This is a genomic window from Streptomyces sp. NPDC087787 (assembly GCF_044743035.1).
GTDB lineage: Bacteria > Actinomycetota > Actinomycetes > Streptomycetales > Streptomycetaceae > Streptomyces.
This window is the reverse complement of the sequence record NZ_JBIUVQ010000011.1, coordinates 170108-225612: the sequence shown is the minus strand read 5'-3', so window position 1 is coordinate 225612 and position 55505 is coordinate 170108. Positions and strand designations below refer to the sequence as shown.

The following is a 55505-nucleotide window of genomic DNA, read 5'->3' as shown; positions in this document are numbered from 1 at the left end:
CGATGGAGGCGACATGGGTGCCGTGGCCGACCCGGTCGGCCGTGCTGTTGCTGGTGGTGAAGTTCTTGGCCGCCACCACCTGGGACTTCAGATCCGCGTGGGTGGCGTCGACACCGGTGTCCAGGACGGCGATCTTCACGCCCTTGCCGGTGTAGCCGGACTGCCACGCCGTCGGCGCGCCGATCTGCGGCACGGACTTGTCGAGGGTGACCTTGCGGACGCCGTCGAGCCAGACGTGCGCGATGCCGGCGCTGGTCCGGTCGCCGTCGGTGAGCGCCTCCCACAGCTCGGGCGTGTCCTTGACGGGGGTCTGCACCGCGTCGGCGTTCAGCGCCTTCAGGGCCCGGCGCAGGGTGCCGGCCTCGCGGACGTCGGCCCGGGCGGCGGTGGCCGCGCCCTGGTACCCGACGATGACCTTCAGTCCGTCCTTGAACGACTTGCGGGTGGCGGACTTGTTCAACTCGGTGATGTCGAAGAGGCGTTGGTCCAGCTTGCCGGAGGCGATCAGGCGGGACGCGTCGGCCGGCACGACGAGGGTGCGTCCGCCCATACGGCGGACCTGCACGGGTATCTGCTCGCGGCCCTCGGCCCGGTGCAGGCCGATCACGCGGCCCTTGGCGTCCACGGTGACCCGGTCGCCGGTGATGAGAGTGATGGTGCGGTGGGCCGCGGGCCCGGCAGCGTTGGCGGCGCGGTGCTCGGGCCGCGCCGACGCGGGGCTGGTCATACCCGCGGCGAGGGCGACGGCTGCCGCCGCGGCGACCGCGGCCACGCCCGCTCTTTTCACTTGTCTGCGCAAAACTCCCCCTGGAAACGGAGTGTCGAGCGGATTCCCTGTCCACTCGACCGGGGGAAGGCTCGCACAAGTGCGCTACACCCCCACCCCCCGGAAGAGGAAGTATGCCGGGGGGTGATCACGCGCTCAATGGCGGGGTGCGGTCGGTTCTCTCGTTTCCCTCCCGTTCAGGCCCCCGCGTTCTCCTTGACGGTGATGCGCCCCTTGCGGATGGTCGCCACGCGGGGCGCCTTCCTCGCGATGGCGGAGTCGTGGGTGACCATGACGAACGTCAACCCGTGCTCCTTCCACATGCGTTCGAGTACGTCCATGATCTCGTCGCGCATGGACTCGTCGAGGTTTCCGGTGGGCTCGTCGGCGAGCAGCACCTTCGGCTGCTTGACCAGGGCGCGGGCGATGGCGACGCGCTGCTGCTGGCCGCCGGACATCTCGGACGGCAGGTGGCCGAGCCGCTCGCCGAGCCCGACCGACTCCAGTGCCCCGGCGGCCCGTTGGCGTCGTTCGGCGGCCTTGATGCCGAGCGGGACGAGGGCGGTCTCGACGTTCTCCTGCGCGGTCAGCGTCGGGATCAGGTTGAAGGACTGGAAGACGAAGCCGATGCTCTCGCTGCGCACCCGGGTCAGCCGGGCCTCGGGCAGCTTCGCCAGGTCGGTGCCGTCGAGGACGACCTGGCCGGAGGTGGGCCGGTCCAGGCCGCCCAGCATCTGCAGCAGCGTCGACTTGCCGCCGCCGGTGGGGCCCTGGATGACCAGCCGGTCGCCGTCGCCGATGGTCAGGTCGACCTCGTCGAGGGCTCGGACGACCTCCTTGCCCCGGGTGTAGTGCTTGGTGACGCCGGTGAGTTCGTACATGGGGGAAGCAGCTCCTGGGATGCGGGGAGAAGGGGGCCGGTGGCCCGGCGGTTCGCGGAGGGCGGCGCGCTACTCGACGCGCCGCAGGGCGTCCGCCGGGCGCAGCCGGGAGGCCCGCCAGCCGCCGAACGCGCCGGCGATCAGGCCGCCGGCCACGGCGAGGCCGACCGCGAGGACGATGGTGGTGAGGCTGACCGGCGCGGTGAGCGCGACCTCAAGGGACTTGGCGGCCTGCCGGCCGGGGCCGCCGAGGCCGCCGGCGCGGAAGACGCCCTCGCCGCCCGGACCGCCGGCCACGCCACCCGAGCCGCCGAGCTGCGCCTGGAGCGTCGGGCTGATCGCGGTCACCGCGTAGGCGCCCGCCAGGCCGAGTGCGATGCCGAGGACACCGCCGACCAGTCCGTTGACGACGGCCTCGCCGACCACCTGCCGGGTCACCCGGCCCGACTTCCAGCCCAGCGCCTTGAGCGTGCCGAACTCGCGCACCCGCCGGGAGACCGCCGAGGAGGTCAGCAGCCCGGCGACCAGGAAGGCGGCCACGAGCACCGCGATGGACAGCCACTTGCCGACGCTGGTGGCCAGGTCGGAGGCGGTGGACAGGGAACCGGAGACGGTCTTTGCCAGGTCGGCGGAGGTGGTGACCGTGGTGTCCGGGACGTTCTTCTGAATGGCGCTCTTGACGGCGTCTATCCGCTGGGAGTCGGTCGCCTTGACGTAGATCGTGGTGACCTTGTCCTTGTCGCCGCTGAGGGTCTGCGCCTGCTTCAGCGGGATGTACAGGTTGGCCGCCGCGTCCCCGCTGCTCGCGGTGGCGATGCCGATCACCTCGTACTTGACCTTCTTGATGGTGACGCTGCCGCCGACCTTGAGCTTCTTCTCCTTGGCGTAAGCCGAGTCGGCGACGACGACCGCGGCGTCGGTCTCACCGGTCCTGAAGGTGCGGCCGTCGGTGATCTCCGAGGAGGTCAGCGGGCCGAGCTCCGGGTGGGTGACGTCGGTTCCGTAGACCGTGTACTGGTTGACGTCGAAGTCGGCGCCGCCGCCCATGACCCGGCCCTGCGGCCCGGAGCCGGGCGCGCCGCGTGTCTGCCCGCCCTCGCCGTCCTGCTTGAACTGGCCGCGGGTGAACTGGCCGTTGATCCTTACCACGTTGAGGCTGAGCCCGCCGACCGCGGAGGAGACGCCCTTCTGGTCCGCCACCTTGCCGACCGTGGAGGCGGGCAGGGTGGTGAAGCCCTGCGCCATGACCCGGTCGCTGCTCTGGTCGTTCTTGTCGCCGCTCTCCTGGGCGTCGAACTTGAAGCGCGGGCGCGAGTCGCCGGACGCCGGCGAGGCGGCCTTGCTGACGGTCATGTCCGTGCCCAGCCCGTACAGCGACTGCAGGACCTTGTCCTGCGCCCTGCTCATGCCGCTGGACACGGAGTTGACCACGATGACCAGCGCGATGCCCAGCGCGAGGCCGGAGGCGACGACGAGAGCCGCCTTTCGACGGCGGCGCAGCTCGCGCCTCAGGTAGGTGAAGAACATGCGGCCGACAGTAGGGGCGCACCTTGATGAGGACTTGAGGCCGCGCTGAGAGAAGTATGAGAAGACCGGTGCAACCCCGAGGGGCGGCACCGGTCTTGGGCAGGCCGAGCGGTCGTCAGGCGGGCGAACCGGCCTTCCACTGGGCCCAGCTCATGTTCCAGCCGTTGAGGCCGTTTTCCGGGGCGACGGTCTTGTCGCCGGTGTTCTGGACGACGACGACGTCACCGACGATCGAGTTGTTGAAGAACCACGCGCCCGGGGTGTTCGGGTCGTTGGCGCCCTTCTTGTCCTGCAGGCCCACACAGCCGTGGCTGGTGTTGACGTTGCCGAAGACGCCAGGTCCGCCCCAGTAGTTGCCGTGGATGAAGGTGCCGGAGTTGGTCAGACGCATGGCGTGCGGCACGTCCTTGATGTCGTACTCGCCCTTGCCGTCGTCGTCGGTGAAGCCGACCGTGGCGCCGTTCATCCGGGTCTGCTGGAACTTCTCGGAGATCACCATCGCGCCCTCGTAGGTGGTGTTCTCGGGGGAGCCGGCGGAGATCGGGATTGTCTTGACGGTCTTGCCGTTCCGCGTGACCCTCATCTGCTTGGTCTTGGCGTCGACGTAGGAGACCTGGTTGCGGCCGATGTGGAAGGTGACCGTCTTCTGCTGGACGCCGAAGACACCCTGGGCGCCCTCGACGCCGTCGAGATCGAGCTTCAGCGTGACGGTGGAGTTCTCCTGCCAGTACTGCTCGGGACGGCAGTCCATCCGCTGGACGCCGAACCAGTGGCAGGCGACCTCCTGACCGCTGGAGGACGTGACGGTGATGCCCTTCTCGACGTCCGCCTTGTTGGTGATCGCCTTGTCGAAGTTGATCGACACGGGCATGCCGACACCCACGGTGGTGCCGTTGTCCGGCGTGAACGAGCCGATGAAGCTGTGCGCGGGGGCGACCGTGGTGAAGGAGCCGTTCTCGTGGGCGTCGCGGCCCTTGGCGTCCGTGGCGGTCGCGGCCACCTTGTAGGTGGTGGCCCGCTCGAGCTGGGCGCTGGGCTTCCAGCTCGTCTTGTCGGCCGATATCTGCCCCTCGACGGCCTTGCCGTCGACGGTCGTCATCGTCACCTTCGTCAGCGTGCCCTTGGCCACGGTGACGGCAGCCGAGTTGTTGATCGAGGCGTTGTCGGAGCCGTCCGCTGGTGTGATCTTGATCTGGGCCTCCGACGACTCCTCGGCCGCGGCCTTGTCGGCCTTGGCCCGCGAGGAGTCCCCACCGCCGTCGGCCGCGTCGCTGCCGCCGGAACAGGCCGTGAGCACCAGTACACCGCCGAGCAGTGCGGACGCGGCCGTCAGGCGCCTGCGCCGCTTACTGTTCGTCATCACACGCTTCTCCATCGTTGGCGAGTCCCAAAACCCCTCGAGTCCCCCGTCGCGAGCACTCAACGCTAAGACCGTTTCGACCCATTTCCCACGTCGTGAGGTGTGGAACTCGCCACGTCCGCCGCAGCGGACGGTGCGCGGCCCGGCCTGCGCGTTGCGTGAGACGACGAAACCCCGGGCGTCGGTTGCGCCCGGGGCCGCCGATGTGACCCGGGCGACGTCAGCCGGAGTGACCCGCGGCATCCACTTCCTCGTCGTCCCCGTCGCCATCATCCTCGTCGAACTCCCAGTCCGGCGAATCGGGGTCGTAGTCGATGCGTTCGCTCGACCAGGAGGCCTGCTGGAGTTCGACCCCCGGTACCTCGCCCACCAGGTCGAACGGATCGACCAGGTACGCCAGGGCCTCGGCGGTGTCCTCCGTCACAGCTCCCTCGGCGTGCGCCCGCTCCGCGGGGTCCAGCTCGCCGTCCTCGGCGTGTTCGGCGATCCGGCCGCGGGCCGCGGCGATGACGGCTTCCGCGTCCTCGATCTCGACGACGAGCTCGACGCTGACGCGGACAAAACGTGAAGTCTCTGAAGTGCTCATGGACGGAGCGTACGGCTCAAACGTCCCGTGACTTTCCTGTGACCCGCGACGTTCACTAACATCGCCCCACACGGCCAATTCACCAGCGCCACAAGGGGATCGATATTCCGTGTCATCCGCTCGCCGTACGTTGCTGACAGCCACCGCCGCGGGCACCCTGCTGGGCGCCCTGTGGTTCGTCCCCTCCGCGGACGCCTCGGTGGGCACTCCGGCGAGAGGGGCGGACCCGGCGGTGCCGACGGCCCAGGTCACGGAGCAGGGGCGACCCGCCGCGGCGGCGCAGGTGTCCGGCGTCCAGGAGGACGCGCCCACCGGCGGCGGAACCGAACTCGCCGACACCGGAAGCATCGACACGACCCCCTACGTCGTCGGCGGCACCTCGCTCCTCATACTGGGCGCCGGTTTCGTGGTCTACTCCGTGCGCCGGGAGCGCCTGGGCTTCTGAACGAGTGCCGCGACAGGCGACGTTCGCCGCGTCGCAACGCCCGGCGCTCCCCCGCGACTTGGGCTCCGGCCCGCCGTCCCTTGGCAGCGGACCGGTGGACTTCGGCCCAAGCCCTCCGTCCTACAGCAGCGGACCGGTGACGGTCTCGGCCGCCGCGAGGAGGCCGCCGTCCCGCACGAAGGCGTCCGCGGCGGCGAGGTCGGGCGCGAGGAAGCGGTCCGGACCCGGTCCGCCGACTCCCGCCTCGCGAGCGGCGTCGATGACCGCCCGGCTCGCCGGAGCCGGGGTCAGGCCCTCGCGCAGTTCCACGGCGCGCGCGGCGGCGTAGAGCTCGATCGCGATGATCCGGTTCAGGTTGCCGACGGCCGTCCGCAGCTTGCGCGCCGCCGACCAGCCCATGGAGACGTGGTCCTCCTGCATGGCGGAGGACGGGATGGAGTCGGCGGAGGCCGGCACGGCGAGCCGCTTCATCTCGCTGACCAGCGCGGCCTGCGTGTACTGAGCGATCATCAGGCCCGAGTCGACACCGGCGTCGTCGGCGAGGAACGGCGGCAGTCCGTGGCTGCGGTTCTTGTCGAGCAGCCGGTCGGTACGGCGCTCGGCGATGGAGCCGAGGTCGGCGGCGGCGATGGCGAGGAAGTCCAGCACGTAGGCGACCGGGGCGCCGTGGAAGTTGCCGTTGGACTCCACCCTGCCGTCGGGCAGCACTACGGGATTGTCGACGGCGGAGGCCAGTTCGCGCTCGGCGACCAGGCGGGCGTGCGCGAGGGTGTCGCGGCCGGCGCCGGCGACCTGCGGGGCGCAGCGCACGGAGTAGGCGTCCTGCACGCGGGGCGCGTCGCCCTGGTGGTGCCCGGTGAGGCCGGAGCCCTTGAGCACGGCCAGCATGTTGGCGGCGGAGGCGCCCTGTCCCGGGTGCGGACGGATGGCGTGCAGCTCGGGGGCGAGGACCTTGTCCGTGCCGAGCAGTGCCTCCAGGCTGAGGGCGGCGGTGATGTCGGCGGACTTGTACAGGGTGTCGAGGTCGGCGAGGGCCATGATCAGCATGCCGAGCATGCCGTCGGTGCCGTTGAGGAGGGCCAGGCCCTCCTTCTCGCGCAGTTCGACGGGCTGGATGCCGTGCTCGGCGAGCAGCTCGCCGGCCGGGCGTACGACGCCGTCGGGGCCCTCCGCGTCACCTTCGCCCATGAGGGCGAGGGCGCAGTGGGACAGCGGGGCGAGGTCGCCGGAGCAGCCGAGGGAGCCGTACTCGTGCACGACCGGGGTGATGCCGGCGTTGAGCACGTCGGCCATGGTCTGCGCGACCGCGGGGCGCACGCCGGTGTACCCGGAGCACACGGTCTTCAGCCGCAGGAACATCAGCGCCCGTACGACCTCGCGCTCGACCCTCGGGCCCAGCCCGGCGGCGTGCGAGCGGACGATGTTGCGCTGGAGCTGGGTGCGCAGCTCCTGGCTGATGTGCCGGGTCGCCAGGGCCCCGAAGCCGGTGCTGACGCCGTAGACGGGTTCGGGCTTGGCCGCCAGCGCGTCCACGATCTCCCGCGCTGCCGCCAGGGCCGCCACCGTCTCGTCGGAGAGCTCGACACGGGCGCCGCCGCGTGCCACCGCGAGAACGTCGGACGCGGTGACCCCCGACGTCCCCACCACCACAGTATGCATATCCATATTCAGGAGCGTACGCAGTGAATGCGAAGATGTCACTAGTGGGTGCCGGGAGTGACTCTTACAACGCGCGGCCGGGATGCCCGGCGCCGGTCAGGGCCTGCGACCCCGGAAGCGGCGCCGCTCCGCCGGGGCCTCCGGTACGGGCGGGGGCGCGTCGGCGAGGCGGACGACCGGGTCCTGCGGGCCCTCACGACCCGCGACCACGGGCCGGTCGGCGCGCAGCGCCTTCGCCCGGTACTGGGCGGCGTCGGCGAGCCGGAACAGCCGCCGGGCCGACGGTACCGGCCCGATCGCGTGCTCGGTCGAGGCGACCCCGCAGGCGACGCCCTCGCCCAGCTCCAGCTCGGCCGCGCGCCGGCACAGCTCGTCGGCCGCCTTGATCACCTCGTCGGCCGGCGGCCCGACCGCGACCAGGCAGAACTCGTCGCCGCCGAGCCGTGCCACGAGCGCGCCCGGCACCATCGCGCCGCACAGCGACAGTACGGAGCCGAACCGTTCGAGGAGCCGGTCGCCGACGGCGTGGCCGAGGGTGTCGTTGACCTGCTTGAGCCCGTTGAGGTCGCAGACGACGAGGCTGACGGCGACCCCGTCCAGCCGGTGCCGCTCGATCGCCTCCTCGAGCATCACGTCGACGGCGCGGCGGTTGGCGAGCCCGGTCAGCGCGTCCGTGAACGCCAGCCTGCGGGCCTCCTCCAGCCGCTCGCTCTGGGCGAGCCCGGCGGCGACCACGGCGGCCAGCACGGTGGCGAAGTCGGCGTCGGAGCGCCCGAAGAGGGGGAGGCCGACCGGGCGGGCGACGTAGAGCTCGCCCCAGGCGCGTCCGTGCTGCACGATCGGCGCGACCACGCAGCAGCCGCGCCCGCGCCGGCGCAGCGCGGCCACGCGCTGGTGGCTGTAGCCGGGGTGGCCCGCGGCCGCGCCGTCGGCGGTCTCCACCCAGGCGTCGGGTTCACCGCCCGACGCCCACCGTTCGTGCAGGAACTCGGTGATCTCAGGGAACTGGTGCACCGGATAGGTCTCGTCCTCCGGGAACTCCCGCTCCTCCGGCGCCCGGTCCCCCACGTTCACCAGGACCCGCAGCCGGCCGCGCTCGCGCTCCCACACCGAGAGCGCGGCGAAACTCCCCTCCAGCGCCCGGCAGGCGCCGAGCGCGGCCGCCCGCCACGACTCACGCGAGGTCTGCGCCGCGGCCATCCCCTGCGCCAACGCCACCACGGCCGCCAGCCGCCTGTTCTCGCCCATCACCCCAGGCTAGGGATGTTTCGCCCGAATCGAGACATTGGCCCACGTGCAGACACACCGGGACCGGCGACTCCCGGGTACGGACCTGACGGCACCCCCGCCGCCGCCCGGCAACCGGCGGCGCCGCTGTGCCCCACGGGCGCGGGACTGACGGCTTCCGGCCCGGGGCCGGGCGGTCGCCGCCCACCCGCCGGCCGCGACGGTCGGGCGGTCCGGCAGGCGCGGCGAGCGGAGGGAGCGGAGGGAGCGGGGGGCGCATGCCGGCCGGGGTTCGCGGCCACAGCCGCCTCTTCCGGGACCGGCGGCGCCCCGGGCCGGCCGCTCTCGTCAGGGGGTGGTCACTCCCCCGGCCACTGGGGGCGGCGCTTCTCGTTGAAAGCGGCCACTCCCTCCGCGCGGTCCGCCGAGAAGGCGACCGAGCGCCAGGCCGCGTCCTCGACCTCGAGGCCGGCCCGGAGGTCGAGGCCGTGGCCGAGTCGCAGCGCGCGCTTGGCGGCGCGCAGCCCGATCGGAGAGTTCGCCGCCATCCGGGAGGCCAGTTCCAGGGCCTCCTCGCGGTCGCGGCCCTCGTCCACCAGCCGGTCCACGAGGCCCAGCCCGGCCGCCTCCGGCGCCTCCAGCCGACGCGCCGTGAAGATCAGCTCGGCGGCCCGGGCGGCACCCACCCGCCGGGGCAGCAGCTGCGTACCGCCGCCGCCGGGGATGACGCCCACCGAGACCTCCGGCAGCCCCACCACGGCCGTACGGTCGGCCACGATCATGTCGCAGGACAGGGCCAGCTCGAAGCCGCCGCCGAGCGCGAACCCGTGCACCGCCGCGATCGTCGGCATGGGCAGCTCCAGCACGCCGGTGTACGCACCGCGTGCGACCGGGCGCTGGCGCACCAGGTCGGCGTCGCTGAAGGAGTTGCGCTCCTTGAGGTCGGCCCCGACGCAGAACGCCCGCTCGTGCGAGGACGTCAGGACGACCACGCGCGCGTCCCGGTCGGCGGCGAGCGCCGCACAGGCCGCGGCGATCGACCGCGCCATGTCCGTGGACACGGCGTTCATCGCCTTGGGCCGGTCCAGGACGAGCTCCGCGACGTACTCGTGCCGCCGCACCAGCACGAACTCGCCGAACCGCTCCTCGGTCATGACACCCTCCTGGTTAACGTGGGTTAACAAGAAACCAGGCCCGATCATCGCAGCAGGGCCCGCGCCGGGGGAAGGGCGGACGGGTTGCAGGCGCGGCCCCGTTGTCGAGACCCGGCACCCCGTTCGAGTGACATCCCCGCCCAACTGCCGCCGAACCCCCGGGAGAGCGCATAACGTGCGTCCGCCATGGCGCATCAGGGGGCGCGAGCGCATCGGGGAGGACGGCGATGACGACGCACACGGCCACAGTCCGGCAATCCGCCGACAACGACGACAAGACAGGCATAGACGGGACGGGCGGGGGCGGCGGCGACGCCGCGGAGGAGACCGCCCGCACGCAGTGGGGCCCCGGCGCCCGCGGACGGCACCGCAGGCGCCGGCCCCGCAAGGCGCTGCTGGCCGCCGGAGGACTCGCGGTGGCCGCCGGTGTGCTGAGCCTCGTACGGCTGGCGCCCGAGTCCGGGCTCGGCGGTCCGGGCACCGCCGAGGCCGAGCCCCACGCGGCCCAGGGCAACGGCTCCGGCCGCTCCGCCGGCACCCCCACCGGCGCCTCCACCGCGCCCCGTACGTCCGCCGCGCCCTCGGCGGACGTCGCCCTGGGCGGGGTGAGCGCCGCACCGGTCGCGGAGTCGGGCGCCGTGCCGACGGCGTCCCCGTCCCCGGCGGCCGCAGCGCGGCCCCCGGCGCTCCCGGAGACCACGGCCGTTCCCACGGCGCCTCCCGAGGATCCCGAGGGCCTCAAGGACACGGACCCGCCGGAGCACCCGGATTCCACCGCGGACGCGCCAGGGCCGTCCGCCACCACGGCCCCGGCTCCGCACCCCGCACCGACCCCGAGCACGCAGCCCCCGGCCCCGCCCTCCGGCGGAAGCGGCGGCCTGTGTCTGCCGATCATCGGGCTGTGCGTCGGCGTCGGGGCCGGACCGGCCCGCTGAACCGGGAGGCGACCGCCGGTTACGCGGGCCCGCCGTTGCGCCGGGTGAGCAGCCAGGGCTCGACCACGCCCAGACCGCGCACCGGGCGCTGCCACATCGGCTGAAGGGCGAACCGGTACACCGGCGGCTCCTCGCCCTCCTTCTCGGCCGTCGCCGCGGCCTCGGCCGCCTCCGCCTCGGACGCCGGGGCGTCCCCGGTGCGGATCAGCTCCTCGGCGAAGGCGCTGTCGACCAGGACGGCGTCGCGCGGAGCTATCGAGGTGAGCCGGGAGGCGAGATTGACGGTGGTGCCGAACACATCGCCCATACGGGTGGTGACCGTGCCGAACGCCATGCCCACGCGCAGCTCCGGCATCGTCTCGTCGTGGGCCATCGTCTCGACCAGCCGCAGCGCGATGTCCGCCGCCGTGCCGGCGTCGTCGGCGGCGTACAGCACCTCGTCGCCGAGCGTCTTGATGAGCCGTCCGCCGCGCGCGGCCACAAGGTCGGCCGAGGTCGTCTCGAACGCCTCGACGAGTTCGCCGAGCTCCTCCTCCTCCATGCGGCGGGTCAGCCGGGTGAAGCCGACGAGGTCCGCGAAGCCCACGGCCAGCCGCCGGTCGACCATCTCCTCGTCGTCGGCTGCCTGCACGACCCGGCCGGCCGAGGCGGCGAGCTGGCGGCGCCAGACGTAGACCAGGAACTCCTCCAGCTCGGGCAGCAGCAGCTCGACGATCGGGTACGTCACCTCGGTGCGGGTCATACCGGGCTCGGGCGGCTCGGTCAGGCCCTCCAGGAAGGAGTCCATCTGCCATTCGGCCAGACGGGCGGTGGTCTGCCCGGTGGACCGGGCCACCTGCACCGCCATGGCCTCGCTGAGCAGCCCCGCCTCGACCAGACCCGCGAGCCGCCGCAGGGCCAGCACGTCGGCCTCCGTGAGCGCCCTGGCCTGGCCTATGTCGGCGAAGCCCATGGCCCGCCAGAAGCGTGAGGCCAGCTCCATGGAAACGCCGGCGCTGCGGGCCGCCTGGAACGGGGTGTAGCGCCGCTCCGCGCCCAGGATGAGCTGTTCGAGGCGCAGCGCGAGAGGGTGTGCGCCGGAGTCGGCGGCGTCCGGGTCCTCCTGCTCGTGCGAGGACGAGAATGGCGGAGGCTCCTCCGGGCCGTCCGCGTCCGCGCCGGAGCCCGTGTCGTCGACGGTCACGCCTGCTGCCCTTCCGATCTGCCACGGTCAGGTATCGACCGGCCTCAACTCTACGGCAGGTGTGCGCCAGCTCACTCCGTCAGGTTCCGCCGAGAGCGGAGCCGCGCGTGCGGGCCGGGGTGGAGCTGACCGGCGCTGTTCCGGCACCCGCACCGGCGTCACCGGGTGCGGGGCCGCCGGAACGGCGCCCGCGCCCACCGTGACCGCGCACGGCCGCGGCGGGCATCCCGGACGCCCCCGCCGGGCGGTTCACGCGGGGCGCAGATGCACGATGTCGCCCGCGCCGACCGGCTCCTGCACACCCTCCTCGGTGGCGATGACCAGACGGCCGTCCCCGTCCACCGCGACGGCTTCCCCGACCACCGCCCGGTCGCCCGGCAGTTCCGCCCGGACCACCCGGCCGAGCGTCGCACAGCCGGCCGCGTACGCCTCCTGGAGACCGCTCGCGGCCGCGTCGCCTTCCACCGCCCGCCACCGGCCGTACCAGTCCTCCAGGGAGCGAAGGACCGACCGCAGCAGCGGATCGCGGTCGGTGCTCACGGCTCCGGCGAGCGCGAGGGAGCCCGCCTGCGGGACCGGGAGTTCGTCCCGCCGCAGCGAGACGTTGATGCCGATGCCGATGACCACCGCGTCCGCGCCGGCCCGCTCGGCCAGGATGCCGCCGGCCTTGCGTTCCTCGCCTCCGACGGTCACCAGCAGGTCGTTCGGCCACTTCAGCGCCGTGTCGACCCCGGCGGCCCGGGACAGGCCCGTGGCCACCGCGACGCCGGTGAGCAGCGGCAGCCAGCCCCAGCGGGCCACGTCCACCTCGCCGGGCCGCAGCAGCACCGAGAAGAACAGGCCGGAGCGGGGCGGGGCCGTCCACCGGCGGTCCAGGCGGCCCCGGGCGGAGGTCTGCTCCTCGGCGACCAGGACGGCTCCCTCGGCCGCCTTCCCCACGGCGGCCCGGGCCACCAGGTCCGTGTTGGTGGAACCGGTCCTCCCCACCACGTCCACCTCGGACCACAGCCCACCCGCCCGCACCAGGCCGCGCCGCAGCGAACCGGCGTTCAGGGGCGGGCGGTCCAGGTCGGACCAGCGGCTGTCGTGCGGCTCGTTGCCGGGGTTGTCGTCTGCTGCATCTCGCGGCGTCATGCAAGCCACCCTAGGTGTGGGAAACGCCGCACTGCCGATCGGCGGACCCCCTACTACGCTACGGATGAGTAACCGTCCCCCCTTGTGAGCAGGCAGGGAGCCGCGATCCCGATGTCCGAGCCGGAAGAGCGCCAAGAGATCGACATTCACACGACCGCGGGCAAGATCGCGGATCTTCAGCGCCGCGTCCTGGCGGCGACGCACGCCGGCTCCGAGCGCGCCGTGGAGAAGCAGCACGCCAAGGGGAAGCTGACGGCCCGCGAGCGGATCGAACTGCTGCTCGACGAGGGGTCGTTCGTGGAGCTGGACGAGTTCGCCCGGCACCGTTCCACCAACTTCGGCCTGGAGCAGAACCGGCCGTACGGGGACGGCGTGGTCACCGGCTACGGCATGGTCGACGGCCGCCCGGTGGCGGTGTTCTCGCAGGACTTCACGGTCTTCGGCGGAGCGCTCGGCGAGGTCTACGGGCAGAAGATCGTCAAGGTGATGGACTTCGCCCTGAAGACCGGCTGCCCGGTCATCGGGATCAACGACTCGGGCGGCGCCCGGATCCAGGAGGGGGTCGCCTCCCTCGGCGCGTACGGGGAGATCTTCCGCCGCAACACCCACGCCTCCGGGGTGATCCCGCAGATCAGCCTGGTCGTGGGCCCGTGCGCGGGCGGCGCGGTCTACTCGCCGGCGATCACCGACTTCACGATCATGGTCGACCAGACCTCGCACATGTTCATCACCGGCCCGGACGTCATCAAGACGGTCACCGGCGAGGACGTCGGCTTCGAGGAACTCGGCGGCGCCCGCACCCACAACACCGCCTCCGGCGTGGCCCACCACATGGCGGGCGACGAGAAGGACGCGATCGAGTACGTCAAGCAGCTGCTGTCGTACCTGCCGTCGAACAACCTCTCCGAGGCGCCGGTCTTCCCCGAGGAGGCCGACGTGGCCGTCTCGGCCGAGGACCTGGAGCTGGACACGGTCGTCCCGGACAGCGCGAACCAGCCGTACGACATGCACACGGTGATCGAGCACGTCCTGGACGACGCCGAGTTCCTCGAGACCCAGCCGCTGTTCGCGCCGAACATCCTCACCGGGTTCGGGCGGGTGGAGGGCCACCCGGTCGGCATCGTCGCCAACCAGCCGATGCAGTTCGCCGGCTGCCTGGACATCGACGCCTCCGAGAAGGCCGCCCGCTTCGTACGGACCTGCGACGCCTTCAACGTGCCCGTGCTCACCTTCGTCGACGTGCCCGGCTTCCTCCCGGGCGTCGACCAGGAGCACACCGGCATCATCCGCCGCGGCGCCAAGCTGATCTTCGCCTACGCCGAGGCCACGGTCCCGCTGATCACAGTGATCACCCGCAAGGCCTTCGGCGGCGCCTACGACGTCATGGGCTCCAAGCACCTGGGCGCCGACCTCAACCTGGCCTGGCCGACCGCCCAGATCGCCGTCATGGGCGCCCAGGGCGCGGTCAACATCCTGCACCGCCGCACCATCGCCGAGGCCGAGGCCGCCGGCGACGCCGAGGCCACCCGCGCCCGGCTGATCCAGGAGTACGAGGACGCGCTCCTCAACCCCTACGTGGCGGCCGAACGCGGCTACGTCGACGCGGTCATCAAGCCCTCGGACACCCGCTCCCACCTCGTGCGCGGACTGCGTCAACTGCGCACCAAGCGTGAATCCCTGCCTCCGAAGAAGCACGGCAACATCCCCCTGTAAGGAGCCGCTGTGATCAAGGTCGTACGAGGCAACCCCACCCCGGAGGAGCTTGCCGCCGCCCTGGCGGTGGTCCGGGCCCGCGCCGTGGCGGCCGCGGATGCGCCGTCCGGCGCGGCCCCCGGCCACCGGGACTCGTGGGCCGATCCGTCGCGGATCGCCGCGCGGCGGGTGCCGTCGCCGGGACCGGCGGCCTGGGCCCGGACCTACTGGCCGGGCTGAGCCCCGGCGGGGCGCCGGCCAGAAGTTGAGTACGCGTACTCAGGCGCGCGGCGCCACACCGGCCGCACGATCGGGGGATGCTGTGGTCCGACCCCGAGAACGAGCCGCCGAAGGAACTGCGTGACATGCAGGACATGTTGCGGCGGCTCGGCATTTTCATGGCGCTGGCCATGGTGCTGGCCATGTTCGTGATCGGTGTGAGGTGAGACGGAGCAGCCGCCGCCGATACGCTGACCGTATGACTGACCAGCCGCGCCGCCGACTCGTGCTCGCCTCCCAGTCCCCCGCCCGGCTCGGGCTGCTCCGGCAGGCCGGGCTCGACCCGGAGGTCGTCGTGAGCGGCGTCGACGAGGACGCGGTCACCGCGCCCACCCCCGCCGAACTCGCGCTCGCCCTCGCCGAGGCGAAGGCCTCCGTGGTGGCGGCCCGTCCGGAGGTCCGGGGCGCGCTCGTGATCGGCTGCGACTCCGTGCTCGACCTCGACGGCCACGCCCTCGGCAAGCCCGCCGACGCCGAGGAGGCCACCGCCCGCTGGAAGGCGATGCGCGGCCGGGTCGGCACCCTGCAGACCGGGCACTGCGTCTGGGACACGGAGAGCGGGCGGCACGCCGCTGCCACCGCCTCCACCGTCGTCCGCTTCGGTGAACCGACCGACGACGAGATCGCCGCGTACGTCGCCTCGGGCGAGCCCCTGTACGTGGCCGGCGCCTTCACCCTGGACGGCCGTTCGGCGCCCTTCATCGACGGCATCGACGGCGACCACGGCAACGTCATCGGCATCAGCCTGCCCCTGGTCCGCCGCCTGCTGGCCGAACTCGGCGTGGGCATCACCGAGTTGTGGGCGCCGACCGCGGACTGATCAGGGGGTACGGGGCTCGGCCGGAGGAGGGGTGAGGGGCGTGGGCGGCGCCTCATGGACATGATCCGTCGGCTTCGTGAGCACCGGCGGACCGGCGGCCCTCCCGGAGCCGGGGGTGACTTCGGAGCCGGGGGTGGCTTCCGCCTCGGGCCCGCCCGCGTCCGTGGAACCTCCGTCCCGCGCCTCGCCCGCCGGGCCCTCCTCGTGGTCGTGCGTCATCAGCAGCAGCACGATGAGGCCGAGCACGACCACCATGAACAGGAACGCCCGCCGGCCCACCAGCCCCCAGGCGACCGCGCCGAGGAGGCCGTGCACCACGGCCGCGCTGATCAGCAGGACGCGTCCGGCCCCGGCCGGGCGGTGCCCCCGTAGCGCCACGAGCAGGGCGACGAGGCCGCACAGGGCGAAGTAGAGACCGAGGACCAGACCGCCGGCCTTCGACGAGGTCGACATGACGTTCGGATCCAGGCCGGCCAGGGACATCCTCTGCCGGTGCACGACCATCCCGAGGAACCAGTTCAGCGCAGCCACGCCGAATGCCTCCGCGAAGAGCACGAGCGCCACCACCCACGCCACCGGTCTGCGCACCACCGGTCCCACCCACTTCCGCCTGCCGCTCCGCGCGGAGCCCTGTTACCGCGAGTACCACCGAGACATCCTGAACGCTACTAACGGGTAAACCCGGGGACAAGAGTCCTGCCACCGGCAAAGAATCATTGGGCCATTCGTAGGGACTCCACAAAGAAACGAAGTGCGTCGCAGCACGCCCTCACAGAGACCTTGGCCACATGGGAGGGCTAGGGTTTTCCGGAGGAGTCCTGCGTACAGCGATGCGACAAGGGATTTCGCGAGCCGAGCGCGCCTCGAATCACGCTCCGTGTGGGCAAGCTCACCACGGGGGACGGGTCGAAGTGCCGTGTCGGCAGTCCCTAAACTCGGCTTGTTTCAAGGAGGGAGCCTCAATCGTGCGCAAGGTGCTCATCGCCAACCGTGGCGAAATCGCTGTCCGCGTTGCCCGGGCCTGCCGGGACGCCGGTATCGCGAGCGTGGCCGTCTACGCCGACCCGGATCGGGACGCTCTGCATGTCCGCGCCGCGGATGAGGCGTTCGCCCTGGGCGGTGACACCCCGGCCACCAGCTACCTGGACATCGACAAGGTGCTGAAGGCCGCGAAGGAGTCCGGCGCGGACGCGGTCCACCCCGGATACGGCTTCCTCTCGGAGAACGCCGAATTCGCCCAGGCCGTGCTGGACGCCGACCTCGTCTGGATCGGCCCGCCGCCGCAGGCCATCCGCGACCTCGGCGACAAGGTCGCGGCCAGGCACATCGCCCAGCGCGCCGGCGCCCCCCTGGTGGCCGGCACCCCCGACCCGGTCTCCGGCGCCGAGGAGGTCGTGGCCTTCGCCGAGGAGCACGGCCTGCCGATCGCCATCAAGGCCGCCTTCGGCGGCGGCGGGCGCGGCCTGAAGGTCGCCCGCACCCTGGACGAGGTCCCCGAGCTCTACGAGTCCGCCGTGCGCGAGGCCGTGGCCGCCTTCGGCCGCGGCGAGTGCTTCGTCGAGCGCTACCTGGACCGGCCCCGCCACGTGGAGACCCAGTGCCTGGCCGACCGCCACGGCAACGTGGTCGTCGTCTCCACGCGTGACTGCTCCCTCCAGCGCCGCCACCAGAAGCTGGTCGAGGAGGCCCCGGCGCCGTTCCTGTCGAAGGAGCAGGTCGCCGAGCTGTACCGCGCCTCGAAGGCGATCCTGAAGGAGGCCGGCTACGTCGGCGCCGGCACCTGCGAGTTCCTGGTCGGCCAGGACGGCACGATCTCCTTCCTGGAGGTCAACACCCGCCTCCAGGTCGAGCACCCGGTCACCGAGGAGGTCGCCGGCATCGACCTGGTGCGCGAGATGTTCCGCATCGCCGACGGCGAGGAGCTCGGCTACGACGACCCGCCGCTGCGCGGCCACTCCTTCGAGTTCCGCATCAACGGCGAGGACCCGGGCCGGGGCTTCCTGCCCGCCCCCGGCACCGTGACGAACTTCGCCGCGCCCTCCGGCCCCGGCGTCCGCCTGGACGCGGGCGTGGAGTCCGGCAGCGTCATCGGCCCGGCCTGGGACTCCCTGCTGGCCAAGCTGATCGTGACCGGCCGCACCCGCAAGGAGGCCCTCCAGCGGGCCGCCCGGGCCCTGGAGGAGTTCCAGGTCGAGGGCATGGCCACCGCCATCCCCTTCCACCGCGCGGTGGTCACCGACCCGGCGTTCGCCCCGGAGCTGACGGGATCCGGCGACCCGTTCACGGTCCACACCCGCTGGATCGAGACCGAGTTCGTCAACGACATCAAGCCCTTCACCGCCGTCGCCGACACCGACGCCGACGAGGAGACGGGCCGCGAGACCGTCGTCGTGGAGGTCGGCGGCAAGCGCCTGGAGGTCTCCCTGCCCACCTCGCTGGGCATGTCCCTGGCCCGCACAGGCCTCGCTGCGGGCGCCAAGCCCAAGCGCCGCGCCGCGAAGAAGTCCGGCCCCGTCGCCTCCGGCGACACCCTCGCCTCCCCGATGCAGGGCACCATCGTCAAGGTCGCCGTCGAGGAGGGCCAGGAGGTGAAGGAGGGCGACCTGGTCGTCGTCCTTGAGGCCATGAAGATGGAGCAGCCGCTCAACGCCCACCGCAGCGGCACCATCAAGGGCCTGTCCGCCGACGTCGGCGCCTCCATCACCTCCGGCGCCGTCATCTGCGAGATCAAGGACTGATCTCCCGGAGCGCCCGCAGGAGCCCGGCGAGCCGCGCGAGCGGCCCGCCGGGCTCCATGCTTTTCCGGCGAGCCGGTCCGCTTTTCCGGGGCGAACCGGTCCGCGGTCCTTCCCGAGCACGGCCCGAAGACCTCCCCCGGCCTCCCCGGGGGCGGACAAGCCCTCAGCGCCTCCGGAGGTCCGCCACCCGTGCGGCCGGACGCTCCGTGCCGTTCGGCTGGTCCCCGCCCAGGGACGCCGGGCGGAGGTTCGCGCTCGGCGGCTGGGTGCGGCGGGGGCCCGGGAGGGGCACCTCACGGCGGCGGTCGCGGGGCGGGGGCTGATCCGCCGCCGGGTTTCCCGCCGCGCCGGCCACGGCGATCTGGACGCCCTGGTCGGCGAGGGCCTGGAGCTCGGTGGCCGCGCGGTCGTCGTGGGCCGGGGGGTCGTCCGTCACCAGGCGGGTGATGAGGTCGGTCGGGACCGTCTGGAACATCGTGTCCGTACCGAGCTTGGAGTGGTCGGCGAGCACCACCACCTCCGCGGCGGACTGCACCAGGGCCCGGTCGACGGACGCCGACAGCATGTTGGACGTGGACAGGCCGCGCTCGGCCGTCAGTCCGCTCCCTGACAGGAACGCCTTGGACACCCGCAGCCCGTGCAGCGACTGCTCGGCCCCGGACCCGACGAGCGCGTAGTTGGAGCCGCGCAGCGTGCCGCCGGTCATCACGACCTCCACGCGGTTGGCGTGGGCCAGCGCCTGGGCGACCAGCAGGGAGTTGGTGACGACGGTCAGGCCGGGCACACGGGCGAGCCGACGGGCCAGCTCCTGGGTGGTCGTACCCGCGCCCACGACGATCGCCTCGCCCTCTTCGACGAGGCCCGCGGCGAGGTCGGCGATGGCCGTCTTCTCCGCGGTCGCGAGATGCGACTTCTGCGGGAAGCCGGACTCACGGGTGAACCCACCCGGGAGTACCGCACCGCCGTGCCGGCGGTCGAGGAGTCCTTCGGCCTCCAGTGCCCGCACGTCCCGCCGTACGGTCACTTCGGAGGTCTGGACGACGCGGGCGAGTTCACGGAGCGACACGGCACCGTTCGCTCGCACCATTTCGAGGATCAATTGGCGACGTTCAGCAGCGAACACGAAACTGACAGTAACCCCAGCGACCGTCTGCTTTCAGCAGTTTGCGCCGATTAGCAGAAGTTGTTCGCAGGGCAGAGTGCCGGATGGTATAGAGCCTGTTCCGTTCGCTCCTGCCACCGGCATGGTCCGCGACTCCCCGTGACCGGCGGGGAGTCGCAACCGCGCCGAGTCCTACGCCTCGCCCGTCGCCTTGCGCGTGTGCAGCTGTCGTGCCACCTCGGCGATCGAGCCCGACAGCGAGGGGTACACGGTGAACGCGTTCGCGATCTGCTCGACCGTCAGGTTGTTGTCGACGGCGATCGAGATGGGGTGGATCAGTTCCGAGGCGCGCGGGGCCACGACCACGCCGCCGACCACGATCCCCGTGCCCGGACGGCAGAAGATCTTGACGAAGCCGTCCCGGATGCCCTGCATCTTGGCGCGCGGGTTGCGCAGCAGCGGCAGTTTCACACAGCGGGCGTCGATCTTGCCCGCGTCCACGTCGGCCTGGGAGTAGCCGACGGTGGCGATCTCGGGGTCGGTGAAGACGTTGGAGGAGACCGTCTTGAGGTTCAGCGGGGCCACCGCGTCGCCCAGGAAGTGGTACATCGCGATGCGTCCCTGCATCGCCGCCACCGAGGCCAGCGCGAAGACCCCGGTCACGTCGCCGGCCGCGTACACGCCCGGAGCCGTCGTCCGGGACACCTTGTCGGTCCAGATGTGACCGGAATCGCGCAGCCTGACGCCGGCCTCCTCCAGGCCGAGCCCGGCGCTGTTGGGGATGGCGCCGACGGCCATCAGGCAGTGGCTGCCCTCGATGACCCGGCCGTCCGCCAGCGTCACCTCCACGCGGTCCCCGACCCGCTTGGCCGCGGCGGCACGCGAGCGCGCCATGACGTTCATGCCACGGCGGCGGAAGACGTCCTCCAGGACGGCGGCCGCGTCCGGGTCCTCACCCGGCAGCACGCGGTCGCGGGAGGACACCAGGGTGACCTTCGAGCCGAGCGCCTGGTAGGCGCCGGCGAACTCGGCGCCGGTGACGCCCGAGCCGACCACGATGAGTTCCTCGGGCAGCTCGTCGAGGTCGTAGACCTGGGTCCAGTTGAGGATCCGCTCGCCGTCCGGCTGGGCGTCGGGCAGCTCGCGCGGGTGACCGCCGGTCGCGATCAGCACGGCGTCCGCGGTGAGCCTCTCCTCGCTCCCGTCGGCCGCCCGGACGACGACCGTGCGCGACCCGTCGAGCGCCTGCATGCCCTCCAGCCGGCCGCGCCCCCGCACGACCCGGGCGCCGGCCCGCGTCACGGACGCGGTGATGTCGTGGGACTGGGCGAGCGCCAGCCGCTTCACCCGTCGGTTGACCTTCCCCAGGTCGACGCCCACCACCCGGGCGGCCCGCTCCGCGGCCGAGGCCTCGGCGGGGCCGCCGTCGGAGAGGGTGTCGGCGACGGTGATCCCCAGTTCCTCGTACGACGAGTCGAAGGTGGTCATCACCTCGGCCGTAGCGATAAGGGTCTTCGACGGCACGCAGTCGGTCAGCACCGACGCTCCGCCCAGACCGTCGCAGTCGACGACGGTCACCTCCGCGCCGAGCTGCGCCGCCACCAGCGCCGCTTCGTAGCCGCCGGGTCCACCACCGATGATCACGATCCGAGTCACGTACTCCATTGTCCCGCACCGTTCAAGGTGCCACGGCCCCGGGGCGCGGCGCGGTGGTACCGCGTTGCCCGTGGGACCCGTGAGACGGGTGCGCGGCTGACGTACGCTCGACGCATGTCGCTCTATGCCGCATACGCCGGCCATCTCGACGCGCGGCTGATGTCCCGCCGCGCCCCGCACTCGCCGCTGCGTGCCACGGGCTGGCTGAACGGCTGGCGGCTGACCTTCGGCGGGGAGCAGATGGGCTGGGAGGGCGCGCTGGCGACCCTTGTGGAGGATCCGATCTCCCAGGTCTTCGTGGCCCTGTACGACATCGCCCCGATGGACGAGGACTCCCTCGACCGCTGGGTGGGCGTGGGTCTCGGCGTCTACCGGCGGGCACGCGTGCGCGTCCACACGCTGGACGGCGAGGAACGGGCCTGGGCCTACGTCCTCGACGGCTACGAGGGCGGTCTCCCCTCCGCCCGCTACCTCGGCGAGATCGCGGACGCGGCGGAGTCGGCGGGGGCACCCCACGACTATGTGATGGAGCTGCGGAAGCGGCCGTGCTGAGCCGCGCCGCGGACCTCCTGGAAGCCTGACCCGAGTCGCCTCGAGGGCCGTCGGGAGCCGTTCCTCGTCGGAAACGACAAGACAACGATCGCATTGCCGTGACCACGGGCATCTACGCGCGTAGGCGAATAGCGGCTACGCTCGTCGGCGTGAACGCATCTCTTCTTCCGGACGACATCCAGGGCGACCCGTACGCCGCCGCCGACGCCGCCGCCTCGCGCCTGCGCGAACTCACGGGTGCCGAGTCCCACGACGTCGCCCTCGTGATGGGGTCCGGCTGGGCACCGGCCGTCGACGCCCTGGGAACCCCCGACGCCGAGTTCCAGGTCACCGAGCTGCCCGGATTCCCGCCGCCGGCGGTCGAGGGCCACGGCGGCAAGATCCGCTCGTACACCATCGGGGACAGCCGCGCGCTGGTCTTCCTGGGCCGCACCCACTACTACGAGGGCCGGGGCGTGGCCGCCGTGGCCCACGGCGTGCGCACCGCCGTCGCGGCCGGCTGCAAGACGATCGTGCTCACCAACGGCTGCGGCGGCCTGCGCGAGGGCATGCGCCCCGGCCAGCCGGTGCTGATCAGCGACCACCTCAACCTGACGGCCACCTCGCCGATCGTCGGCGCCAACTTCGTCGACCTCACCGACCTGTACTCCCCGCGCCTGCGCGCCCTGTGCAAGGAGGTCGACCCCACCCTCGAGGAAGGCGTCTACGCGCAGTTCCCCGGCCCGCACTACGAGACGCCGGCGGAGATCCGCATGGCCCGCACCATCGGCGCGGACCTGGTCGGCATGTCCACCGTCCTGGAGGCCATCGCCGCCCGCGAGGCCGGCGCGGAGGTCCTCGGCATCTCCCTGGTGACCAACCTCGCCGCGGGCATGACCGGCGAGCCCCTCAACCACGAGGAGGTCCTCCAGGCGGGCCGCGACAGCGCCACCCGCATGGGCTCCCTGCTGACCCAGGTCCTGGGCCGCCTGTAGCACCACGAAGAAGGCGACGGGCCCCACGGCGACGGGGGGAAAGCCGCCGAACGGCGGAAGGGGCCGTGGGGGTGGGTCGACAGCCCGCCGCATACTTCGTCTCTGCCCAGTTCAACCCTGGAAACATTGGGCAGTACGCCCGTGCGTGGCGGGCCGGACCCACCCCCACGGCCCCGACCCACAACGCACCCCGGGCGCCCCGGCACACCGCCGAAGGCCCAAAGGCACCACCGCCGAAGGCACAGGCACCACCGCCGGAGGCCCCGGCAGACACACACGAGAGGCTGACCCCAACGTGCACGACGACCTCATCGCACGGGCCAAGGCGTGGCTGGCCGAGGACCCCGACCCCGAGACCCGTGACGAACTCGCCCGGCTCCTCGAAGCCGTGAACGCCGAGAACGCCGAGAACGCGGTGAACGCGGTGAACGCGGTGAACGCCGAAGAGCTGACCGCGCGCTTCGCCGGCACCCTCCAGTTCGGCACCGCGGGCCTGCGCGGCGAACTCGGCGCGGGCCCCATGCGCATGAACCGCTCCGTCGTCATCCGCGCCGCCGCCGGCCTCGCCGCGTACCTGAAGAAGAACGGGACCGCCCACGGGGACGGGAACGCGGGCCTCGTCGTCATCGGCTACGACGCCCGCCACAAGTCCGCCGACTTCGCCCGCGACACCGCCGCCGTCATGACCGGCGCCGGCCTGCGCGCCGCGGTGCTGCCGCGCCCCCTCCCCACCCCCGTCCTCGCCTTCGCCATCCGGCACCTCGGCGCGGTCGCGGGCGTGGAGGTCACCGCCAGCCACAACCCGCCCCGCGACAACGGCTACAAGGTCTACCTGGGCGACGGCTCCCAGATCGTGCCGCCCGCCGACGCCGGGATCGCCGCCGAGATCGACGCGATCAAGAGCCTCCACGACGTCCCCCGTCCGGACTCCGGCTGGGAGACGCTCGACGACTCCGTCCTCGAGGCCTACCTCGCCCGCACGGACGCCGTCCTCGCCCCCGGTTCGCCCCGTACGGCCCGCACCGTCTACACGGCGATGCACGGCGTCGGCAAGGACACCCTCGTCGCCGCGTTCGCCCGGGCCGGCTTCCCCGCCCCCGAGCTGGTCCTCCAGCAGGCGGAGCCGGACCCGGACTTCCCGACCGTCGCCTTCCCCAACCCGGAGGAGCCCGGCGCGATGGACCTGGCGTTCGCCAGGGCCCGCGCGACCGACCCCGACCTGGTCGTCGCCAACGACCCGGACGCCGACCGCTGCGCGGTGGCCGTCAAGGACGGCGCCGACTGGCGCATGCTGCGCGGCGACGAGGTGGGCGCCCTGCTCGCCGCCCACCTGGTCTCCCGCGGCGCGACCGGCACCTTCGCGGAGTCGATCGTCTCCTCCTCCCTCCTCGGCCGCATCGCCGAGAAGGCGGGCCTGCCCTACGAGGAGACCCTCACCGGCTTCAAGTGGATCGCCCGCGTGGAGGGCCTGCGCTACGGCTACGAGGAGGCCCTCGGCTACTGCGTCGACCCCGACGGCGTACGCGACAAGGACGGCATCACCGCCGCCCTGCTGATCACCGAGCTGGCCTCGCGGCTCAAGCAGGAGGGCCGCACCCTCCTGGACCTGCTCGACGACCTCGCCGTCGAGCACGGCCTGCACGCCACCGACCAGCTCTCGGTCCGCGTCCAGGACCTCTCGCTGATCGCCGACGCGATGCGCCGCCTGCGCGAGCAGCCCCCGTCGGCGCTCGCGGGCCTGCCCGTCACCCGCGCCGAGGACCTCACCCGGGGCACGGACCGGCTGCCGCCCACGGACGGTCTGCGCTACACCCTCGACGGCGCCCGCGTGATCGTCCGCCCCAGCGGCACGGAGCCCAAGCTGAAGTGCTACCTGGAGGTCGTGGTCCCGGTCGGCACCCACGCCGACCTCCCGGCGGCCCGCGCGGAGGCCACCGAGCTGCTCGCGTCGATCAAGCGCGACCTGTCGGCGGCTGCGGGCATCTGACCCGTACGGAAACGGGTGTCCCTCACCGAGAGGGACACCCGTTCCGGCCCGAAAGCAGCCGGGAGACACCCGCCGCACAGACGTCCGGGCGGACACCGGACGACACACGCGTCACGGACCCTCGCGCCACGGACACACAGGCGGTCGACGCGCGCGCCGCCGACGCCCGCGCGTCAGCCCACCGCGATCAGAATCGCCAGCACCACCGCACCGGCCACCGCCGGGCCCACGATCTCGTACGCCCAGCGGACCGTCACCTCGCCCTGCGCCGTCTCGGCGTGCTCACGGGCCTCGTGCAGCTCGCGCAGGTCGTCCATGAACTGGTCGCCCGCCGCGCGGACGGGACCGTCGTCGGCCGCGCTCCCGGACCCGAAGGCGCCGCCCGCGCGTCCGCCGGCCCTGCCCGCCCCCGCCGCGCGCTCGCCCGCCGCCTCGGCCCGCGCCTGCCGCCGGGCGGCCCGCTTGCGCCCCCGCAGCGAGACGGGCACCGCCCAGAGCTGGTACTTGGTGCCGGACTGGTCGAACACCTCGTTCGAGAAGCCGGAGCGCAGCCCGGAGACCTGGCCCCAGGGCAGCACGATCACGCGGAAGGGGTTGCGGATGCGCAGCCGGTCGGTGCTGGCGTACACGGCGGGCCGCAGGGTGAAGGCGACCACCAGCGGCACGACGAGGATCATCCCGGCGAGCGCCAGCCACGGGGTGCGGCCCTCGCCGACCACCAGCGCGTCGATGCCCAGCCATCCGACGACGGCGAGGAGCAGGGCACCGCTCGCGATGCCTGCGGACGACCGGTTGACCCGGTCCTTGAACTCGGGGGCGGCAGGTCGCGGCGCGGGGGGCTCGTGCTCGGGCGTCGTCATGGTCCCGATTCTGCCCGACGGCCGGACGGGCTCTCATCCGCGGTGCCCGCGGACGGGCGGGCGCCGTGCGAACGTCGGCCGGGTCACAAGACAGCCCGGGGGGTGTACAGCCGCTACGCGCGTAGATATGCTCGCCTGGTGACCATGCCCACCACTGCACCCCCTCTCGCTGACGTCACCGCGTCCGACAGCACGCTGCGCCGCTTCCTGCACGGGCTGCCCGGTGTCGACGCGGTCGGCCTGGAGGCGCGCGCCGCCTCGCTCGGCACCCGTTCCATCAAGACCACCGCGAAGGCGTACGCCATCGACCTCGCCATCTCGATGGTCGACCTGACGACGCTGGAAGGCGCGGACACCCCGGGCAAGGTCCGGGCGCTCGGCGCCAAGGCGGTCCACCCCGACCCGACGGACCGTACGGCCCCCGCCACGGCCGCGGTCTGCGTCTACCCCGACATGGTGGCCGCCGCGAAGGAGGCCGTGGCCGGCTCGACCGTGAAGGTCGCCTCGGTCGCCACCGCCTTCCCGGCCGGCCGGGCGTCACTGGACGTGAAGCTGGCGGACGTGCGCGAGGCGGTCGCCGCGGGCGCCGACGAGATCGACATGGTCATCGACCGCGGAGCGTTCCTCGCCGGCAAGTACCTGAAGGTGTACGACGAGATCGTCGCCGTGAAGGAGGCCTGCGGGAGCTCCGCGCGCCTGAAGGTCATCTTCGAGACCGGCGAGCTGTCGACGTACGACAACATCCGCCGCGCGAGCTGGCTCGGCATGCTGGCGGGCGCCGACTTCATCAAGACCTCCACCGGCAAGGTCGCCGTCAACGCCACCCCGGCCAACACTCTGCTGATGCTTGAGGCCGTGCGTGACTTCCGGGCGCAGACCGGCGTGCAGGTCGGTGTGAAGCCGGCCGGCGGCATCCGCACCTCCAAGGACGCGATCAAGTTCCTGGTCCTGGTCAACGAGACCGCAGGCGGGGACTGGCTGGACAACCACTGGTTCCGCTTCGGCGCCTCCTCGCTCCTGAACGACCTGCTGATGCAGCGTCAGAAGCTGGCCACCGGCCGCTACTCCGGTCCCGACTACGTGACGGTGGACTGAGACCTCATGAACATGGAAAACCAGATTTCCCCCTTCGAATACGCACCGGCGCCCGAGTCCCGCTCGATCGTCGACATCGCGCCGTCCTACGGCCTGTTCATCGACGGCGAGTTCGCCGAGGCGGCCGACGGCAAGGTCTTCAAGACGGTCTCCCCCAGCACCGAGGAGGTGCTGTCCGAGGTCGCCCAGGCCGGCGAGGCGGACGTGGACCGCGCGGTGAAGGCGGCCCGCACAGCCTTCGTGAAGTGGTCGGCGCTGCCCGGCTCCGAGCGCGCCAAGTACCTGTTCCGCATCGCCCGCATCATCCAGGAGCGCAGCCGTGAGCTGGCGGTCCTGGAGACGCTGGACAACGGCAAGCCGATCAGGGAGACGCGGGACGCGGACCTGCCCCTGGTGGCCGCGTACTTCTTCTACTACGCCGGCTGGGCCGACAAGCTCGGCCACGCGGGCTTCGGGCCGTCCCCGAAGCCGCTGGGCGTGGCCGGCCAGGTCATCCCGTGGAACTTCCCGCTGCTGATGCTGGCGTGGAAGATCGCCCCGGCGCTGGCGACCGGCAACACGGTGGTCCTCAAGCCCGCCGAGACCACCCCGCTGTCCGCGCTGTTCTTCGCGGACATCTGCCGCCAGGCCGGCCTGCCGAAGGGTGTCGTCAACATCCTTCCCGGCTACGGCGACGCGGGCGCCGCGCTGGTGGCGCACCCGGACGTGAACAAGGTCGCCTTCACCGGCTCCACGGCCGTCGGCAAGGCGATCGCGCGCACGGTCGCGGGCACGGACAAGAAGCTCACCCTCGAACTGGGCGGCAAGGGCGCCAACATCGTCTTCGACGACGCGCCGATCGACCAGGCCGTCGAGGGCATCGTCAACGGCATCTTCTTCAACCAGGGCCAGGTCTGCTGCGCGGGCTCGCGGCTGCTGGTGCAGGAGTCGATCCACGACGAGCTGCTGGACTCCCTCAAGCGCAGGCTCTCCACCCTGCGCCTGGGCGATCCGCTCGACAAGAACACCGACATCGGCGCGATCAACTCCGCCGAGCAGCTGGCCCGGATCACCGCGCTCGCCGACAAGGGCGAGGCGGAGGGCGCCGAGCGCTGGTCGCCCGCCTGCGAACTTCCCGAGAGCGGCTACTGGTTCGCGCCGACGCTGTTCACCGGCGTCACCCAGGCGCACACCATCGCCCGTGACGAGATCTTCGGCCCGGTGCTCTCCGTCCTCACCTTCCGCACCCCGGACGAGGCCGTCGCCAAGGCCAACAACACCCCGTACGGGCTGTCCGCGGGCATCTGGACGGAGAAGGGCTCCCGGATCCTGGCGGTGGCGAGCAAGCTGCGCGCCGGTGTCGTCTGGTCCAACACGTTCAACAAGTTCGATCCGACCTCGCCGTTCGGCGGCTACAAGGAGTCGGGCTTCGGCCGCGAGGGCGGCCGGCACGGCCTGGAGGCGTACCTCGATGTCTGAGAACTCCGAGAAGTCAGTGAAGTCCGGGGCGACGACCGAACCGCGGCTTTCGGTCCTCAAGACCTACAAGCTGTACGTGGGCGGCAAGTTCCCGCGTTCCGAGAGCGGCCGGGTGTACGAGGTGAGCGACTCCAAGGGCAACTGGCTGGCGAACGTTCCGCAGTCGTCCCGCAAGGACGCCCGTGACGCGGTCGTGGCCGCGCGCAAGGCGTTCGGGGCGTGGTCCGGCGCGACCGCGTACAACCGGGGCCAGATCCTCTACCGCATCGCCGAGATGCTGGAGGGCCGCCGTGAGCAGTTCGTCCGCGAGGTCGCCGAGGCCGAAGGCCTGTCCAAGGCCAGGGCGGCCGCGCAGGTCGACGCGGCGATCGACCGCTGGGTCTGGTACGCGGGCTGGACCGACAAGATCGCCCAGGTGGTGGGCGGCGGCAACCCGGTGGCGGGCCCGTACTTCAACCTCTCCTCCCCCGAGCCGACCGGCGTGGTGACCGTCCTGGCCCCGCAGGAGTCGTCGTTCCTGGGCCTGGTCTCGGTGATCGCCCCGGTGATCGCGACCGGCAACACGGCGGTGGTGGTCGCGAGCGAGAAGTCCCCGCTCCCGGCGCTCTCCCTCGGCGAGGTGCTGGCCACCTCCGACCTGCCGGGCGGTGTCGTGAACGTCCTGTCCGGCCGTACGGCGGAGATCGCCGCGCCGCTCGCCGCGCACCAGGACGTCAACGCGATCGACCTCGCGGGCGCCGACGCGGAGCTGGCGAGGGAACTGGAGGTCGCGGCGGCGGACAACCTCAAGCGCGTCCTTCGTCCACAGCCTGTGGACAACTGGTCGGCGACACCGGGCACGGACCGCATGACGGCCTTCCTGGAGACCAAGACGGTCTGGCACCCGACGGGCTCCCTGGGCGCCTCCGGCTCGTCCTACTGAGCCGTCCGGGGTGCCGCACGCGCCCCGGACGGGCGAGAGCCGCGCCTCCCCTCCGTCCGGGGGAGGCGCGGCTCTCCGTGTGCGCGGAGTGCGCTCGGCTCAGCGCACCGACCCGAGCAACTGACCGACGACCGGCACGGCGCCCACCGACGGGGCCTGGGCCACCGGGCCGGTGACCATCTTCGAGCCGACCGGCTGGAAGTCGGCGACCTGGGTGCCGACCCCGTTGTCGAGCGGGTCGACGCCGGTGCCCGCGAGCGGGTTGGGCTTGAGGGCCGTGACGGTCCCGGTGGTGTGACCGACCGTGCCGGCCACCGCCTGCACACCCGACTGCGCGTCGGCCTGCCCGAGAGAGCCGAGCAGGCGCCCCTCGCCCCCGCCCGGGAGGATCTCCGCCGAGGCCGTCGTCGCGCCCACGCCCAGGGCGGCCCCGGCGGTAACGACGGCGACCAGGGCACGGCGGGCGGTGGGACGAGGTGAGGACGCGTGTCGAGCCATGACTGGTGCCGCCTTACGGATGCGGTGGGTAACGAGAACGGGGCACAGGGTAGTTGAGACGTAACCCACGTTCCAAAGCCGACCCGCGGGGTCGGCAGGCGCGCCACCATGCGTCAAACTGGTGTTCCGTGAGCCTTCATCCTCCGCCTCCCGCCCGTGTCGTACTGCTGTGCGGCCCTTCGGGCTCGGGCAAGTCCCTGGTCGCCGCCCGCGCCGGACTGCCCGTACTGCGCCTCGACGACTTCTACAAGGAGGCCGGCGACCCGACGCTGCCGCTGGTGGCGGGGAGTTCGGACATCGACTGGGACCACCCCGGCTCGTGGGACGCGGACGTCGCGGTCGCGGCGATCAGCCGGCTGTGCGCGACGGGCACCACGAGCGTGCCGGTGTACGACATCTCGCTGAGCGCCCGCACCGGCGAGGACACGCTGCACATCGGCCGCACCCCGCTGTTCATCGCGGAGGGCATCTTCGCCGCCGAGATCGTGGGGCGCTGCCGTGAACTCGGCGTCCTGGCCGACGCGCTGTGCCTGAACCGCGGACCGGTCACCACGTTCCGGCGGCGCTTCGTGCGGGATCTGAAGGAGGGTCGCAAGTCGGTGCCGTTCCTGATCCGCCGCGGCTGGCGGCTCATGCGCGCCGAACGGTCGATCGTGGCCCGTCAGATCATGCTGGGCGCGCACGCCTGCGACCGGGACGAGGCCCTCGGCCGGCTGGCCGCCGCGGCGGCGGGACGGCAGGCGCAGACACGGACGGCCGCCTGACCGGCGTACGGCTCAACCGGCCTACGGCAGAGGGGCGTACGCGTCTCGTACGCCCCTGGTGCGCCCCCTCGCGCGTCAACGCGCGTGCGCACATGCCCGGAAGCGGGACACGAAAGCGGGACTGGACAGACCCCCCGGTCCTCCAGCCCCGCTCCCTTGGTGCTCCCCCACTTTCCCCCGTGGGTTCCCCCGTGCTTTCCCCCGTTTCCCCACTTCCCCCGTGTTCCCGGTCCCCCGTGGCTCCCCCGAGCCCCGTGTTCCCCCCGGGATTCCCCCGCTTTCCCCTTCCCCCGTTCCCCCCGCCCTTCGGTCGTGTCAGGCGACCAGTTCGCCGAAGGACTCCTCACAGTCACGGCCGAAGCTGAGGACCTCGTCCTCGCGCAGCCGGCGCAGGGACCGCCAGATGCTGGACTTCACCGTGCCGACGCTGATGCCGAGGATGGCCGCGATCTCCGGGTCCGTACGGCCCTCGTAGTAACGCAGGACCAGCATGGTGCGCTGGAGCTCGGGCAGCCGGGCCAGCGCCTGCCACAGGACGGTGCGCAGCTCGGTGCCGCGCATGGCGTCCGTGTCGCCGGGCGTCTCCGGCAGTTCCTCGGTCGGGTACTCGTTGAGCTTGCGGCGCCGCCAGGCGCTGATGTGCAGATTGGTCATGGTGCGGCGGAGGTATCCGCCGACGGCCGCCTTGTCACTGATCCGGTCCCACGCCCGGTAGGTCGAGAACAGCGCGCTCTGCAGCAGGTCCTCGGCCTCGAAGCGGTCGCCGGTCAGGTGGTAGGCGGTTGCGTACAGGGAGGCGCGGCGCTCCTGGACGTAGGCGGTGAACGCCGCTTCGGCATCCACGGTCTCCGACAGCGTGCGGCGCTCCCCCGAGCCCTCCCCGTACGCGGTTCCCCCGTGTGCTTCCCCCGTGTTCGCGTCAACCACCGTCATGCGGGGCTGAAGCCCCTGTGGCGCATGCGCGGTGTGCTGACGCCCGGTGCCGCGAGCGCACCCCCGCCCGCTCACGGCACCGGACTTCTCCGGAGACCGGGCCACATCGTGCAGACGCGTGACCACTGCGCTCTGGCTGGTGCTGTGCAGTGTGTTCATTTGCGCCCCCCGTCGTGGAGTCCCGGTGTTCCGTCCTGCTTCCTTGCCCCGTGCCGAAAAGCTTGCCGTGGTCACTTCATGACCATGTCCGCCGACTGTCACAGACCTGTCACAGGGGTCGGGAGCCCGTTACCGCGCGCAGGTCGCGGTACGGGTGCCGTGCGGGTGTCGAAACAGCGACCCCGCATGGGCCAGAATGAGGACCGTGCCTTCCCTGTTGCTGATCGAGGACGACGACGCCATCCGAACGGCCCTGGAGCTCTCACTGACGCGCCAGGGACACCGGGTGGCCACCGCTGCCAGCGGCGAGGACGGTCTGAAGCTGCTGCGCGAGCAGCGGCCGGACCTGATCGTGCTGGACGTGATGCTGCCCGGCATCGACGGGTTCGAGGTGTGCCGGCGCATCCGCCGCACGGACCAGCTGCCGATCATTCTGCTCACCGCGCGCAGCGACGACATCGACGTGGTGGTCGGGCTGGAGTCCGGCGCCGACGACTACGTGGTCAAGCCCGTGCAGGGGCGGGTGCTGGACGCCCGGATCCGGGCCGTGCTGCGGCGCGGCGAGCGGGAGGCGAACGACGCGGCGACCTTCGGCAGCCTCGTCATCGACCGCGCGGCGATGACCGTGACGAAGAACGGCGAGGACCTCCAGCTCACCCCGACCGAGCTGAGACTGCTGCTGGAGCTGAGCCGCCGGCCCGGGCAGGCGCTGTCCCGGCAGCAGTTGCTGCGGCTGGTGTGGGAGCACGACTACCTCGGTGACTCGCGGCTCGTGGACGCCTGCGTGCAGCGGCTGCGCGCCAAGGTGGAGGACGTGCCCTCGTCCCCGACGCTGATCCGTACCGTGCGCGGCGTCGGTTACCGCCTGGACGCGCCTCAGTGACCGATGAGCAGGGCGGGCTCGGCGACTGGGCCTCGGATCGCAACAGGGGGACGCTGTCCCGGCTCCGGTTCACCAGTCTGCGACTGCGGCTGGTCGTCGTCTTCGCGCTGGTGGCGCTGACCGCGGCGGTGTCGGCGTCCGGGATCGCGTACTGGCTGAACCGCGAGGCGGTGCTCACCCGCGCCCAGGACGCGGCGCTGCGCGACTTCCAGCAGGAGGTGCAGAACCGCGCGGGCGCGCTGCCGGTGCACACCACGCAGGACCAGCTCCAGCACACCGCGGGGCAGATGGCCGGCAGCAGCCAGCGGTTCAGCGTGCTGCTCGTCGGCCAGGACGCGACCGGCCGGACGCTGTACGGCAACTCCGGCGGGCTGAACGGCTTCTCGCTGCAGGACGTGCCCCTCTCGCTGCGCACCGCGGTGAACAGGCAGCAGCCGCTCTCCTCGGCCAACAAGGCGCCGTACCACCTGTACTGGCAGCGGATCGTCATGCACGGCACCCCTTATCTGGTGGCCGGCACGCGGGTGATCGGCGGCGGTCCGACCGGCTACATGCTCAAGTCGCTGGAGCCGGAGGCCAAGGACCTCAACTCGCTCGCCTGGTCCCTGGGCATCGCCACCGGCATGGCCCTCATCGGCGCCGCCCTGCTCGCCCAGGCCGCCGCCACGACGGTGCTGAAGCCGGTGCACCGGCTGGGAGTCGCCGCGCGCCGGCTCGGCGAGGGCAAGCTCGACACCCGGCTGCGGGTGTCCGGCACCGACGAACTCGCCGATCTCTCCCGGACGTTCAACAAGGCGGCCGAGGCGCTGGAGAAACGGGTCGCCGACATGGCGGCCCGCGACGAGTCCTCCCGCCGCTTCGTCGCGGACATGAGCCATGAGCTGCGTACGCCGCTGACCGCCATCACCGCCGTCACGGAGGTCCTCGAGGAGGAACTGGAATTCGAGGGCGGTGGCATCGACCCGATGATCGAGCCGGCCGTGCGGCTCGTCGTCAGCGAGACCCGGCGGCTGAACGACCTGGTCGAGAACCTGATGGAGGTCACCCGCTTCGACGCGGGCACGGCCCGGCTGGTCCTGGACGACGTCGACATCGCCGACCTGATCACCGCCTGCATCGACGCCCGCGCCTGGCTGGACGCCGTCGAACTGGACGCCGAGCGCGGCATCCACGCCCAGCTCGACCCGCGCCGTCTGGACGTCATCCTCGCCAACCTCATCGGCAACGCGCTCAAGCACGGCGGCTCGCCGGTGCGGGTGTCGGTGCGCGAGTCGGCCGCGGAGGCGGAGCGGCCCGCCGAGATCGTCATCGAGGTGCGCGACCACGGGCCGGGCATCCCCGAGGACGTGCTGCCGCACGTCTTCGACCGCTTCTACAAGGCGAGCGCGTCCCGGCCCCGCTCCGAGGGCAGCGGCCTCGGGCTGTCCATCGCCCTGAACAACGCGCACATCCACGGCGGTGGCATCACCGCGGCCAACTCGCCCGAGGGCGGTGCGGTGTTCACGCTGCGGCTGCCGCGGGACGCCTCCGCGCTCGCCGCGGAGCGTACCGAGCACGGGCAGGACGAGGACAACGGCTCGAACGGGGCCGCCCGATGAACGCGCGCCGACTCCTTCCGGCGGCGCTGACCGCCCTCGGCCTGCTGCTCGCCGGGTGCGGGATCCGGCCCACCGAGGTGCCCACGGACTTCGGCGGCGCGCCCTCCCGCGTGCCCTGCTCGCTGTCCCAGCCCGACCTGGCCACCCAGTCCTCGCGCGGCGTGCCCGTCCAGGTGTTCCTGCTGTGCGGCTCGTCGCTGGTGACCGTCGACCGTACGGTACGGGTGCCGGAGAGCACCGCGGACGCGCGGCGGCGGGTGATCGTGGCCCAGGGGCTGCTCGACCAGCTCGCCACGCCGCCGTCGCCCGGCGAGAAGGCGGCCGGGTACACCACGCACGTCCCGGGCGGACTGAGGGTCGAGGGACCCCGCCCCCGTGACCCCGCCGACACGCTCCGGCTGAGCAGCGCGCCGGCCGGCCTCGCCCCGTACGCCCTCGCCCAGATCGTGTGCACCCTGTCCGACTCGGCCGCCGCCGAGGGAGACGGCTCCGTCGTCCTCGGCGGCCCGGACGAGACGGCCCTGCGCCGCTACGAGTGCACCGCAGAACTCCGCTCCCGCCCGGGCACCGGCCTGCCCCCGTCGGCCCCGGTGGCGGACGGCTGACGGGAGAGGCGGCGCGCGGCGACAGCACCGGTACGGGGCACCACGCCCGGCACGGGAAAGGCACCGCGTGCGGCGCCCGGGGGCGGCGCCCGGTGCGGCGCACCAGGACGCCACCGCGCGTGACACGCGGGGGCGGGGCACGGGTGTGGCGCCACGTGTGGCGACGGGCGCGGCGACGGGTGTGGCGACGGGTGTGGCGCAGCACTCACCTGTCACTGGGGTGTCCGACCGGAACCGATCGTGCCGGGGGTTGCGTCTTGGGTGGCGTGCAGCGTCAAGGCTCCAACCGCGGCAGCGCCGCGATCCACGTCCGCGTGACCGGGGGTGTCCTCCTCGTCGCCCACCTCGCGCTCGTCGCCTGGCTCACGCTGCGTCCGCTGGACGTCCCCTGGGTGACGCCGCCCAATCTGCGTCCGCTCGCCACCGTCCGGGCCGACCTGGCGCTGGGCTGGCCCCAAGCGGCCCGGCGCATCGGCGAGGGACTGGCGCTGCTCGGGCCGCTGGGCGTACTGCTGCCGATGACACACGGCAGCCTCCATGTCTCCCCGGTCGGCTCGCTGATCCGCACGGTCGCCGCCGGTGCCCTGGTCTCGCTGGGCATCGCCCTGCTGCAGACCGGCGTGCCGGGCCGGGTGGTGGATGTCGACACGGTCCTGCTGAACACCGTGGGCGTGGCGCTCGCCCACCTCGCGGTCGTCCCCGCCGGCCGCTCCCGCCTCCGCCGCGGGGCAGAGCGCGGGGACCGGACCGCCCCCCGCCGGGAGGACCCGCCTCAGGGGCGCACCCCGACGATTCCCAGGGTCGGCCTCGCCCCGTGGAGCGACGCTCTGCCGCCTTCGTCTCCGTAGCGTGGAACCAGGGCCGGCCGACTGGGAGGCCCCGCACCGACAGACCACGAAGGAGACGTGATGACCGCCCTCGCCCGCCCGACCCACGGCCGCGTGATCGGCGGAGTGTGCGCTGCGCTGGCACGGCGCTTCGGCACCTCCGCGACGACGATGCGCGTGCTCTTCCTGCTGTCCTGCCTGCTGCCGGGCCCGCAGTTCCTGGTCTACATCGCGCTGTGGATCCTGCTGCCCTCCGAGGAGACGGCCGGCAGCGCGTGGTGAGCACCGCATCCGCGGACACGACGGCACGGCTGGGGCGCACCCTGGAACCAGGAGGTGCGCCTCAGCCGTGCCGGTGTGTCCGCGGTGAGGGGTCGGCAAGAGGCCCCGGGGCTCAGCCCAGCGGCAGCCCGTTCAGCGGCAGGCCGTGAGTGGGCAGGCCCTGCACCGGCAGGCCGCCGAGCAGACCGGCGACCGGCTTGGCCGGGCCGTTCTGGAGCAGGCCCTGGGCGGCCGGCTGCGCGGCCGCGAGACCCGACTGCATCGCGGGCTTGGCCTGGTCCAGCGCCTGGCCGGCCCCGGGCAGCGACTTGGTGACGTTCTCCGTCGGGAGCGCCTTGCCGACGGTGCCGAGTGCCTGGCCGGCGTCCGGAACGGCCGGCGCGGCGTTCGCGGCGCCCGCGCCGACGGCGGCGAAGGCGGCGAAGGCGGCCCCGAGGGCGACGACACCGAGGGACTTGGCGGCAGACTGCTTCATGAAAACGCGTCCTTGGGTGGAAGACAGGGAACTGAGCGGTCCACGACCGTAAACACGCCGAGCCGCCTTCCGCAAACATCGAAATACGGACGGAATATGCGCCCCGGCGGTGTTCCCGTATCCGCCGATCACTCTCCCAGGGAAGAGAAACCCCTGGTGGACGCGGTCTGCTGAAACAGCCATTCGGATTTCAGCGCCGCATAGCCGGGCTTGATCACGTCATTGATCATCGCCAGCCGTTCATCGAAAGGGATGAATGCTGATTTCATCCCATTGACAGAGAACCATTGCATGTCGTCGAGCGTGTATCCGAATGCCTCGACCAGCCGCTCGAACTCCCGGCTCATGCTGGTGTGGGACATGAGACGGTTGTCCGTGTTGACAGTGGTCCTGAAGTGGAGCCGGCGCAGCAGCCCGATCGGATGCTCCGCGTACGAGGACGCCGCCCCGGTCTGGAGGTTGGAACTGGGGCACAGCTCCAGCGGGATGCGCTTGTCGCGGACGTAGGAGGCCAGCCGCCCCAGTTCGACCGTGCCGTCCTCGTGGACCTGGATGTCGTCGATGATGCGCACGCCGTGGCCCAGGCGGTCCGCGCCGCACCACTGGAGCGCCTGCCAGATGGACGGCAGCCCGAAGGCCTCGCCGGCGTGGATCGTGAAGTGGTTGTTCTCCCGCTTCAGATACTCGAAGGCGTCCAGGTGCCGGGTGGGCGGGTAGCCGGCCTCGGCGCCCGCGATGTCGAAGCCCACCACGCCCGAGTCCCGGTAGCGGTTGGCGAGTTCGGCGATCTCCAGGGCGCGGGCCGCGTGCCGCATCGCGGTCAGCAGCACGCCGACCCGGATGCGGTGACCGTTCTCCAGGGCGGTCCGCTCGCCCTCGCGGAAGCCCTCGTTGACGGCCTCGACGACCTCCTCCAGGCTCAGCCCGCCCTCCAGGTGCTGCTCGGGGGCGTAGCGCACCTCGGCGTAGACGACGCCGTCCTCTGCCAGGTCCTCGGCGCACTCGCGGGCGACCCGGACGAGGGCGTCACGGGTCTGCATCACGCCGACGGTGTGCGAGAACGTCTCCAAGTACCTTTCCAGCGAGCCGGAGTCGGCGGCCTCACGGAACCACAGGCCGAGCTTGTCCGGGTCGGTCTCGGGAAGGTGCGCATAGCCCGACGCGCGGGCCAGGTCGACGACGGTTCCCGGGCGGAGCCCGCCGTCGAGGTGGTCGTGGAGCAGAACCTTGGGCGCCCGGCGGATCTGGTCCGAGCTCGGGGTGTTCCCCTGATGCGCAGTCTGGCTCGTCATTTCCGCACTGTAACTCCTACGCGCGTAGATCACGTGTGTACACAACCGTCGATATGTAACGGTGACCGCCCGGACGGGTGGCGTGCAGCGGTGTTTCTGACACTGTTCTGACATGGCACACCAAGCGACGCCGGTTCGCACGGCCCGGCTGGGGAGGACGCTCGGCACGGAGCCGGCGGCGGTGGGCGGAGCGGTGCTGCTGCTCCCGGACGCCCAGGAGGTGTCCATCCGCAGACCCTCGCCGGTGCTGGCGGCCGCCTCGCTGCGTGCGCTGGGGCGCCGGCTGGCCCGCGCCGGGCGCGAGGAGGACCTGGCCGTGCACGTGGTGCACTACCGCTACCGCGGCTGGAACGGCGCCGAGGCACACGCGGCCGCCGACGCCGCCTGGGCGGTCGAGGAGGTCGTGCGGCGCTACGGGGACGTGCCGGTCTGCCTGGCCGGTCCCGGCATGGGCGGCCGCGCCGCGCTGCACGCGGCCGGGCACGAGGCCGTCAACTCCGTGGTGGCCCTGGCTCCTTGGCTGCCCGAGGACGACATGGCGGCCTCCCCCGAACCGGTCAGGCAGCTCGCCGGGCGCCAGGTACTGATCGTGCACGGCACGAACGACGAACGGACCGACCCCGAGCTGTCGTTCCGGTTCGCGGAGCGGGCGAAGAAGGCGAACCGGGACGTATGCCGGTTCGAAGTGCACGCCGACGGGCACGGGTTGCGTCAGTACCGGGACGAAGTCCTCGCGCTCACCACCGACTTCGTCATGGGCTCGCTGTTCGGGCGGGTGTTCTCACGGCCGGTCGAGGACGCGCTGGCGGCGCCGCCGCCGCTGGGGTTGCGGATGCCGCTGGCGGCCGGGTTCGGGAGGACACTGCGGCGGTAGGGCCGCCGGCCGCCGGTGGGGAGCAACTCGCCGTCGGTGGCGAGCAGTCCGCCGTCCAGGTGGGCGGCAGCCCGCCCGCGGAGGGGAGGCGGCTCGCCCTCAGGCGGGCAGCAGTCTGCCGCGTTTGGCGAGGAGGAACTTCTTGAACGCCGCCACCGGCGGCGTGTCCGGGTGGCCCTCCAGCCATGCCACGCCGATCTCCCGCACCGCGCGCGGCGCCGTCACCGTCAGTTCGGCGACTCCGGGGCGGGGGAAGGCCGGCGGGGGCAGAAGGGCGACCCCGAGGCCCGCCGCGACCAGTCCTCGCAGGGTCTCGGCCTCCTCGCCCTCGAAGGCGACGCGCGGCTTGAAGCCGGCCTCCCGGCACAGGGCGTCGGTGATGCGGCGCAGGCCGTAGCCGGGCTCCAGGGTCACGAACGACTCCTCGGCGGCCTCGGCCAGGCGGATACGGCGGCGGGCGGCGAGCCGGTGCTCGGCGGGGACGACCAGACGCAGCTTCTGCTCGTCGAGGCGGCGGGCGACCAGATCGGGGGCGTCCGGCACGGGGGACGTCAGGCAGAGGTCGAGCTCGCCCGCCCGCAGTCCCTCCAGCATGGCCTCGCCGTAGTTCTGCACCAGGCTGAAGCGCACACGGGGGTGGTCGGCACGGAAGGCGTGGATGAGGCCGGGTACGGTCTCGGCGCCCATGGTGTGCAGGAATCCGAAGGCGACCTTGCCGGTGGCCGGGTCGGCGTCCGCGCGCACCTCCTCGGCGGCGCGCTCGATCTCGGCGAGGGCGCGTTGTACGGAGGTCAGGAAGGTGCGGCCCGCGGGGGTCAGGGAGACCGTGCGGCCCCGGCGGGCGAAGAGGTCGACGCCGAGGTCCTGTTCCAGCCGGACCATGGCCCGCGAGAGCGTGGACTGCGGGACCCGCATCTCCTGCGCGGCCCGCGTGACGTGCTCGGTGCGGGCCACGCCGGCGAAGTGCGCGAGGCGGGGCGCCAGCAACGCGACGATGTCTTCTGTGTCACCGGTCTGTGACAGACGCGGCTGCGACCTCGGCTGATGCACCATGGGAACGATTATGCCGAGTCCATGCATTGGACGGATGAGTACGGGCCTTCTTACGGTCGACGCATGACTCCCGCCGATACCGGGGCGCCCACGATCATGGGCGCCGTCGCCTCAGTCCCCGACTCCGACTCCCGTATGACACCGGGCGGCCCCGGCTACCGCCGGATGAGCCTCGCCCTCTTCCTCGCGGGTGTCGCCACCTTCGCGCTGCTGTACTCCACCCAGGCCCTGCTGCCGCTGATCTCCGGCGAGTTCCATGTGGCGGCGGGCGACGCGAGCTGGACGGTGGCCGCCGCGACGGGCGGCCTGGCGCTGTTCGTGCTTCCCGCGAGCGCCCTGTCGGAGCGTTTCGGACGGCGTACGGTCATGACGGCCTCGCTGGCGGTCGCGGTGGTCGTCGGGCTGCTGGTGCCGTTCGCCCCGTCGCTGGGCGCGCTGGTGGTGCTGCGGGCGCTGCAGGGCGCGGCCCTCGCGGGGCTGCCCGCCTCGGCGCAGGCGTATCTGGCGGAGGAGGTCCGGCCGCGGGCGCTGGTCACGGCGATCGGCCTGTTCGTGGCCGGCAACAGCGTGGGCGGCATGAGCGGCCGGGTCATCACCGGCTGGGTCGCCCAGGAGTGGGGCTGGCGGGTGGCCGTCGGGGTGATCGGACTGATCGCGGTGGGCTGCGCGGTGGCCTTCCGCCTGCTGCTTCCGGCGCCCCGGCACTTCAGGGCGGGCTCGCTGCGCCCGCGGGTGCTGGCGCGCTCGGTCCGCGACCACCTCGCCGATCCGCTGCTGCGCCGCCTGTACGCGATCGGCGCGCTGTTCATGACGGTGTTCGGCGGGGTCTACACGGCGATCGGCTACCGCCTGACCGAGGCGCCGTTCTCCCTGCCGCAGGGCATCGTCGGTTCGATCTTCCTGGTGTACCTGGTGGGCACGGTGTCCGCGTCGACGGCGGGGCGGCTGGTGGGCCGCCTGGGCCGCAGGGGCGCCCTGTACCTGGCGGGCGCCACGACGGCGGCGGGTCTGCTGGTGTCCCTCGTGGACTCGGTCGCGCTGGTGCTGCTGGGCCTGGTCCTGATCACCGCGGGCTTCTTCGCCGGACACGCGGTCGCCTCCTCGGCGGTCAGCCGGACGGCGACGCACGGCCGCGCGCAGGCCTCGGCGCTCTACCAGTCCGCCTACTACGTGGGCTCCAGCGTGGGCAGCACGGTGGGCGCCATGGCCTTCCACGCACAGGGCTGGCCGGGAACGGCCGGGGTCGGCGTGCTGGCCGTCCTCGGCGTCGTGACCATCACGGTGCTCGGGTCCCGGGCGGCCAGGGTCGCGACGCGGCGGGAGCCGGTGCCGGCGTAACGGCACATCGCACCGCGGACCGGAGTGCTCGGCCACGCCGGGAGCGGGGCGGCTGGGCCAGGTGGGCGCCGGGCCTCTCGGCCGCGCCGGGGCGGGAGCCGGGCGCCCGGCGCCGACGCAGCCGTCGGGGGGAGGCCGGCGGTCGGTGTCGGCGCCTTCGCCTGCTCCGGCGCCGTCACCATGGGCGAAGGTGACGTGGCGGGCTCCGCCGGGGTCGTGCGCCCCGTCGGAGCGTTGGTGTGCCCACCGTCCCGAGGGCCGTCCGGGACGCCGGTGTCCGGGCTGCGGGTTCATGGCCGCACAACCTCCGACCTGCGGGTTCTTTCGCTCCAGGGGCCGTTGTCAGTGGGCTGCGGTAGCTTCCGGAGTGCTGGGCGTGATGACGCGCGCAGGCACGAACGGGACGGCCACAGGGGCGGGTGGACGATGGGAAACGGCACGACGGCGACGACGGGTCTCGACGAGCGGCTGGAGGAGTACCGGGTCGAGCTGACCGGTTACTGCTACCGCATGCTCGGCTCGTCCTTCGAGGCGGAGGACGCGGTCCAGGACACGCTCGTGCGGGCCTGGCGGGGCTACGACAGGTTCGAGGGGCGCTCCAGCCTCCGCTCGTGGCTCTACCGCATCGCGACGAACGTCTGCCTGGACATGCTGGCGGCGGGCAACAAGCGCGCCCGGCCGATGGACCTGACCGAGTCCACGCCACTGGCCCGCGCCGCGCTGTCCCCGCGCCCGGACCACACCTGGCTGGAGCCGATGCCGGACGCCCGGGTGCTGCCTCCGGTGGAGGATCCGGCGGAGGCGGCCGTCACCAAGGACTCGGTGCGGCTCGCCTTCATGGCCGCGTTGCAGCAACTGCCGCCCAAGCAGCGGGCCGTGCTGATCCTGCGCGAGGTGCTGGCCTGGCGGGCGAGCGAGGTCGCCGAGTTGCTGGGCACGTCGGTCGCCTCGGTCAACAGCGCCCTGCAGCGGGCTCGCGCCACGCTCGCCGAGCGGGGCGACAAGGCCGCCGAGGCGGCCGTGTCGGACCCGCTGGACGAGGCCCAGCAACGGCTCCTGGAACGCTATGTGAAGGCGTTCGAGGGGTACGACATGGCGGAGTTGACCGCGCTGCTGCACGAGGACGCGGTGATGACGATGCCGCCGTTCGACCTGTGGCTGACGGGCCCCTCGGACATCACGGGCTTCATGACGACGCTGGGCGCGGCCTGTGCGGGCTCCCGGCTGCTGCCGGTGCGGGCCAACGGGATGCCGGGCTTCGCCCAGTACAAGCCGGACCCGGAGAAGGGCGGCTTCACCCCGTGGGCGGTGCAGGTCCTGGAGACGTCAGAGGGCCGGATCACCGGGTTCCACTGCTTCCTCGACACCCAGCGGTGGTTCCCGCTGTTCGGGCTGCCGCTCCATCTCGAAGGAGAGGCCGGCCAGACCGAGGAGGGCGTCTAGCGCCGGATCGGGGTCGCGCAGCCGGATGCGGCCTCCGGCCCGCCGGGCGGTGAGCTGGAGCCGCGCCAGCAGGTCGACCACGCCGAGCCCCGGCGGTCCGAGCCCCCCGACGTCACACACCACGACTTCGGCCCGGGTGCCCTCCAGCAGGGCCCGCACGTCCGCGCACAGCCCCGCCGCCTCCTCCCGGGTGACGGGGCCGGCGAGCACGAGCACGGCAGGTGTCCTGGCATCCACGGTCTGTAGACCGTGCGGCCCGGCACAACTCATCGCGGACCGTGGCCAAAGGCCCGCCGGAGATCACATTGACCCGCTCGCCGCCCTCGCCCGAGGGTGGCCGTATGCCCCACGGATCAGCACCGCCCTGGATACCCGACGGCCTCCTGCCCGTGGAGGAGGCCGTGTGCAGGGGGTGCTGAGCGGGTTCGCGGTCATCGCGGTCGTGATCGGCGTCGGCTACGTCATCGGGCGCCGCGGCTCCCTCGGCGACCAGGGTCGTGAGGTGCTGACCAGGCTGGCCTTCCACGTGGCGTCCCCCGCCCTGCTGTTCACGACGCTCGCGCGGGCCGACCTGTCGGTGATCTTCTCCAGCCGGCTGCTGGTGACGGCGCTGAGCACGGCCGCGACGGCGTGCGTCTTCGTGGCCTTCGGCGCGGTCCGCCGCTGGGGCGTGGGCCGCACCACGATCGGCGCCCTGTGCTCCAGCTATGTCAACTCCGGCAACCTCGGCATCCCGATCGCCGTGTACGTCCTGGGCGACGCCTCCCTGGTGGCCCCGGTGCTGCTGTTCCAGCAGATCATGGTCACGCCCATCGCCCTGACGGTGCTGGATCTCTCCGGCACGGGCGAGAAGGGCTCCCGGTGGCGGCGCCTGCTCACCCCGCTGCGCAACCCGATCGCGGTGGGCTCCCTGAGCGGGGTCCTGGTGTCCGCGACCGGCCTGCGGATGCCCGGCGTGATCATGGACCCGATCACCCTGATCGGCAACATGTCGGTCCCGGCCGTCCTGCTGGCCTACGGCATCTCCCTGCGCGGCAGCGCGGCCCCCGGCCGCGGCCGCGACCGCCACCTGGTGCTGCTCGCCGTCGCCCTGAAGTCGGTGGGCCAGCCACTGGCGGCCTGGGCCCTGGCCGCGGGCGTCTTCGGTCTGAGCGGAGCGCCGCTGCTGGCAGTGGTGGTGACCTCGGCCCTGCCCGCCGCACAGAACCTGTTCACCTACGCGAGCCGCTACCGCGTCGGCGAGTCCCTGGCCCGCGAGTCCATCCTGCTGTCGACGATCCTGTCGGTGCCGGTGCTGGTGGTGGTCGCGGCGCTGCTGGGGTGACGTCCGTAGACGCAGGGGAACTGCCGGTGTCGAGAACCAGTTTGAACGGCTCGGGCAGCTTCAGCTCATCGCCGTACTCGACTGACGCAAGTACCCGATACGTGCCCCCTGCGGCTCACCGTAGAGCGTCGCCGTGGGACGGGGGTCGTCCCAGCCCTGCTCGGGGTCATGGCTGACGGTGAGTGCGCTCATGGCCGTCTCCTATCGGTGCGTCACCGATCCCAGCATGCCGAACGGGACCGGCGGAGGTCCGCCGGTCCCGTTCACCCGAATGAGGAAAGTGCAGGTCAGGCGATTCGTTCCAGCACCACCGGCGAGGCGGTGAAGTCCATGCCGGGGGCCGCGATGTCGTACGAGCCCTCGACCGACTGGAGCGCGTACTCGAAGCGCTCGGGGGTGTCGGTGTGGAGGGTCAGGAGGGGCTGGCCCTCGGTCACCAGGTCGCCGGGCTTGGCGTGCAGCTCGACGCCCGCGCCCGCCTGGACCGGGTCCTCCTTGCGGGCACGGCCGGCACCCAGGCGCCAGGCGGCGACACCGATGTCGTAGGCGTCGAGGCGGGTCAGGACGCCGGAGGACGGGGCCGTGATCACGTGCTGTTCCCGGGAGGTGGGCAGAGGGGCGTCGGGGTCGCCGCCCTGGGCCGCGATCATGCGGCGCCAGACGTCCATGGCGGAGCCGTCGGCCAGGGCCTTCGCCGGGTCCGCGTCCTTCAGGCCGGCCGCGTCCAGCATCTCGCGCGCCAGGGCCAGCGTCAGCTCGACCACGTCCGCCGGGCCGCCGCCGGCCAGGACCTCGACCGACTCGCGGACCTCCAGCGCGTTGCCCGCCGTCAGGCCGAGCGGGGTCGACATGTCGGTCAGGAGCGCGACGGTCCGCACGCCGTGGTCGGTGCCCAGGCCGACCATCGTGGAGGCCAGCTCACGGGCGTCGTCGAGGGTCTTCATGAAGGCGCCGTTGCCCACCTTCACGTCGAGGACCAGCGAGCCCGTGCCCTCGGCGATCTTCTTGGACATGATGGAGGAGGCGATCAGCGGGATCGCCTCGACCGTGCCGGTCACATCGCGCAGGGCGTACAGCTTCTTGTCCGCGGGGGCCAGGCCGTCGCCCGCCGCGCAGATCACCGCGCCGACGCCGTCCAGCACGGACAGCATCTCCTCGTTGGACAGCAGCGCACGCCAGCCGGGGATCGACTCCAGCTTGTCCAGCGTGCCGCCGGTGTGGCCGAGGCCGCGGCCCGAGAGCTGCGGGACGGCCGCGCCGCAGGCCGCGACCAGCGGGGCCAGCGGCAGCGTGATCTTGTCACCGACACCGCCCGTGGAGTGCTTGTCGGCGGTGGGGCGGGACAGGGAGGAGAAGTCCATGCGCTCGCCGGAGGCGATCATCGCCGCGGTCCAGCGGGCGATCTCCCCCCGGTTCATGCCGTTGAGGAGGATGGCCATCGCGAGCGCGGACATCTGCTCGTCGGCGACCTCCCCGCGGGTGTACGCGTCGATCACCCAGTCGATCTGCTCGCCGCTGAGTTCGCCGCGGTCCCGCTTGGTGCGGATGACGGAGATGGCGTCCATGGCCATGAGGTTCGGTTCCTTCCGGGGTGCGAAGGGGACGGGCGGCTTCCCCGGCCCCAAGGGGTTCGGGAAAGCCGCCCGGGTCCTACTTGGTGAGGTGGTCCGGCCCGAAGGCCTGCGGCAGCATCTCGGACAGCGGCAGGATTCCCGCCGGGGTCTCCAGGATCAGCTCCGGCCCGCCGAACTCGTACAGCAGCTGGCGGCAGCGCCCGCACGGGACGAGGATCTCGCCCTTGCCGTCCACGCACGTGAAGTGTGTCAGCCGACCGCCCCCGGTGTTCGCGAGCTGCGAGACCAGACCGCACTCGGCGCACAGACCGAGCCCGTAGGAGGCGTTCTCGACGTTGCAGCCGGTGACGATCCGGCCGTCGTCGGCCAGGGCGGCGGCGCCGACCGGGTAGTTCGAGTAGGGGACGTACGCGCGGGTCATCGCCGCGCGCGCCTGATGGCGCAGCGCCGCCCAGTCGACCGTCGTGTCCGCGCTCACTTGCCCTGTCCCTTCCGGTACGGCTGACCGTCCGCCTTCGGCATCCGCAGGTGCTGTGCCGAGAGCGACAGCACCAGCAGGGTGACGATGTACGGCGTGGCCGTCACGACCTGCTTGGGCACCTCGTGGGTGCCGAGGTACCAGGCGAACATCCCCGCCGAGACCACGGCGGTGATGACGGCGGGCACCAGCCTCTTCTTCCAGAACAGGTATGCCGCGCCGAACACCAGCAGGATCGCAAGCAGCAGGATCAGCGCGTGCACGTTGGTCGTGCCGCCGCGCAGGTTCAGGCTGTCGGTGTAGCCGAACAGGCCGGCGCCGAGGGCGAGGCCGCCCGGCATCCAGTTGCCGAAGATCATCGCGGCGAGACCGATGTAACCGCGGCCGGCGGTCTGGCCGTCGAGGTAGACGTTCGACGCCACGATGGACAGGAACGCGCCGCCCAGGCCGGCGAAGCCGCCGGAGATGATCACGGCGATGTACTTGTACTTGTAGACGTTGACGCCGAGCGACTCGGCGGCCACCGGGTTCTCGCCGCAGGAGCGCAGGCGCAGCCCGAAGGCGGTGCGCCACAGCACCCACCAGGACAGCGGCACCAGGGCGACCGCGACGACGGTCAGCGGCGACAGGCCGGTGATCAGACCGCCGAGCAGGCCGGCGACGTCGGAGACCAGGAACCAGTGCTTGCCGTTGAGGGTCTCCAGCCAGCCGGACAGGCCGGGTACGTCGAAGGTGCCGAGCGACTCGATCGGCGGGGACTGCTTCGAGGAGCCCTGGGGGGCGTGCTCGAAGGTGAACTTCGACAGGTAGCGGGTGGTGCCGAGGGCCAGGATGTTGATCGCCACACCGGAGACGATGTGGTTGACGTTGAAGGTCACCGTGGCGATGGCGTGCAGGACGGCACCGAGCGCGCCGCCGATGATGCCGAAGACGACACCGGCCCACGGGCCCCACTGGTAGCCGGCCCAGGCACCGAACCAGGTGCCGAGGATCATCATGCCCTCGAGGCCGATGTTGACGACGCCGGACCGCTCGGCCCACAGACCGCCGAGGCCGGCGAGGCCGATCGGGACGGCAAGGCGCAGCGCGGTGGACATCTGGCCGGTCGAGGTGATGCCGTGCGCGCCGGTGACGATGCGGACGACCGAGGTCAGGACCAGCACACCCGCGATGATCAGCAGGAGTACCGGGAGGGAGACACGGCGGCTGCCCTTGCCGGGCTGTTTGGCCTGCGGCTTGGCGATGGTCGCGGTGGACATCAGGCCGCCACCTCCTTCTTCTGGACGTTGTTCTGGGCGGCGGCCGCGGCGAGCTCGGCGCCGACCTGCTTCTGCTGGCGGCGCAGGCCCCACTGGCGAACGGCCTCGTAGGAGATGACGACCGCGAAGACGATCAGGCCCTGCATGATGGTGGCGATCTCCTTCTCGTACGCCACGGGGGTGGCGTAGTCGAGGGCGGGAGAGGCCTTGTCGAGGAAGGCGATCAGGAGGGCGGCGAAGGCGATGCCGACCGGGTTGTTGCGGCCGAGCAGGGCGATGGTGATGCCGGTGAAGCCGAGGCCGGTCGGGAAGCTCAGGCTGTAGGTGTGGGCGTCGCCGAGCAGCAGCGGCAGGCCCGACAGGCCCGCGACCGCGCCGGAGATCAGCATGGCGGTGAGCACCATCTTCTTGGCGTCCACGCCGGAGGCGGCGGCGGCGCTCTCCGACTCGCCGGTGGCGCGCAGGTCGAAGCCGAAGCGGGTGCGGTTGAGGACGATCCAGTAGACGACGCCCATGGCGACGGCGAGGAAGACCAGGCCGTAGATCTGGCCGACGTCCGAGCCGAGGTCGATGCCGGAGACCCAGCCGGACTCCTTCATGGTGCCGGTCGTCATGTTGTTGCCGACCTGCACACCCCAGACGTCGCTCAGGGTGAGGTAGCCGATGAGGCTGGTGGCGATGGCGTTGAGCATGATCGTGGCGACGACCTCGCTCACGCCCCGGGTGACCTTCAGCAGACCCGCGACACCGGCCCAGAGGGCGCCGGTGAGCATGCCGACGAGCAGCAGCGTCGGTATCTGCAGGAAGGACGGCAGCGCCAGGTGGGCGCCGACGACGGCGGTCATCATCGCGGCGAGCCGGTACTGGCCGTCGACGCCGATGTTGAACAGGTTCATGCGGAAGCCGACGGCCACCGCGAGCGCCGCCAGGTAGTACATCGACGCCTGGTTGATGATCAGCACCTGGACGTCGGAGTACGACGCCTGCTCGAGCATCAGCGTGTACGGCTCGATCGGGCTCTTGCCCGAGGCGATCAGCACGACCGAGGTCAGCAGGATCGCCGCGACGAGCGCGATGACCGGGCCGGCCACCGCGAGGAGCACGCGCTCCTTGTCGAACTTCTTCATCGGGCCTCGTCCTCCGGACCGGCGTCTTCCGCGGTGGTTTCGGTGTCTTCCAGATGGCCGGACGCGGCACCCGTCATGGCCGAGCCCAGCTGCTCGGGGGTGATGGTGGCGGGGTCGGCGTCGGCGACCAGGCGGCCGTTGTAGATCACCCGCAGGGTGTCGGACAGACCGATCAGCTCGTCCAGGTCGGCGGAGATCAGCAGCACCGCCAGGCCCTCGCGGCGGGCCTCACGGATGTGGTCCCAGATCGCGGCCTGCGCGCCGACGTCCACACCGCGGGTGGGGTGGGCGGCGATCAGGAACTTGGGGCTGTGGCTCATCTCACGGCCGACGATCAGCTTCTGCTGGTTGCCGCCGGACAGGGAGGCGGCGGTGACGTCGATGCCGGGGGTGCGGACGTCGTACTCCTCGACGATCCGGCGGGTGTCCTCCTGGGCGCCCCTGGGGTCGAGCCAGAAGCCCTTGGCGTTGGGGCGCTCGGTGACGTGGCCGAGGATGCGGTTCTCCCACAGCGGGGCCTCCAGCAGGAGCCCGTGCCGGTGGCGGTCCTCGGGGATGTAGCCGACGCCGGACTCGCGGCGCCTGCGGGTGGGCCAGGAGGTGACGTCGTCGTCGCCGAGGCTGATCGTGCCGGAGTCCGCGGACTTCAGGCCGATGAGCGCCTCGATCAGCTCGGTCTGGCCGTTGCCCTCGACGCCCGCGAGGCCGAGGACCTCGCCGGCGCGGATGGTGAAGCTGATGTCGTCGAGGACGGCCCGGCCGCCCTCGGCCTCCAGGCGCAGCTTGTCGACGGTGAGGACCGCGCGGTCGGTGACCGTGGACTCGGCGGTCTCCGGGGTGGGCAGTTCGCTGCCGACCATCATCTCGGCGAGCTGGCGCGAGGTGGTCTCGGCGGGGACGGCCGTGCCCACGGTGGTGCCGCGGCGGATGACGGTGATGTCGTCCGCGACCGACAGGACCTCGCCCAGCTTGTGGGAGATGAAGATGACCGACAGGCCCTCGGCCTTGAGCTCGCGCAGGTTGTCGAAGAGCGCGTCGACCTCCTGCGGGACGAGCACGGCGGTCGGCTCGTCGAGGATGAGGGTGCGGGCGCCGCGGTAGAGGACCTTGAGGATCTCCACGCGCTGGCGGTCGGCGACGCCGAGGTTCTCGACCAGGGCGTCGGGGCGGACGCCGAGGCCGTAGCGGTCGGAGATCTCCTTGATCTTCCTGCGGGCGCCGCCGCCGATGCCGTACAGCTTCTCGCTGCCGAGGGCGACGTTCTCCAGCACGGTCATGTTGTCGGCCAGCATGAAGTGCTGGTGGACCATGCCGATGCCGCGGGCGATGGCGTCGGCGGGGCTGCCGAAGCTCACCTGCTCGCCGTCGATCGCGATGGTGCCCTCGTCCGGCTTCTGCATGCCGTAGAGGATCTTCATCAGGGTGGACTTGCCGGCGCCGTTCTCACCGACGAGGGCGTGCACGGTTCCCTTGCGGACGGTCAGGTGGATGTCGTGGTTGGCCACGACCCCGGGGAACCGTTTGGTGATGCCCGCGAGCTCTACCGCGATGGTCGGCTGGGCGGTGAGCGGAGGGCTGCTGGACGCGTCGATGGCGACTCTCCTTGGGGAAAGGGGCCGCTCTACGCGCGTAGCGCCCCTGCTTTAAATAGTGCCCGGACCTGATCGACCTTGACTTGTCCTCGATCCGTTCCGAGCATTCTGCCGCGTGAACGGGGTGTGAGTCGCTGTGCGCTTCCACACCCCGTTCCGCCGCCGTGACGCTGCCGCCGCAGCGTCGTTCAGGCCATCCCTACGAAGGGCCCGCGGTCGTTCGGTCAGGAGTCCTTGACCGTGATCGAGCCGCTCTTGATGGCCTCCTCGGCCTTCTTGATCGCCTTCTGGAGGTCGGCGTTCTTCTTGAAGACGGGGTTGGAGTCGGAGAGGCTCACACCGCCGGTGGCCAGGCTGGCGCGCACCTCACCGGTCTCGGGCTTGCCGTCCTTGACGGACTTGGCCAGGTTGTAGACCGCGCCGGAGACGTCCTTCATGGCCGAGGTGAGGATCGAGTCCTTGTACTTGGCCAGCGCGCCCTGCTTGTACTGGTCGGAGTCGACGCCGATGGCCCAGATCTTGTGCTCGGAGGCGGCCTTGATCACACCCTGGCCGGACAGGCCCGCGGCGGCGTAGACGACGTCGGCACCGGCGTCGATCTGGCCGTTGGCGGCGTTCTCGCCCTTGTCGGGGCTGGAGAAACCGCCCTCCTCGGCGGTCTGGGTCAGGTACTGCGACTTGACCGTGACGCCCTTCTTGGTGTCCGCGACGCCCTGCTTGAAGCCCGCCTCGAACTTGTGGATGAGCGGAACGTCCACGCCGCCGATGAAGCCGACGGTGTTCGTCTTGGTCGTCTTGGCGGCGGCGACACCGGCCAGGTAGGAGGCCTGCTCCTCGTGGAAGACCAGGTCGGTGACGTTGCTCGCCGAGATCTGGTTGTCGTCGACGATGCCGAAGGTGGTCTTCGGGAACTTGGCGGCGGCGGCCTTGACGGCCGGCGCGTAGGCGAAGCCGACGCCGATCACCGGGTTGTAGCCCTGCTTGGCGAGGGTCTCCAGGCGCTGTACCTTGTCCGCGTCCGACTCACCGTCCTGCGGCTCGACGGCCGTGCTCTTGTAACCGAACTCCTGGTCGGCCTTGTCCATGCCGGCCGTGGCGGCGTCGTTGAAGGACTGGTCGCCCTTGCCGCCGACGTCGTAGGCGAGGGCAAGACCGAGGTTCTTGTCGCCGCCACCGGCCGACGAGCTGGACGAGCTGCTGCCACATGCGGAAACAGTGACGGCGAGAGCTGCGGTTGCGACACTCGCGACCGCTATACGGGACACCCGGCGCATGGAACGAGACTCCTTCGTGCAAGCGCCCATACCAGGCGCTGGTTCCGCCGCAGCGTAACGCGCGTAGACATGGCGGAAAACCCCTCCTTGCCAGAGTGTTATCCGACCGTTTTGATCCTTCGGTTCCAATCTGGCCCGACGCGGGCACACGCCGGGGACGCCCACCGGCCCCCGTCCTGGCGGGCCGTGGCCGCCCCGTCACGGCGGGCATGCTCGCCGCACGCCGACACCGGGACGCTGGAAGGCCCCGGACCGTACCGGTCCGGGGCCTTCCAGCCAGTTCTTGCGGCCCGACGGCGCGGTCACTCGGTCTTGATGGTGACCTTCCCGTCGATGATGTCCTGCCTGGCCTTGTCGACGGCGGCGACGACGTCCTTCATGGCCTTGTACTTCGGGTTGGAGTCGGCGAAGCCCACGCCGCCCGACTTCAGGTCGCCGCGCACCTCGCCGGACAGCGGCTTGCCGTCGACGACGGACTTGGTCAGCTCGTAGACCGCGCCGCCGACGTTCTTCAGGGCCGAGCCGAGGATCCACTCCTTGTACTTGGCCAGGGAGCTCTGCTGGTACTGGTCGGAGTCGACGCCGATCGCCCACACCTTGTGCGCGGCGGCGGCCTTGATGACGCCGCCACCGGACAGGCCGGCCGCGTGGTAGATGACGTCGGCGCCGGCGTCGATCTGGCCGTTGGTGGCGCTCTCACCCTTGTCGGGGCTGGAGAAACCGCCCTCCTGCGGGGTCTGCGTCAGGTACTGCTTCTCGATCTTGATCTTCGGGTTGACCGACTGGGCACCCTGGACGTAACCCGCCTCGAACTTGTGGATGAGCGGGATGTCCACACCGCCGATGAACCCGATGTGGTTCTTCTTGGTGGCCTTGGCGGCGGCGACACCGGCGAGGTAGGAGGCCTGCTCCTCGTGGAAGACCATGTCGGCGACGTTGTCGGCCTTCACGGTCTCGTCGTCGATGATGCCGAAGGTCGTCTTCGGGAACTTGGCGGAGACCGCCTTGACCGCCGGGCCGTACACGAAGCCGACCCCGATGATCGGGTTGTAACCGGCCTTGGCGAGCTGTTCGAGGCGCTGGATCTTGTCGGCGTCGGACTCGCTGTCGTTCGGGTCGACGTCCCGGCCGCCGATCTTGAACTCGCTCTCGGCCTTCTGGAAACCGGAGAAAGCGGCGTCGTTGAAGGACTGGTCGCCCTTGCCGCCGATGTCGTACGCCAGGCCTATGCCCTTGCCGGAGTACGCGCCGGACGCGTCGGAGCCGCCGCCGCCGGACGAGTCGTTGCTGGACTTGCCGCACCCGGCGGCCGCGAGAGCGATGACCGCTACGGTCACCGCGGCTCGGGAGAACCTGGTCCTCGATGAGTTCAGACGCACAGCAAGCACCCCTTCTTGCCCACGGCACCGTCGCCGGCCCGCTTTCCCCATGAGCCGCCGCTGGTGGCGATTCCGGCGCACAGTAACGCGCGTAGAGACGGAGGGAAACGGGGTTGATCCCGGCCGTTACCGAACCGTGCCGACAGGGGGTGATTCGTGGGTCCCGGGACGGGGACGGGTGACACGGCCGGAGGAAGGGGCACCTCCCGGGCGCCCCTTCGCCGGCCGGATCAGTGCGTCGGGTGCAGCAGGGCGGCGGCGGTGAACAGCTCCACGCCCACCCTGATGGCGGACTCGTCGGCGTCGAAGTCGCCCTGGTGCAGGTCGCGCACGGTCCGCTCGCCCGGGGTGCGGACCCCGAGCCGGGCCATCGCGCCGGGCACGTTCTCCAGGTACCAGGAGAAGTCCTCGCCGCCGAGACTCTGCTCGGTGTCCTCCACGGCGGCGGCACCGCGCCGGGCGGTCATCGCCTCGCGCAGCAGTTCGGTCACCACCGGTTCGTTGACGACCGGCGGCACCCCGCGCACGTAGTTGATCTCGGACTTGGCCTTGTGCAGGTTGGCGACCTCGTCGATGGCGGCGACCACGATGTCGGGCGCCTGCCGCCAGGCGTGGATGTCCAGGCAGCGGACCGTCCCGGCGAGTTCGGCGTGCTGCGGGACCACGTTCGGGGCGTGCCCGGACTCGATCCGCCCCCAGGTCACGGCGAGCCCGGCGCGGGTGTCGACCCGTCGTCCGACGAGCGCGGGCACGTCGGTGACCACCCGGGCGGCGGCGGTGACGAGGTCCGTCGTCAGGTGCGGTCGCGCGGTGTGCCCGCCGGGGCCGTCCAGCATGACCTCCAGCCGGTCGCAGGCGGAGGTGATGGGTCCCTGGCGCAGTCCGATCCGGCCGGCGTCGACCCGGGGGTCGCAGTGCACGGCGACGATCCGGCTCACTCCGTCCAGCGCGCCGCTCTTGATGACCTCGGCGGCGCCGCCGGGCAGCACCTCCTCCGCGGGCTGGAAGATCAGCCGCACGGGCCGCGGCAGCAGCCCCCGCCGGTGCAGGTCCGCGAGGACCAGTCCGGCGCCGAGGACGACGGAGGTGTGCACGTCGTGCCCGCAGGCGTGGGCGCGGTCGGGCACGGTGGAGCGGTACGGGCTCTCGCTCTTGGTGTCGGGGATGGGCAGGGCGTCGATGTCGGCGCGCAGGGCGAGCACACCCGGCCCGCCGCCACCGGGATCGCCCCCGATGTCGCAGACGAGCCCGGTCCCGGCCGGCAGGACCCGCGGCGCGAGCCCGGCTTCCTCCAGCCGCTCCTTGATCGCGGCGGTGGTACGGAACTCCTGGTTGCCGAGCTCGGGGTGCATGTGCAGGTCGCGCCGGAACGCGACGAGCTCGGCGTACAGCGCCTCCGGCAGGGTGCCGGGAAGGGCGGCTTCCGCCGTGGCATCAGCGGGGAGATCGGCCTCGGACTCTGGGGACATCAGTTGCTTCACCCTCTGAAGGGTAGGACGCCGGGGTGGTCAACTGACCCTCGATCAACAAAAGTTCAACCCGTTAGAGGAAGGAGAAGTGACCGCCCGGCGCATACGTATCGACTGGGATGGGTAAACTCGCCCGCCTTCGCCGGCCGAGCGGATCACGGAGCTCCGGGGGGAATGGCTCGCGTCACGCCCCTGGCACCCCGCCCCATTTGTTCTTTTCTCCACGCATACCACGTCCCACGGTAACCACGCCCGCAATGTTCACCTGGCGGACGGCCGTCCGAGGGGCTCCCGTCCCCTCCGGGCCCCTCGAAGCCGCCCCGGAAAGCCCCGGAGGGGCGTTCAGCCGGCCTGGGCCGTACGGGCGAGGCGGTGCACGTCGCGGGCGGTGCCGGTGACGCCGGAGAGGAAGCCCTGGGCCCGCGGGGAGGCGTGCGCCGTCAGCCAGCTCGGGTCGATGTCGCAGACCGTGACGCGTACCTCCGTGCCGGCCAGGGCGAGCGGCAGGGTGTGGACGACGGTGGAGGGAAAGCTGAGGATCGTACGGCCGATCGGGCCCCGGCGGGCGATCAGCTCCAGCGGGAGTTCGGGGCGGACGATCTGCAGGCCCGTCTCCACGGCCAGCCGGTGCAGCTTCTCGGTGCTCTCGCGCCGGTGGGCGAAGTAGCGGATCGCCCCGTGCGCCTTGGCCAGGGCCCGTACGGCGTCCACGTACCGGTCGGCGTCGACGACGCCCGTCTCCACCAGTGACGTGCCGACCAGGTCGGCGCCCGCGATGACGGCGGGCGGGCCGAAGCGGGCGCGGGTCCAGGCGAAGCGGTTCGCGGTGACGGTCACGCCCTGCGGGGTCTCGTCGATCGGCATGGACGAGAACACCTCCACCCGGCGGCGCTCCCCGCGAGGGGTGAGCCGGCGCCGGGCGGCGGCCGACACCGGGCCGAGGACGAGGTCCCGCGGGCCGCGGCGGCCGCCCTTGCGGTGCCAGCGCACGAGCCGCTCGCCGCGGGCGAGCTGGCCGACGAACTCCATCGTCGCGGTGCCGTCGTCCACGACCACGAGCTCCCGCGCCCGGGTGATCGTCAGCAGCAGCTGCACATAGCGCGAGAACGGGTCCCCCATCACGACCCGCTCGGCCCGCCGGACCGGCCCGGCCAGGCCGCCGATGGTCCGCAGCGGCGCCCCGGCCCCGCCCCGCGCCTCCTCCCAGCGCACCTCGTGACCCTCGTCCCGGGCGAGCTGGGCCATCCGCCGCAGCTGGCCGCGGCTCATCGGATCGGTCGGCGACAGCACGACGAGGGTGAGCCCCGACTCCGGGCGGGCGCCGGAAGCGGTCCCGCCCGGACCGGGGGCGCGGTCGGCCGTATGACCGCGGGCGTGAGCCCACTCCAGCACGTTCAGCAGTTGTACCGGGCTCTCGACGAAGGCGAGGGTGCGGGGGCTCATCGGCGCGGGACCGTCCGTGTTAAGGGGCTGGGGCTCACACCGCGACCGGCTCGCCCGCGGCGGCGGCGATCTCCGCCTCGGCGACGACGCCGGTGACACGGCGCAGCTTCTTCATCGGGCCGCGCTCGGAGTCGTAGACCTTCTTCACGCCGTCGCCGAGGGAGGCCTCGATGGTGCGGATGTCGCGGACCAGGCGCTGCAGGCCCTGCGGCTCGACGGAGGCGGCCTGGTCGGAGCCCCACATGGCGCGGTCCAGGGTGATGTGGCGCTCGACGAAGACGGCGCCCAGGGCGACCGCGGCCAGCGTGGTCTGCAGGCCCGTCTCGTGGCCGGAGTAGCCGATCGGGACGTTCGGGTACTCCTTCTCCAGGGTGTTGATCACGCGCAGGTTCAGCTCCTCGGCCTTCGCCGGGTACGTCGACGTGGCGTGGCACAGCAGGATGTTGTCCGAGCCCAGCACCTCCACCGCGTGGCGTATCTGCTTGGGCGTGGACATGCCGGTGGAGAGGATGACGGTGCGGCCGGTCGCGCGCAGGGCGCGCAGCAGCTCGTCGTCCGTCAGGGACGCGG

54 protein-coding genes (2 of these 54 running past the window's edge) are annotated in these 55505 nt (G+C 72.1%); 23 read left to right on the top strand and 31 right to left on the bottom strand.

What is annotated here, in order from left to right; genetic code table 11:
* The 5 genes from ACIOWN_RS19540 to ACIOWN_RS19520 all read right to left on the bottom strand — a co-directional run.
* Positions 1–727 carry the start of a S8 family peptidase gene (locus tag ACIOWN_RS19540; protein ID WP_401982941.1) on the bottom strand. It extends 2504 nt beyond the left edge of the window, so 727 of the gene's 3231 nt are visible here — the first part of the coding sequence; the start codon lies at positions 725–727; its stop codon lies off the left edge, out of view.
* 236 nt (positions 728–963) lie between these two features.
* Complete coding sequence (locus tag ACIOWN_RS19535; protein WP_401982887.1) at positions 964–1647, bottom strand: ABC transporter ATP-binding protein; 684 nt, start codon at positions 1645–1647, stop codon at positions 964–966.
* A 69-nt stretch (positions 1648–1716) separates the two neighbouring features.
* Positions 1717–3174: an ABC transporter permease gene (locus ACIOWN_RS19530; protein WP_362346346.1), complete on the bottom strand. Its 1458-nt coding sequence runs from the start codon at positions 3172–3174 to the stop codon at positions 1717–1719.
* A gap of 115 nt (positions 3175–3289) precedes the next feature.
* Complete coding sequence (locus ACIOWN_RS19525; RefSeq protein ID WP_362346347.1) at positions 3290–4534, bottom strand: Ig-like domain-containing protein; 1245 nt, start codon at positions 4532–4534, stop codon at positions 3290–3292.
* 220 nt (positions 4535–4754) lie between these two features.
* Positions 4755–5120 carry a hypothetical protein gene (locus tag ACIOWN_RS19520; protein ID WP_362346349.1) on the bottom strand — a complete coding sequence of 122 codons (366 nt, stop codon included), beginning with the start codon at positions 5118–5120 and terminating at the stop codon, positions 4755–4757.
* Between the two features lie 109 nt (positions 5121–5229).
* Between ACIOWN_RS19520 and ACIOWN_RS19515 the strand changes: the two genes are divergently transcribed.
* A complete protein-coding gene (locus ACIOWN_RS19515) occupies positions 5230–5565 on the top strand; it encodes an LPXTG cell wall anchor domain-containing protein (protein ID WP_362346350.1) in 336 nt (111 codons plus the stop codon).
* Between the two features lie 120 nt (positions 5566–5685).
* Here ACIOWN_RS19515 and hutH read toward each other — a convergent pair whose 3' ends face one another.
* The 3 genes from hutH to ACIOWN_RS19500 form a co-directional block, all read right to left on the bottom strand.
* Positions 5686–7224, bottom strand: coding sequence for a histidine ammonia-lyase (hutH, locus tag ACIOWN_RS19510; protein WP_401982939.1), 1539 nt, complete (start codon positions 7222–7224; stop codon positions 5686–5688).
* A gap of 96 nt (positions 7225–7320) precedes the next feature.
* The gene (locus ACIOWN_RS19505; protein ID WP_362346352.1) at positions 7321–8472 is read right to left on the bottom strand and encodes a GGDEF domain-containing protein; all 1152 of its coding nucleotides are present in this window, start codon (positions 8470–8472) and stop codon (positions 7321–7323) included.
* A 338-nt stretch (positions 8473–8810) separates the two neighbouring features.
* Positions 8811–9605: an enoyl-CoA hydratase/isomerase family protein gene (locus ACIOWN_RS19500; RefSeq protein ID WP_401982884.1), complete on the bottom strand. Its 795-nt coding sequence runs from the start codon at positions 9603–9605 to the stop codon at positions 8811–8813.
* 227 nt (positions 9606–9832) lie between these two features.
* On the opposite strand from ACIOWN_RS19500, the gene ACIOWN_RS19495 reads away from it, so the two are divergent.
* Entirely contained in the window at positions 9833–10540 is a 708-nt protein-coding gene (locus tag ACIOWN_RS19495; protein ID WP_362346356.1) for a hypothetical protein, read from the top strand.
* Between the two features lie 19 nt (positions 10541–10559).
* On the opposite strand, the gene ACIOWN_RS19490 is transcribed toward ACIOWN_RS19495, so the two are convergent.
* Entirely contained in the window at positions 10560–11723 is a 1164-nt protein-coding gene (locus ACIOWN_RS19490) for an adenylate/guanylate cyclase domain-containing protein (RefSeq protein WP_362346358.1), read from the bottom strand.
* Between the two features lie 249 nt (positions 11724–11972).
* A complete protein-coding gene (locus ACIOWN_RS19485) occupies positions 11973–12857 on the bottom strand; it encodes a biotin--[acetyl-CoA-carboxylase] ligase (RefSeq protein ID WP_401982882.1) in 885 nt (294 codons plus the stop codon).
* Between the two features lie 111 nt (positions 12858–12968).
* Between ACIOWN_RS19485 and ACIOWN_RS19480 the strand changes: the two genes are divergently transcribed.
* The 4 genes from ACIOWN_RS19480 (at position 12969) to ACIOWN_RS19465 (ending at position 15648) form a co-directional block, all read left to right on the top strand.
* Entirely contained in the window at positions 12969–14570 is a 1602-nt protein-coding gene (locus tag ACIOWN_RS19480) for an acyl-CoA carboxylase subunit beta (protein WP_362346362.1), read from the top strand.
* 9 nt (positions 14571–14579) lie between these two features.
* Positions 14580–14789, top strand: coding sequence for an acyl-CoA carboxylase epsilon subunit (locus tag ACIOWN_RS19475; RefSeq protein ID WP_362346364.1), 210 nt, complete (start codon positions 14580–14582; stop codon positions 14787–14789).
* A gap of 77 nt (positions 14790–14866) precedes the next feature.
* Positions 14867–14995 (top strand): morphogenic membrane protein MmpB, encoded by a 129-nt coding sequence (mmpB, locus tag ACIOWN_RS19470; RefSeq protein ID WP_362346366.1) that lies wholly within the window; start codon positions 14867–14869, stop codon positions 14993–14995.
* Positions 14996–15027: 32 nt separating this feature from the next.
* A complete protein-coding gene (locus tag ACIOWN_RS19465; protein WP_362346367.1) occupies positions 15028–15648 on the top strand; it encodes a nucleoside triphosphate pyrophosphatase in 621 nt (206 codons plus the stop codon).
* On the opposite strand, the gene ACIOWN_RS19460 is transcribed toward ACIOWN_RS19465, so the two are convergent.
* Positions 15649–16239: a hypothetical protein gene (locus tag ACIOWN_RS19460; protein WP_401982879.1), complete on the bottom strand. Its 591-nt coding sequence runs from the start codon at positions 16237–16239 to the stop codon at positions 15649–15651.
* Between the two features lie 374 nt (positions 16240–16613).
* On the opposite strand from ACIOWN_RS19460, the gene ACIOWN_RS19455 reads away from it, so the two are divergent.
* Positions 16614–18386, top strand: a complete 1773-nt coding sequence (locus ACIOWN_RS19455) for a biotin carboxylase N-terminal domain-containing protein (RefSeq protein ID WP_362346371.1) — start codon at positions 16614–16616, stop codon at positions 18384–18386.
* 163 nt (positions 18387–18549) lie between these two features.
* On the opposite strand, the gene ACIOWN_RS19450 is transcribed toward ACIOWN_RS19455, so the two are convergent.
* Both ACIOWN_RS19450 and ACIOWN_RS19445 read right to left on the bottom strand, forming a co-directional pair.
* Positions 18550–19509, bottom strand: a complete 960-nt coding sequence (locus ACIOWN_RS19450) for a DeoR/GlpR family DNA-binding transcription regulator (protein ID WP_362346373.1) — start codon at positions 19507–19509, stop codon at positions 18550–18552.
* A gap of 171 nt (positions 19510–19680) precedes the next feature.
* Positions 19681–21153 (bottom strand): NAD(P)H-quinone dehydrogenase, encoded by a 1473-nt coding sequence (locus ACIOWN_RS19445; RefSeq protein WP_362346375.1) that lies wholly within the window; start codon positions 21151–21153, stop codon positions 19681–19683.
* A 105-nt stretch (positions 21154–21258) separates the two neighbouring features.
* Here ACIOWN_RS19445 and ACIOWN_RS19440 point away from each other — a divergent pair, with 105 nt between their 5' ends.
* The 3 genes from ACIOWN_RS19440 (at position 21259) to ACIOWN_RS19430 (ending at position 24657) form a co-directional block, all read left to right on the top strand.
* Positions 21259–21696 (top strand): gamma-glutamylcyclotransferase, encoded by a 438-nt coding sequence (locus ACIOWN_RS19440; RefSeq protein WP_362346377.1) that lies wholly within the window; start codon positions 21259–21261, stop codon positions 21694–21696.
* Positions 21697–21845: 149 nt separating this feature from the next.
* Positions 21846–22670, top strand: a complete 825-nt coding sequence (locus ACIOWN_RS19435) for a purine-nucleoside phosphorylase (RefSeq protein WP_362346379.1) — start codon at positions 21846–21848, stop codon at positions 22668–22670.
* Positions 22671–22965: 295 nt separating this feature from the next.
* Positions 22966–24657 carry a phospho-sugar mutase gene (locus tag ACIOWN_RS19430; protein ID WP_362346381.1) on the top strand — a complete coding sequence of 564 codons (1692 nt, stop codon included), beginning with the start codon at positions 22966–22968 and terminating at the stop codon, positions 24655–24657.
* Between the two features lie 173 nt (positions 24658–24830).
* Here the strand turns inward: ACIOWN_RS19430 and ACIOWN_RS19425 are convergent, their stop codons facing one another.
* On the bottom strand, positions 24831–25517 hold the full coding sequence (locus ACIOWN_RS19425) for a PH domain-containing protein (protein WP_362346383.1): 687 nt from the start codon (positions 25515–25517) through the stop codon (positions 24831–24833).
* Between the two features lie 144 nt (positions 25518–25661).
* Between ACIOWN_RS19425 and deoC the strand changes: the two genes are divergently transcribed.
* Genes deoC through ACIOWN_RS19410 form a run of 3 tightly spaced genes read left to right on the top strand, consistent with a single transcriptional unit; the run spans position 25662 to position 28992 of the window.
* Positions 25662–26612 carry a deoxyribose-phosphate aldolase gene (deoC, locus tag ACIOWN_RS19420; protein ID WP_362346659.1) on the top strand — a complete coding sequence of 317 codons (951 nt, stop codon included), beginning with the start codon at positions 25662–25664 and terminating at the stop codon, positions 26610–26612.
* Positions 26613–26624: 12 nt separating this feature from the next.
* Complete coding sequence (locus ACIOWN_RS19415; RefSeq protein WP_401982875.1) at positions 26625–28070, top strand: aldehyde dehydrogenase family protein; 1446 nt, start codon at positions 26625–26627, stop codon at positions 28068–28070.
* Entirely contained in the window at positions 28063–28992 is a 930-nt protein-coding gene (locus ACIOWN_RS19410; protein WP_362346386.1) for an aldehyde dehydrogenase family protein, read from the top strand. Before ACIOWN_RS19415 ends, ACIOWN_RS19410 begins: the two co-directional genes overlap by 8 nt.
* A 99-nt stretch (positions 28993–29091) precedes the next feature.
* On the opposite strand, the gene ACIOWN_RS19405 is transcribed toward ACIOWN_RS19410, so the two are convergent.
* Positions 29092–29490, bottom strand: a complete 399-nt coding sequence (locus ACIOWN_RS19405) for a hypothetical protein (RefSeq protein WP_362346388.1) — start codon at positions 29488–29490, stop codon at positions 29092–29094.
* 128 nt (positions 29491–29618) lie between these two features.
* On the opposite strand from ACIOWN_RS19405, the gene ACIOWN_RS19400 reads away from it, so the two are divergent.
* Positions 29619–30254 carry a uridine kinase gene (locus ACIOWN_RS19400; RefSeq protein ID WP_362346390.1) on the top strand — a complete coding sequence of 212 codons (636 nt, stop codon included), beginning with the start codon at positions 29619–29621 and terminating at the stop codon, positions 30252–30254.
* Between the two features lie 315 nt (positions 30255–30569).
* On the opposite strand, the gene ACIOWN_RS19395 is transcribed toward ACIOWN_RS19400, so the two are convergent.
* A complete protein-coding gene (locus ACIOWN_RS19395) occupies positions 30570–31346 on the bottom strand; it encodes a SigE family RNA polymerase sigma factor (RefSeq protein ID WP_362346391.1) in 777 nt (258 codons plus the stop codon).
* Positions 31347–31551: 205 nt separating this feature from the next.
* On the opposite strand from ACIOWN_RS19395, the gene afsQ1 reads away from it, so the two are divergent.
* The 5 genes from afsQ1 (at position 31552) to ACIOWN_RS19370 (ending at position 35541) form a co-directional block, all read left to right on the top strand.
* Positions 31552–32229 (top strand): two-component system response regulator AfsQ1, encoded by a 678-nt coding sequence (gene afsQ1, locus ACIOWN_RS19390; RefSeq protein WP_100569907.1) that lies wholly within the window; start codon positions 31552–31554, stop codon positions 32227–32229.
* Positions 32226–33827 (top strand): HAMP domain-containing sensor histidine kinase, encoded by a 1602-nt coding sequence (locus tag ACIOWN_RS19385; protein ID WP_362346393.1) that lies wholly within the window; start codon positions 32226–32228, stop codon positions 33825–33827. Before afsQ1 ends, ACIOWN_RS19385 begins: the two co-directional genes overlap by 4 nt.
* Positions 33824–34432, top strand: a complete 609-nt coding sequence (locus tag ACIOWN_RS19380) for a hypothetical protein (protein WP_362346395.1) — start codon at positions 33824–33826, stop codon at positions 34430–34432. Before ACIOWN_RS19385 ends, ACIOWN_RS19380 begins: the two co-directional genes overlap by 4 nt.
* A 266-nt stretch (positions 34433–34698) precedes the next feature.
* The gene (locus ACIOWN_RS19375) at positions 34699–35280 is read left to right on the top strand and encodes a VanZ family protein (protein ID WP_362346397.1); all 582 of its coding nucleotides are present in this window, start codon (positions 34699–34701) and stop codon (positions 35278–35280) included.
* Between the two features lie 60 nt (positions 35281–35340).
* A complete protein-coding gene (locus tag ACIOWN_RS19370) occupies positions 35341–35541 on the top strand; it encodes a PspC domain-containing protein (protein ID WP_362346399.1) in 201 nt (66 codons plus the stop codon).
* Between the two features lie 112 nt (positions 35542–35653).
* Here the strand turns inward: ACIOWN_RS19370 and ACIOWN_RS19365 are convergent, their stop codons facing one another.
* Positions 35654–36016: an ATP-binding protein gene (locus ACIOWN_RS19365; protein WP_362346401.1), complete on the bottom strand. Its 363-nt coding sequence runs from the start codon at positions 36014–36016 to the stop codon at positions 35654–35656.
* Between the two features lie 128 nt (positions 36017–36144).
* A complete protein-coding gene (locus ACIOWN_RS19360; protein ID WP_362346403.1) occupies positions 36145–37308 on the bottom strand; it encodes an adenosine deaminase in 1164 nt (387 codons plus the stop codon).
* Positions 37309–37420: 112 nt separating this feature from the next.
* Here ACIOWN_RS19360 and ACIOWN_RS19355 point away from each other — a divergent pair, with 112 nt between their 5' ends.
* Positions 37421–38182, top strand: a complete 762-nt coding sequence (locus ACIOWN_RS19355) for an alpha/beta hydrolase (RefSeq protein ID WP_362346404.1) — start codon at positions 37421–37423, stop codon at positions 38180–38182.
* 99 nt (positions 38183–38281) lie between these two features.
* Here ACIOWN_RS19355 and ACIOWN_RS19350 read toward each other — a convergent pair whose 3' ends face one another.
* A complete protein-coding gene (locus ACIOWN_RS19350; RefSeq protein WP_362346406.1) occupies positions 38282–39235 on the bottom strand; it encodes a LysR substrate-binding domain-containing protein in 954 nt (317 codons plus the stop codon).
* A gap of 63 nt (positions 39236–39298) precedes the next feature.
* Here ACIOWN_RS19350 and ACIOWN_RS19345 point away from each other — a divergent pair, with 63 nt between their 5' ends.
* Positions 39299–40573: an MFS transporter gene (locus ACIOWN_RS19345; RefSeq protein WP_362346408.1), complete on the top strand. Its 1275-nt coding sequence runs from the start codon at positions 39299–39301 to the stop codon at positions 40571–40573.
* A 426-nt stretch (positions 40574–40999) separates the two neighbouring features.
* The gene (locus ACIOWN_RS19340) at positions 41000–42016 is read left to right on the top strand and encodes a sigma-70 family RNA polymerase sigma factor (protein WP_362346409.1); all 1017 of its coding nucleotides are present in this window, start codon (positions 41000–41002) and stop codon (positions 42014–42016) included.
* Here ACIOWN_RS19340 and ACIOWN_RS19335 read toward each other — a convergent pair.
* The gene (locus ACIOWN_RS19335) at positions 41900–42286 is read right to left on the bottom strand and encodes an STAS domain-containing protein (RefSeq protein ID WP_362346411.1); all 387 of its coding nucleotides are present in this window, start codon (positions 42284–42286) and stop codon (positions 41900–41902) included. The two genes, ACIOWN_RS19340 and ACIOWN_RS19335, sit on opposite strands and share 117 nt — an antisense overlap.
* A gap of 133 nt (positions 42287–42419) precedes the next feature.
* Here ACIOWN_RS19335 and ACIOWN_RS19330 point away from each other — a divergent pair, with 133 nt between their 5' ends.
* Positions 42420–43340: an AEC family transporter gene (locus tag ACIOWN_RS19330; RefSeq protein WP_362346413.1), complete on the top strand. Its 921-nt coding sequence runs from the start codon at positions 42420–42422 to the stop codon at positions 43338–43340.
* 60 nt (positions 43341–43400) lie between these two features.
* Here the strand turns inward: ACIOWN_RS19330 and ACIOWN_RS19325 are convergent, their stop codons facing one another.
* The 11 genes from ACIOWN_RS19325 to ACIOWN_RS19275 form a co-directional block, all read right to left on the bottom strand.
* Entirely contained in the window at positions 43401–43532 is a 132-nt protein-coding gene (locus tag ACIOWN_RS19325; protein WP_401982869.1) for a hypothetical protein, read from the bottom strand.
* A gap of 95 nt (positions 43533–43627) precedes the next feature.
* The gene (locus ACIOWN_RS19320) at positions 43628–44911 is read right to left on the bottom strand and encodes a thymidine phosphorylase (protein ID WP_401982867.1); all 1284 of its coding nucleotides are present in this window, start codon (positions 44909–44911) and stop codon (positions 43628–43630) included.
* A gap of 79 nt (positions 44912–44990) precedes the next feature.
* Positions 44991–45392 carry a cytidine deaminase gene (locus ACIOWN_RS19315; RefSeq protein WP_362346416.1) on the bottom strand — a complete coding sequence of 134 codons (402 nt, stop codon included), beginning with the start codon at positions 45390–45392 and terminating at the stop codon, positions 44991–44993.
* Entirely contained in the window at positions 45389–46651 is a 1263-nt protein-coding gene (locus ACIOWN_RS19310; protein ID WP_362346418.1) for an ABC transporter permease, read from the bottom strand. Before ACIOWN_RS19310 ends, ACIOWN_RS19315 begins: the two co-directional genes overlap by 4 nt.
* Positions 46651–47778: an ABC transporter permease gene (locus ACIOWN_RS19305; protein ID WP_362346420.1), complete on the bottom strand. Its 1128-nt coding sequence runs from the start codon at positions 47776–47778 to the stop codon at positions 46651–46653. The genes ACIOWN_RS19310 and ACIOWN_RS19305 overlap by 1 nt, the downstream gene beginning before the upstream one ends.
* Positions 47775–49370 carry an ABC transporter ATP-binding protein gene (locus ACIOWN_RS19300; protein ID WP_362346661.1) on the bottom strand — a complete coding sequence of 532 codons (1596 nt, stop codon included), beginning with the start codon at positions 49368–49370 and terminating at the stop codon, positions 47775–47777. Before ACIOWN_RS19300 ends, ACIOWN_RS19305 begins: the two co-directional genes overlap by 4 nt.
* A gap of 224 nt (positions 49371–49594) precedes the next feature.
* Complete coding sequence (locus ACIOWN_RS19295) at positions 49595–50644, bottom strand: BMP family ABC transporter substrate-binding protein (RefSeq protein WP_362346422.1); 1050 nt, start codon at positions 50642–50644, stop codon at positions 49595–49597.
* Between the two features lie 302 nt (positions 50645–50946).
* Positions 50947–51981: a BMP family ABC transporter substrate-binding protein gene (locus tag ACIOWN_RS19290; RefSeq protein WP_362346424.1), complete on the bottom strand. Its 1035-nt coding sequence runs from the start codon at positions 51979–51981 to the stop codon at positions 50947–50949.
* A gap of 272 nt (positions 51982–52253) precedes the next feature.
* Positions 52254–53492 carry an amidohydrolase gene (locus tag ACIOWN_RS19285; RefSeq protein WP_362346663.1) on the bottom strand — a complete coding sequence of 413 codons (1239 nt, stop codon included), beginning with the start codon at positions 53490–53492 and terminating at the stop codon, positions 52254–52256.
* 342 nt (positions 53493–53834) lie between these two features.
* Entirely contained in the window at positions 53835–54935 is a 1101-nt protein-coding gene (locus ACIOWN_RS19280; RefSeq protein WP_362346426.1) for a hypothetical protein, read from the bottom strand.
* A 34-nt stretch (positions 54936–54969) separates the two neighbouring features.
* A protein-coding gene (locus ACIOWN_RS19275) for an N-acetylneuraminate synthase family protein (RefSeq protein WP_362346428.1) crosses the window boundary here: on the bottom strand, positions 54970–55505 show its 3' portion. It continues 403 nt past the right edge of the window; the window shows 536 of its 939 coding nt (coding positions 404–939); its start codon lies beyond the right edge, outside the window; it ends in the stop codon at positions 54970–54972.

Excerpts from the sequence above, each read along its gene's own strand:
- ACIOWN_RS19535 (WP_401982887.1), bottom strand. The coding sequence starts at position 1,647 with ATGTACGAACTCACCGGCGTCACCAAGCACTACACCCGGGGCAAGGAG.
- ACIOWN_RS19530 (WP_362346346.1), bottom strand. The coding sequence starts at position 3,174 with ATGTTCTTCACCTACCTGAGGCGCGAGCTGCGCCGCCGTCGAAAGGCG.
- ACIOWN_RS19525 (WP_362346347.1), bottom strand. The coding sequence starts at position 4,534 with ATGACGAACAGTAAGCGGCGCAGGCGCCTGACGGCCGCGTCCGCACTG.
- ACIOWN_RS19520 (WP_362346349.1), bottom strand. The coding sequence starts at position 5,120 with ATGAGCACTTCAGAGACTTCACGTTTTGTCCGCGTCAGCGTCGAGCTC.
- hutH (WP_401982939.1), bottom strand. The coding sequence starts at position 7,224 with ATGCATACTGTGGTGGTGGGGACGTCGGGGGTCACCGCGTCCGACGTT.
- ACIOWN_RS19505 (WP_362346352.1), bottom strand. The coding sequence starts at position 8,472 with ATGGGCGAGAACAGGCGGCTGGCGGCCGTGGTGGCGTTGGCGCAGGGG.
- ACIOWN_RS19500 (WP_401982884.1), bottom strand. The coding sequence starts at position 9,605 with ATGACCGAGGAGCGGTTCGGCGAGTTCGTGCTGGTGCGGCGGCACGAG.
- ACIOWN_RS19495 (WP_362346356.1), top strand. The coding sequence starts at position 9,833 with ATGACGACGCACACGGCCACAGTCCGGCAATCCGCCGACAACGACGAC.
- ACIOWN_RS19485 (WP_401982882.1), bottom strand. The coding sequence starts at position 12,857 with ATGACGCCGCGAGATGCAGCAGACGACAACCCCGGCAACGAGCCGCAC.
- ACIOWN_RS19480 (WP_362346362.1), top strand. The coding sequence starts at position 12,969 with ATGTCCGAGCCGGAAGAGCGCCAAGAGATCGACATTCACACGACCGCG.
- mmpB (WP_362346366.1), top strand. The coding sequence starts at position 14,867 with ATGCTGTGGTCCGACCCCGAGAACGAGCCGCCGAAGGAACTGCGTGAC.
- ACIOWN_RS19465 (WP_362346367.1), top strand. The coding sequence starts at position 15,028 with ATGACTGACCAGCCGCGCCGCCGACTCGTGCTCGCCTCCCAGTCCCCC.
- ACIOWN_RS19445 (WP_362346375.1), bottom strand. The coding sequence starts at position 21,153 with ATGGAGTACGTGACTCGGATCGTGATCATCGGTGGTGGACCCGGCGGC.
- ACIOWN_RS19440 (WP_362346377.1), top strand. The coding sequence starts at position 21,259 with ATGTCGCTCTATGCCGCATACGCCGGCCATCTCGACGCGCGGCTGATG.
- ACIOWN_RS19425 (WP_362346383.1), bottom strand. The coding sequence starts at position 25,517 with ATGACGACGCCCGAGCACGAGCCCCCCGCGCCGCGACCTGCCGCCCCC.
- deoC (WP_362346659.1), top strand. The coding sequence starts at position 25,662 with ATGCCCACCACTGCACCCCCTCTCGCTGACGTCACCGCGTCCGACAGC.
- ACIOWN_RS19415 (WP_401982875.1), top strand. The coding sequence starts at position 26,625 with ATGGAAAACCAGATTTCCCCCTTCGAATACGCACCGGCGCCCGAGTCC.
- ACIOWN_RS19410 (WP_362346386.1), top strand. The coding sequence starts at position 28,063 with ATGTCTGAGAACTCCGAGAAGTCAGTGAAGTCCGGGGCGACGACCGAA.
- ACIOWN_RS19405 (WP_362346388.1), bottom strand. The coding sequence starts at position 29,490 with ATGGCTCGACACGCGTCCTCACCTCGTCCCACCGCCCGCCGTGCCCTG.
- ACIOWN_RS19395 (WP_362346391.1), bottom strand. The coding sequence starts at position 31,346 with ATGAACACACTGCACAGCACCAGCCAGAGCGCAGTGGTCACGCGTCTG.
- ACIOWN_RS19380 (WP_362346395.1), top strand. The coding sequence starts at position 33,824 with ATGAACGCGCGCCGACTCCTTCCGGCGGCGCTGACCGCCCTCGGCCTG.
- ACIOWN_RS19370 (WP_362346399.1), top strand. The coding sequence starts at position 35,341 with ATGACCGCCCTCGCCCGCCCGACCCACGGCCGCGTGATCGGCGGAGTG.
- ACIOWN_RS19365 (WP_362346401.1), bottom strand. The coding sequence starts at position 36,016 with ATGAAGCAGTCTGCCGCCAAGTCCCTCGGTGTCGTCGCCCTCGGGGCC.
- ACIOWN_RS19360 (WP_362346403.1), bottom strand. The coding sequence starts at position 37,308 with ATGACGAGCCAGACTGCGCATCAGGGGAACACCCCGAGCTCGGACCAG.
- ACIOWN_RS19355 (WP_362346404.1), top strand. The coding sequence starts at position 37,421 with ATGGCACACCAAGCGACGCCGGTTCGCACGGCCCGGCTGGGGAGGACG.
- ACIOWN_RS19350 (WP_362346406.1), bottom strand. The coding sequence starts at position 39,235 with ATGGTGCATCAGCCGAGGTCGCAGCCGCGTCTGTCACAGACCGGTGAC.
- ACIOWN_RS19345 (WP_362346408.1), top strand. The coding sequence starts at position 39,299 with ATGACTCCCGCCGATACCGGGGCGCCCACGATCATGGGCGCCGTCGCC.
- ACIOWN_RS19340 (WP_362346409.1), top strand. The coding sequence starts at position 41,000 with ATGGGAAACGGCACGACGGCGACGACGGGTCTCGACGAGCGGCTGGAG.
- ACIOWN_RS19335 (WP_362346411.1), bottom strand. The coding sequence starts at position 42,286 with ATGAGTTGTGCCGGGCCGCACGGTCTACAGACCGTGGATGCCAGGACA.
- ACIOWN_RS19325 (WP_401982869.1), bottom strand. The coding sequence starts at position 43,532 with ATGAGCGCACTCACCGTCAGCCATGACCCCGAGCAGGGCTGGGACGAC.
- ACIOWN_RS19320 (WP_401982867.1), bottom strand. The coding sequence starts at position 44,911 with ATGGCCATGGACGCCATCTCCGTCATCCGCACCAAGCGGGACCGCGGC.
- ACIOWN_RS19310 (WP_362346418.1), bottom strand. The coding sequence starts at position 46,651 with ATGTCCACCGCGACCATCGCCAAGCCGCAGGCCAAACAGCCCGGCAAG.
- ACIOWN_RS19305 (WP_362346420.1), bottom strand. The coding sequence starts at position 47,778 with ATGAAGAAGTTCGACAAGGAGCGCGTGCTCCTCGCGGTGGCCGGCCCG.
- ACIOWN_RS19295 (WP_362346422.1), bottom strand. The coding sequence starts at position 50,644 with ATGCGCCGGGTGTCCCGTATAGCGGTCGCGAGTGTCGCAACCGCAGCT.
- ACIOWN_RS19285 (WP_362346663.1), bottom strand. The coding sequence starts at position 53,492 with ATGTCCCCAGAGTCCGAGGCCGATCTCCCCGCTGATGCCACGGCGGAA.
- ACIOWN_RS19280 (WP_362346426.1), bottom strand. The coding sequence starts at position 54,935 with ATGAGCCCCCGCACCCTCGCCTTCGTCGAGAGCCCGGTACAACTGCTG.